At 67.7% G+C, this 55,051-nt stretch carries 51 protein-coding genes (1 of these 51 running past the window's edge); 18 read left to right on the top strand and 33 right to left on the bottom strand.

The annotated features are described in order from the left end of the window. Positions 1 to 273: 273 nt before the first annotated feature. Both F787_RS0104505 and F787_RS0104500 read right to left on the bottom strand, forming a co-directional pair. Positions 274 to 1,857, bottom strand: coding sequence for a DNA mismatch repair protein MutS (locus tag F787_RS0104505; RefSeq protein WP_028491428.1), 1,584 nt, complete (start codon positions 1,855 to 1,857; stop codon positions 274 to 276). A 132-nt stretch (positions 1,858 to 1,989) separates the two neighbouring features. Next, entirely contained in the window at positions 1,990 to 3,156 is a 1,167-nt protein-coding gene (locus tag F787_RS0104500) for an aldo/keto reductase (protein WP_028491427.1), read from the bottom strand. A gap of 217 nt (positions 3,157 to 3,373) precedes the next feature. On the opposite strand from F787_RS0104500, the gene F787_RS0104495 reads away from it, so the two are divergent. Further along, complete coding sequence (locus F787_RS0104495) at positions 3,374 to 4,465, top strand: SEL1-like repeat protein (protein ID WP_028491426.1); 1,092 nt, start codon at positions 3,374 to 3,376, stop codon at positions 4,463 to 4,465. A gap of 60 nt (positions 4,466 to 4,525) precedes the next feature. Here F787_RS0104495 and F787_RS0104490 read toward each other — a convergent pair whose 3' ends face one another. From F787_RS0104490 to F787_RS15440, 3 genes are all read right to left on the bottom strand, one after another. Beyond that, positions 4,526 to 5,194, bottom strand: a complete 669-nt coding sequence (locus tag F787_RS0104490; RefSeq protein WP_028491425.1) for a hypothetical protein — start codon at positions 5,192 to 5,194, stop codon at positions 4,526 to 4,528. Positions 5,195 to 5,302: 108 nt separating this feature from the next. Then, on the bottom strand, positions 5,303 to 5,932 hold the full coding sequence (locus tag F787_RS0104485) for a response regulator transcription factor (protein WP_019569654.1): 630 nt from the start codon (positions 5,930 to 5,932) through the stop codon (positions 5,303 to 5,305). Then, entirely contained in the window at positions 5,919 to 7,607 is a 1,689-nt protein-coding gene (locus F787_RS15440) for an ATP-binding protein (protein ID WP_196801914.1), read from the bottom strand. Before F787_RS15440 ends, F787_RS0104485 begins: the two co-directional genes overlap by 14 nt. A gap of 131 nt (positions 7,608 to 7,738) precedes the next feature. On the opposite strand from F787_RS15440, the gene F787_RS0104475 reads away from it, so the two are divergent. The 5 genes from F787_RS0104475 (at position 7,739) to F787_RS0104455 (ending at position 15,077) form a co-directional block, all read left to right on the top strand. Then, complete coding sequence (locus F787_RS0104475) at positions 7,739 to 8,554, top strand: glucose 1-dehydrogenase (protein ID WP_019569652.1); 816 nt, start codon at positions 7,739 to 7,741, stop codon at positions 8,552 to 8,554. Positions 8,555 to 8,606: 52 nt separating this feature from the next. After that, positions 8,607 to 10,664, top strand: a complete 2,058-nt coding sequence (locus F787_RS0104470) for an amylo-alpha-1,6-glucosidase (RefSeq protein WP_028491424.1) — start codon at positions 8,607 to 8,609, stop codon at positions 10,662 to 10,664. A gap of 1 nt (position 10,665) precedes the next feature. Beyond that, positions 10,666 to 13,329 (top strand): glucosidase, encoded by a 2,664-nt coding sequence (locus F787_RS0104465; protein WP_028491423.1) that lies wholly within the window; start codon positions 10,666 to 10,668, stop codon positions 13,327 to 13,329. A 97-nt stretch (positions 13,330 to 13,426) separates the two neighbouring features. Next, entirely contained in the window at positions 13,427 to 14,524 is a 1,098-nt protein-coding gene (locus F787_RS0104460) for a hypothetical protein (protein WP_019569649.1), read from the top strand. Positions 14,525 to 14,603: 79 nt separating this feature from the next. Continuing rightward, complete coding sequence (locus tag F787_RS0104455; RefSeq protein WP_028491422.1) at positions 14,604 to 15,077, top strand: DUF302 domain-containing protein; 474 nt, start codon at positions 14,604 to 14,606, stop codon at positions 15,075 to 15,077. 22 nt (positions 15,078 to 15,099) lie between these two features. On the opposite strand, the gene F787_RS15435 is transcribed toward F787_RS0104455, so the two are convergent. Together F787_RS15435 and nrtS are read right to left on the bottom strand one after the other, a co-directional pair. Then, positions 15,100 to 17,145, bottom strand: a complete 2,046-nt coding sequence (locus tag F787_RS15435) for a bifunctional diguanylate cyclase/phosphodiesterase (RefSeq protein ID WP_051246009.1) — start codon at positions 17,143 to 17,145, stop codon at positions 15,100 to 15,102. After that, positions 17,138 to 18,241: a nitrate/nitrite transporter NrtS gene (nrtS, locus tag F787_RS0104445; RefSeq protein ID WP_028491421.1), complete on the bottom strand. Its 1,104-nt coding sequence runs from the start codon at positions 18,239 to 18,241 to the stop codon at positions 17,138 to 17,140. The genes F787_RS15435 and nrtS overlap by 8 nt, the downstream gene beginning before the upstream one ends. Positions 18,242 to 18,409: 168 nt before the next feature. Here nrtS and F787_RS0104440 point away from each other — a divergent pair, with 168 nt between their 5' ends. Continuing rightward, positions 18,410 to 20,767 carry a helicase-related protein gene (locus F787_RS0104440; protein ID WP_028491420.1) on the top strand — a complete coding sequence of 786 codons (2,358 nt, stop codon included), beginning with the start codon at positions 18,410 to 18,412 and terminating at the stop codon, positions 20,765 to 20,767. Here F787_RS0104440 and F787_RS0104435 read toward each other — a convergent pair. The 3 genes from F787_RS0104435 to F787_RS0104425 are packed head-to-tail and all read right to left on the bottom strand — an operon-like array spanning position 20,764 to position 25,405. After that, complete coding sequence (locus tag F787_RS0104435) at positions 20,764 to 21,978, bottom strand: acetoin utilization protein AcuC (RefSeq protein ID WP_028491419.1); 1,215 nt, start codon at positions 21,976 to 21,978, stop codon at positions 20,764 to 20,766. The two genes, F787_RS0104440 and F787_RS0104435, sit on opposite strands and share 4 nt — an antisense overlap. Beyond that, positions 21,975 to 24,539: a VWA domain-containing protein gene (locus F787_RS0104430; protein WP_028491418.1), complete on the bottom strand. Its 2,565-nt coding sequence runs from the start codon at positions 24,537 to 24,539 to the stop codon at positions 21,975 to 21,977. The genes F787_RS0104435 and F787_RS0104430 overlap by 4 nt, the downstream gene beginning before the upstream one ends. After that, the gene (locus tag F787_RS0104425; protein ID WP_018870305.1) at positions 24,536 to 25,405 is read right to left on the bottom strand and encodes a CbbQ/NirQ/NorQ/GpvN family protein; all 870 of its coding nucleotides are present in this window, start codon (positions 25,403 to 25,405) and stop codon (positions 24,536 to 24,538) included. Before F787_RS0104425 ends, F787_RS0104430 begins: the two co-directional genes overlap by 4 nt. A gap of 169 nt (positions 25,406 to 25,574) precedes the next feature. On the opposite strand from F787_RS0104425, the gene F787_RS0104420 reads away from it, so the two are divergent. Continuing rightward, the gene (locus tag F787_RS0104420) at positions 25,575 to 25,892 is read left to right on the top strand and encodes a hypothetical protein (protein ID WP_018870306.1); all 318 of its coding nucleotides are present in this window, start codon (positions 25,575 to 25,577) and stop codon (positions 25,890 to 25,892) included. Positions 25,893 to 26,002: 110 nt separating this feature from the next. Here the strand turns inward: F787_RS0104420 and F787_RS0104415 are convergent, their stop codons facing one another. The 20 genes from F787_RS0104415 to F787_RS0104320 all read right to left on the bottom strand — a co-directional run bounded on the left by F787_RS0104415 (position 26,003) and on the right by F787_RS0104320 (position 43,377). Further along, a complete protein-coding gene (locus F787_RS0104415; RefSeq protein WP_019569641.1) occupies positions 26,003 to 26,389 on the bottom strand; it encodes a hypothetical protein in 387 nt (128 codons plus the stop codon). Between the two features lie 20 nt (positions 26,390 to 26,409). Next, a complete protein-coding gene (locus F787_RS0104410; RefSeq protein ID WP_019589749.1) occupies positions 26,410 to 27,444 on the bottom strand; it encodes a lipoate--protein ligase family protein in 1,035 nt (344 codons plus the stop codon). Positions 27,445 to 27,450: 6 nt separating this feature from the next. Further along, entirely contained in the window at positions 27,451 to 27,888 is a 438-nt protein-coding gene (locus tag F787_RS0104405) for a hypothetical protein (RefSeq protein WP_026279531.1), read from the bottom strand. A 117-nt stretch (positions 27,889 to 28,005) separates the two neighbouring features. Further along, on the bottom strand, positions 28,006 to 28,983 hold the full coding sequence (locus F787_RS0104400) for a hypothetical protein (RefSeq protein ID WP_051246006.1): 978 nt from the start codon (positions 28,981 to 28,983) through the stop codon (positions 28,006 to 28,008). A 93-nt stretch (positions 28,984 to 29,076) separates the two neighbouring features. Continuing rightward, positions 29,077 to 30,471, bottom strand: coding sequence for an OmpP1/FadL family transporter (locus F787_RS0104395; protein ID WP_028491416.1), 1,395 nt, complete (start codon positions 30,469 to 30,471; stop codon positions 29,077 to 29,079). A gap of 239 nt (positions 30,472 to 30,710) precedes the next feature. After that, positions 30,711 to 31,889, bottom strand: coding sequence for a radical SAM protein (locus F787_RS0104390; RefSeq protein ID WP_026300820.1), 1,179 nt, complete (start codon positions 31,887 to 31,889; stop codon positions 30,711 to 30,713). A gap of 54 nt (positions 31,890 to 31,943) precedes the next feature. After that, positions 31,944 to 33,026, bottom strand: coding sequence for an NAD(P)/FAD-dependent oxidoreductase (locus tag F787_RS0104385; protein ID WP_028491415.1), 1,083 nt, complete (start codon positions 33,024 to 33,026; stop codon positions 31,944 to 31,946). A gap of 34 nt (positions 33,027 to 33,060) precedes the next feature. Continuing rightward, entirely contained in the window at positions 33,061 to 34,152 is a 1,092-nt protein-coding gene (locus F787_RS0104380) for a biotin/lipoate A/B protein ligase family protein (RefSeq protein WP_028491414.1), read from the bottom strand. Beyond that, entirely contained in the window at positions 34,145 to 35,329 is a 1,185-nt protein-coding gene (locus F787_RS0104375) for a radical SAM protein (protein ID WP_018870315.1), read from the bottom strand. Before F787_RS0104375 ends, F787_RS0104380 begins: the two co-directional genes overlap by 8 nt. 107 nt (positions 35,330 to 35,436) lie before the next feature. Then, positions 35,437 to 35,874 (bottom strand): glycine cleavage system protein H, encoded by a 438-nt coding sequence (locus F787_RS0104370; protein WP_077244523.1) that lies wholly within the window; start codon positions 35,872 to 35,874, stop codon positions 35,437 to 35,439. 32 nt (positions 35,875 to 35,906) lie between these two features. Next, on the bottom strand, positions 35,907 to 36,314 hold the full coding sequence (locus F787_RS0104365; RefSeq protein WP_018870317.1) for a DsrE family protein: 408 nt from the start codon (positions 36,312 to 36,314) through the stop codon (positions 35,907 to 35,909). A 9-nt stretch (positions 36,315 to 36,323) separates the two neighbouring features. Beyond that, positions 36,324 to 36,770 (bottom strand): glycine cleavage system protein H, encoded by a 447-nt coding sequence (locus F787_RS0104360; protein ID WP_018935767.1) that lies wholly within the window; start codon positions 36,768 to 36,770, stop codon positions 36,324 to 36,326. 102 nt (positions 36,771 to 36,872) lie between these two features. Then, positions 36,873 to 37,784 carry a CoB--CoM heterodisulfide reductase iron-sulfur subunit B family protein gene (locus F787_RS0104355; protein WP_019589755.1) on the bottom strand — a complete coding sequence of 304 codons (912 nt, stop codon included), beginning with the start codon at positions 37,782 to 37,784 and terminating at the stop codon, positions 36,873 to 36,875. After that, complete coding sequence (locus F787_RS0104350; protein ID WP_018870320.1) at positions 37,777 to 38,493, bottom strand: 4Fe-4S dicluster domain-containing protein; 717 nt, start codon at positions 38,491 to 38,493, stop codon at positions 37,777 to 37,779. The genes F787_RS0104355 and F787_RS0104350 overlap by 8 nt, the downstream gene beginning before the upstream one ends. Positions 38,494 to 38,546: 53 nt before the next feature. Further along, a complete protein-coding gene (locus tag F787_RS0104345) occupies positions 38,547 to 39,419 on the bottom strand; it encodes a hypothetical protein (protein ID WP_028491413.1) in 873 nt (290 codons plus the stop codon). Continuing rightward, positions 39,358 to 40,407: a CoB--CoM heterodisulfide reductase iron-sulfur subunit A family protein gene (locus tag F787_RS0104340; protein ID WP_038037597.1), complete on the bottom strand. Its 1,050-nt coding sequence runs from the start codon at positions 40,405 to 40,407 to the stop codon at positions 39,358 to 39,360. Before F787_RS0104340 ends, F787_RS0104345 begins: the two co-directional genes overlap by 62 nt. After that, a complete protein-coding gene (locus F787_RS0104335; protein WP_019569632.1) occupies positions 40,407 to 41,813 on the bottom strand; it encodes a heterodisulfide reductase-related iron-sulfur binding cluster in 1,407 nt (468 codons plus the stop codon). Before F787_RS0104335 ends, F787_RS0104340 begins: the two co-directional genes overlap by 1 nt. Positions 41,814 to 41,855: 42 nt before the next feature. After that, positions 41,856 to 42,530, bottom strand: coding sequence for a 4Fe-4S dicluster domain-containing protein (locus F787_RS0104330; RefSeq protein WP_018870324.1), 675 nt, complete (start codon positions 42,528 to 42,530; stop codon positions 41,856 to 41,858). Between the two features lie 182 nt (positions 42,531 to 42,712). After that, positions 42,713 to 42,943: a sulfurtransferase TusA family protein gene (locus F787_RS0104325; RefSeq protein ID WP_018870325.1), complete on the bottom strand. Its 231-nt coding sequence runs from the start codon at positions 42,941 to 42,943 to the stop codon at positions 42,713 to 42,715. A 104-nt stretch (positions 42,944 to 43,047) separates the two neighbouring features. After that, complete coding sequence (locus F787_RS0104320) at positions 43,048 to 43,377, bottom strand: rhodanese-like domain-containing protein (protein WP_019569630.1); 330 nt, start codon at positions 43,375 to 43,377, stop codon at positions 43,048 to 43,050. A 245-nt stretch (positions 43,378 to 43,622) separates the two neighbouring features. Here F787_RS0104320 and F787_RS0104315 point away from each other — a divergent pair, with 245 nt between their 5' ends. The 3 genes from F787_RS0104315 to arsS all read left to right on the top strand — a co-directional run bounded on the left by F787_RS0104315 (position 43,623) and on the right by arsS (position 46,482). Beyond that, positions 43,623 to 43,934, top strand: coding sequence for a hypothetical protein (locus F787_RS0104315; RefSeq protein WP_018870327.1), 312 nt, complete (start codon positions 43,623 to 43,625; stop codon positions 43,932 to 43,934). 55 nt (positions 43,935 to 43,989) lie between these two features. Continuing rightward, positions 43,990 to 45,420, top strand: coding sequence for a M48 family metalloprotease (locus tag F787_RS0104310; RefSeq protein ID WP_028491412.1), 1,431 nt, complete (start codon positions 43,990 to 43,992; stop codon positions 45,418 to 45,420). A gap of 96 nt (positions 45,421 to 45,516) precedes the next feature. After that, positions 45,517 to 46,482, top strand: coding sequence for an arsenosugar biosynthesis radical SAM (seleno)protein ArsS (gene arsS / locus F787_RS0104305; protein WP_028491411.1), 966 nt, complete (start codon positions 45,517 to 45,519; stop codon positions 46,480 to 46,482). A 42-nt stretch (positions 46,483 to 46,524) separates the two neighbouring features. On the opposite strand, the gene F787_RS0104300 is transcribed toward arsS, so the two are convergent. After that, positions 46,525 to 47,178, bottom strand: a complete 654-nt coding sequence (locus F787_RS0104300; RefSeq protein ID WP_028491410.1) for a metalloregulator ArsR/SmtB family transcription factor — start codon at positions 47,176 to 47,178, stop codon at positions 46,525 to 46,527. 185 nt (positions 47,179 to 47,363) lie between these two features. Here F787_RS0104300 and F787_RS0104295 point away from each other — a divergent pair, with 185 nt between their 5' ends. From F787_RS0104295 to F787_RS0104275, 5 genes are read left to right on the top strand one after another with little or no spacing between them, the layout of a single operon-like run. After that, positions 47,364 to 47,705, top strand: a complete 342-nt coding sequence (locus F787_RS0104295; RefSeq protein ID WP_028491409.1) for a carboxymuconolactone decarboxylase family protein — start codon at positions 47,364 to 47,366, stop codon at positions 47,703 to 47,705. 23 nt (positions 47,706 to 47,728) lie between these two features. Continuing rightward, entirely contained in the window at positions 47,729 to 48,286 is a 558-nt protein-coding gene (locus F787_RS0104290; protein ID WP_028491408.1) for a hypothetical protein, read from the top strand. A gap of 25 nt (positions 48,287 to 48,311) precedes the next feature. After that, positions 48,312 to 48,977 (top strand): class I SAM-dependent methyltransferase, encoded by a 666-nt coding sequence (locus tag F787_RS15430; RefSeq protein WP_051246004.1) that lies wholly within the window; start codon positions 48,312 to 48,314, stop codon positions 48,975 to 48,977. Between the two features lie 21 nt (positions 48,978 to 48,998). Further along, positions 48,999 to 50,387 carry a sodium:proline symporter gene (locus tag F787_RS0104280; RefSeq protein WP_028491407.1) on the top strand — a complete coding sequence of 463 codons (1,389 nt, stop codon included), beginning with the start codon at positions 48,999 to 49,001 and terminating at the stop codon, positions 50,385 to 50,387. Further along, positions 50,384 to 51,361, top strand: a complete 978-nt coding sequence (locus F787_RS0104275) for a hypothetical protein (RefSeq protein ID WP_028491406.1) — start codon at positions 50,384 to 50,386, stop codon at positions 51,359 to 51,361. Before F787_RS0104280 ends, F787_RS0104275 begins: the two co-directional genes overlap by 4 nt. An 81-nt stretch (positions 51,362 to 51,442) precedes the next feature. Here the strand turns inward: F787_RS0104275 and F787_RS0104270 are convergent, their stop codons facing one another. Both F787_RS0104270 and F787_RS0104265 read right to left on the bottom strand, forming a co-directional pair. After that, the gene (locus F787_RS0104270) at positions 51,443 to 52,426 is read right to left on the bottom strand and encodes an arsenic resistance protein (protein WP_028491405.1); all 984 of its coding nucleotides are present in this window, start codon (positions 52,424 to 52,426) and stop codon (positions 51,443 to 51,445) included. 33 nt (positions 52,427 to 52,459) lie between these two features. Next, positions 52,460 to 53,662: an MFS transporter gene (locus tag F787_RS0104265; RefSeq protein ID WP_028491404.1), complete on the bottom strand. Its 1,203-nt coding sequence runs from the start codon at positions 53,660 to 53,662 to the stop codon at positions 52,460 to 52,462. Positions 53,663 to 53,864: 202 nt separating this feature from the next. On the opposite strand from F787_RS0104265, the gene F787_RS0104260 reads away from it, so the two are divergent. Together F787_RS0104260 and F787_RS15425 are read left to right on the top strand one after the other, a co-directional pair. Continuing rightward, complete coding sequence (locus F787_RS0104260; RefSeq protein ID WP_028491403.1) at positions 53,865 to 54,194, top strand: DsrE family protein; 330 nt, start codon at positions 53,865 to 53,867, stop codon at positions 54,192 to 54,194. Between the two features lie 70 nt (positions 54,195 to 54,264). After that, positions 54,265 to 55,051 carry the 5' portion of a sterol desaturase family protein gene (locus F787_RS15425; RefSeq protein ID WP_051246001.1) on the top strand. The gene runs 125 nt beyond the window's last position, so only the first 787 of its 912 coding nucleotides appear in the window; its start codon is at positions 54,265 to 54,267; its stop codon lies beyond the right edge, outside the window.

Below are 55,051 nucleotides of genomic sequence, written 5' to 3'. Positions count from 1 at the left end.
CCGGGGCGGGCGGAACCCGCCGCCGGAGGCCCCGTCCGGAGATTGCCACGGCCCCTGGCGGGGCCTCGCAATGACAGGAAGCAACCCGCGGGGCCCCGCGATGACAGGAAGCAACCCGCGGGGCCCCGCGATGACAGGAAGCAACCCGCGGGGCCCCGCAAGGGCGAAAGACAACTGGCGTGGCCTCGCGATGACGGGACGCAACCAGCACCGTCATCGCGAGGCGCGCAGCGCCGTGGCGATCTCCGGGGGCGGCCCCGGCGGAGCCGATCGTCAGTCGGGTTCGGCGCCGGCCTGAGCGGTGGGCAGCTCGGCGAAGTGCTGGCGCGCGCGCGCCACCAGGTCCCCCGGCAACCCTTCCTTCTCCGCGATGGTCAGGCCGAAGGACACCCCCGGCTCGCCGATCAGCAGGCGATAGGTGGGCGACAGGGTATCCGGGTCGAACTGCATGGAGGCGTTGAGGATGCCCGACTGCTGCGCCGCATAGTCCTTCAGCGGCGCCAGGTGGGTATTGACGATCCCGCGGGTGCCGCGCGCGCGCAGCTCGTCCAGCATCGCCATCGCCAGCGCCGCGCCCTCGTCCGGGTCGGTCCCGGTCCCCAGTTCGTCCAGCAGGATCAGGCTCTCCGGACCCGCGTTGTCCAGGATGCGCTTGAGCACCGCCACGTGCCCGGCGAACGTCGACAGGTGGTGCAGCAGGCTCTGGTTGTCGCCCACGTCCACCATCACCTGGTCGAAACGGCCGATGCGGCAGTCCTGCTCCGCGGGGATGTGCAGCCCGCACCAGGCCATGGTCACCAGCAGGCCGAGGGTCTTCAGCGCGACCGTCTTGCCACCGGTGTTGGGGCCTGTGATCAGCAGCAGCGGCTGCTCGTCGTCCAGACGGATGGACAGCGGCACCGGCTGCGGCCCGTTGCCCTCGGCGAACTGCAGCAGCAACAGCGGATGATAGGCCTCGTCCAGCTCCACCCCGGGGCGGTCTTCCAGGACCGGCGCATGGGCGTTCATCTGCGCGGAGAGCTGCGCGGCGGCCGAGGCCAGGTCGATCCAGGTCAGCGCCGTCAGCATCAGATCCAGCGGCTCGCCGTATTCGCGCACGGTGTCGGTCAGCTCGCGCAGCAGCCGCTGCTGCTCGTTGTTGATCTGGCCGTTCACGGTGTCCAGCTGGTTGTTCAGCGGCACCGCCTCGATCGGCTCGATGATGTGATCACGCCCGCCCATCGCGGTGCCCCGGCGCACGCCCTTGACCGCGCCGGCGGCATCCCCGCGCAGCACCATCACCGCGCGCTCCTGATGCCACTGGACCTTCAGCGCTTCCTCGCCCGACTGCGCCAGGTCCGACTGGGTCAGGCGCTTGTGCACCACCGTCTCGACCTCGCCGCGCAGCCGGTTGCGCTCGCCGAAGGCCTGCACCAGCGATTCGCTGGCGTCCTCGCGCAAGGACCCGCCGGGGTTCAGGCAGGCAGACAGGCGCTGCTCCAGCGCCTCCGGCGGGTACAGCTTGTTCAGGTCCGCGGGGTAGATCTCCGGGGTATCCGCCAGCTGATCCGCCAGCTCGCGCGCATGGCGCATGATGGTCTGCAGGTTGTGCAGCGCCTGCACCGGCAGCGCCGAACCCGGATTACCCGCCTGGCGCAGCGCTGCCCGCACGTCCGGCAGCTGCCCCAGGCGCGGCAGCGTGCCCGCATCCAGACGCTGGCGGGCCACGGTCACCGCCTTCTGCAGCGCGCGCGCCGCCTCCAGGTTGGGGGCGGGCTCCAGTCCGCGCGCGGCATCGGCACCGTAGGGCGTGGCGGTCAGGCGCTCCAGCAGGCGCTGGATCGCGGGAAATTCGAGGGCCTTCAGATCAACCTGCATGACATCCCCTTGTTCATGAAATCTTTACCGGAGCCCTGTGGGAGCCGGCTTGCACGCGAAGCCCCCCGCCTGTGGGTCGGACCGGGGTTCGCCGGCAAGCCGGCTCCCACAGGAAAGGAACGATGGCCCGGCCTACTCCTCGGCCTTCTTGAACATGCCGAGGTAGGCCTTCTTGTCCAGCATCGGCTCGCGCATCACCGCCAGCATGTCGTCCAGGTGTTCCGGCGTGCTCATGCCCACCAGCGAGGTCCCCAGACCCGGCGTCGAGCGATTGAACTGCATCGCGCGCTGCGCCGGACTGGCCAGCCCCGCCAGCTCCTTCTCCACCACTTCCACCGACTGCTGCGCCAGGTGGCCCTTGAGCATGGTGTGCGAGGCCATCATGTAGATCTCCAGCTGATGCGCCGCCTGCAGCGGGCTGGCCACGTTGCCCTGCCCGGTGGCCGTATTGAAGCGCGTGAAGCCTTCCAGCATCACCTGATTGAACGGCAGCATCGCCAGCTTGAAATGATCGCGCGCGAAATCGTCGCCGGTCACGGTCTGCGCCGCTCGCTGAGCCAGCCCCTGGATCGAGGTCAGCGACTGGAACACCGCGGCGTCGGTCTCCTCGCGAAAGCCCTCGAAGGTCGAGATCCCGTAGGCGCGGATCTTCTTGTCGCGCACCGCACGTTCCAGCATCTCGAACACCGGCTCCAGCTTCCAGTTGGTGCGTTCCTTGCCGATCTCGTGGATGTGCACCTCGGGCTGGTCGATGATGAACGCATCCAGGGTCTCCACGCCCATCAGCGAGCGCGACAGCTCCATCTGGTAGTGGATGTATTCCGGTGTCAGCAGGTGCGCGCCCTTGGCCAGGTCCTCCTTTGTGCCCATGCCCGGGGCCTCGATCTCGCGCTGGAACCAGGCGTCCATGTCGTCCGGCTGACCGCCGCGCAGGGTCAGGAAACCACCCTTGGAGATCAGGAACATCGCCTCGCGCGGGACCCCGGCCTCCAGCGCCGTGCGCACGCCCGCCCCCACGGCCGCCAGGGAGCGGCCGTAGCGGTAATGCGCGGAGGTATCCACCACGTTGATGCCCTCGGTCAGCCCGCGGGCCACGATCGCGGAGATCGCCGCATCCACCTCGGCGGTGGCCGCCCCGCCAAAGGTGCCGATGCCCAGACTGGACAGGCGCATCCGCGCGCGCGAGAACTCGCTGTAATGGCCCTCGGCCGCGCGCCCGTCGGCGAGGAACGACTCGGCGTACTTGCGCGTCGCCTTGGCGTTGGCGTAGCCGGGAATCAGTTTCTGCGAAGCTTCCATATTCCTCTCTCGAACCGCCGCAACAGGGGCAACCGCCGGATCCTGGTCCTCCGGCGCATCGCATCGGGAATGCGAATCCTAGGGAAACACCGCTCGATGTGCACGTTTCCCTCGACAGACGGAGGGTGCCCGCCCTGCGCCCCCCGATCGTTTGCGGCCAGCCCCGGAATGCTGCGAAGCTGGCGGCCCCATCGTGCCGCCCGGAATACCGCCCGAGATGACCGCTCCCGAAGACCCCGAACACACCCCGCAGACGGGCGTCGAACCGGAAGACGAAGCCGGCTTCGAGGCCCTGGAACGCGGCGACTTTGCCGCAGCCCACCGAATCTGGAGCGAACGCGCCGACGGACCGCATGCCGGCGCCCATCTCGGCCTGGGCGTGCTGTACGCCAGCGGCCTGGGCGTCGAATCCGACGTGCAGCGGGCCCGCGAGCACTGGAAACGCGCGGCCGATCTGGGCCTGCCGGATGCCTGCTTCAACCTCGGCCTGCTGGCCGAACAGGGGGTCGCCGAGGGTGATCCCGCGGAGGAAGCCGAGACCTGGTATCGCCGCGCGGCGCAGGCCGGTCACGCGAACGCCCAGTACAACCTGGGCGTTCTGCGCTTCGCCAGCGAAGTCACCCCGGAAGCCGCCGCGGAGGCCGTCGCCTGGTGGGAGAAAGCCGCCGAACAGGGCGATCCCGATGCCCTGAACAGTCTGGGGGTGGCATACGAAACCGGCCGCGGCTGCGATGCCGACCCCGCCGAAGCCGCCCGCCTGTACGCACGGGCCGCCGGCGCCGGTCATGCCGGGGCGGCCTGCAACCTCGCCCAGCTGCTGGAACAGGGCCACGGCGTGATCGCCGATCTGTCCGAGGCCGTGCGCTGGTACCGCCAGGCCGCGGAGGACGGCGACAGCGAGGCCGCCGCCCGCCTCGGCAACCTGTACCGCGACGGCAAGGGCGTGGAATGCGATCCGGCGCAGGCGGCACACTGGTATCGCGTCGCCGCCGATGCCGGCCATCCCGCGGCGCGTACCAACCTGGGCGTGCTGCTGGACCGCGGTCACGGGATCGCCCGGGACCAGCGCGAGGCCGCCCACTGGTACCGGCTGGCGGCCCGCCAGGGGCAGATGCAGGCGCAGTACAACCTGGGCATCTTCCTGGCCGAAGGCCATGGCGTGGAACAGGATCCGGTCGAGGCCTGGGTTTGGTTCTCGCGCGCGGCCGACCAGGGACACCCCTCGGCCGCCGACGCCCGCGACTATGTCCACCAGCACCTGTCACTGGAGCAGCAGCAGGACGCCCTGGCCCGCAAGTCGCGCGAGTAACCGCCATCGGCCGCCGGAGCGGCGTCTCCCCGGACCCGGCCTCATCCGACCCGCCCCCCTTCAGTCGCGCAGCAGATAACGCTCCGTGAACAGGTCACCGAAAGCCAGCAGGCTCACCGCCACCACGGTCGCCACCAGCCATGCCCCGTCACCGCTGCCCAGCGCCCCGCCCACCGTCAGACTGAGCACCAGCACCACGGGGATCATCACCGACCGCGCCAGCAGCACCGCCGGGGCGTTCTCGGTATCGATGCGACCGGTCAGCCGGATCAGGGCAGTCGCCAGCACCAGGAACAGGGCCCCGACCCCCATTTCCTGCAGCCCCTCCCACAGGCCGATGAACATGAAGACGAATGCGCCCTGGATGCCCGACATGATCAGCCCCGGCTTGATCAGCCGGAACAGCGCCTCGGCCCGGGGCAGATCGGTGAGCCGAACGCGGGGTCGCCCGTCGGATGGGCTCGCGGCCGGATCGCCGATCCACAACACTTTCACCGCACCGCCACGGCCCGAATCACGCCAGTCCGGTCGGCGTCCCTCCGGCGGCAGGCGCCACAACGCCCGGACCCCGAGCGCCAGTACCACCAGGGTCTCCAGCCACACCACCAGCAGCACCGCCCCGAACGGGACCCACCCCGCCAGCGCCGCGATCAGCAGCAACCCCAGCCCGAACAGCGGCCCCCAGTGAGCCAGCCGCGCTTCCGCCGCACCTCCGCCCGGAATCTCCATTCCCGCCCTTCCCTGTCCGTTTCCCACCATCCCTGCCGGCGCACTCCGCAGGGTCCGGGACGATCATAATGGAAGCCCGGCACCGCATGGAAAACCGACCCGCCCCGGTTACAACAACCAGTCGCGGTAGGCCCCGGTCGACAACACCTGACGCACCATCTCGGTCGCGTTGTGGACCTCCAGTTTCTCCAGCACCCGGGCACGGTGGATCTCCACCGTGCGCACGCTCAACCCCAGTTCCGCGGCGATCACCTTGTTCAGCCGCCCCAGCAGCATCTGCTCCATCACCTCCCGCTCGCGCGGGGTGAGCCGCTCCAGCAGACGTTCGATCGCCCGGCGCCCCTGCTCCTCCCGGCGCTGCGCGCGGTCGTGCTCCAGCGCGCCGTGGATGCGGTCCAGCAGCACCTCCTCGTCGAAAGGCTTTTCCAGGAAATCGAAGGCACCGGCATTCACCGCGCGCACCGCCATCGGGATGTCGGCGTGGCCGGAGATGAACAGGATCGGCATGCGCACCTCGCGCACGCCCAGCGCCGCCTGCAGTTCCAGCCCGTTCATCCCCGGCAGGCGCACGTCCAGCACCAGACAGCCGGGATGGGCAGGACCGATGCGATCGAGGAGCTCCTGCGCGGAGGCACAGGTCACCACCGGCAACCCGGCCGTGCGCAGCAGCAGATGCAGCGAGTCGCGCACGTCGCGATCATCATCGACCACGTAGACCTTTTCGTCAGGCGTAACCATCCCCGGCCTCCCCCGGCCCGGCGGGATCCGCCCCGCACGGCAGACAGACCCGGAACCGGGCACCCGCGCCGGGCGCATTGTCCGCCACGATGGTCCCGCCATGGCCTTCCACGATGGATCGGGTGATCGCCAGGCCCAGACCGGTGCCCCCGTCACGGTGGCTGACCAGCGGCTGGAACAGATCTTCGACCGCCCCCGGGGGCAGACCGGGGCCCGTGTCCGTGATCACCAGCTCCACGGCCCCGTGATCGGCCGGGCCCAGGGCCACCCGCACCCGGGGCTCGGCCCCCTCGGCGGCGGCTGCAGCGATGCCGTTCTGCACCAGGTTGATGACCACCTGCTGGAGTTCCACCGCGTCCATCCACAGCGGCGGCAGACGTGTCCCGGGTCCATCCAGACTCAGCTCGACGCCCTGGCGGACCGCCTCCGGCTGCAGCAGCGCCAGCGCCTCGCGCACTGCCGCCGCGGCGTCCACCGGCCCGCCGGCGGCAGGCTCGCGGGCCAGCATGGACCGGGTGCGGCGCACGATGGAGGCCGCGCGGTCGGCGCCCTCGGCGATGCGATCCAGCGTCGGCGCGACTTCGTCCGCGGGTGCCCCCTGCTGCATCTGGCGCCGGGCGGCACGGGCATAGCTGGACAGGGCGCACAGCGGCTGATTGAGCTCATGTGCCAGGGAGCCCGCCAGCGTCCCCGCGGCATTCAGCCGGCCGGCCCGGTTCAGGGCATGCAGATGCTCGCGCGCCCGCGCCTCCGCGGCGATCCGTTCCTGACGCACCGCCGCGATCACCAGCGCGGTCAACGCCAGCAGCGCCAGCTGGGCATGCAGGCTGAGCAGGTCATACGGCAAACCGGCCCCCGCGAACGGCCCCTTGCCCGCCGCAGTACACATCAGGGCCACCATTGCGGCCGCGGCGACCGCGGCCGCGGCCACATGCACCCGATGACGCAGGGCCGTGGCGATCACTACCGGGAACACGGCGTAGGACAGCGGCATGGCCACGACATCCGGGAGCTCCGCACCGTAGATGCCGAAGGCCAGTACCGGCGCCAGCACCACCCATCCGGCCGCCTCACCGTCGCGGGCTCGCCAGCGCCCCGCGGACAGCACCCGTGGCCACGCCAGCAACAGCGGCGTGAACAGCACCACCCCCATCAGATCGGCCGCCCAGCAGAGCCCCAGCACCTCCGGGAAACCGGTATCCAGTCCGGTGATCGCCAGGGTGCCCGCCATCGCACTGACCCCGGCACTCACACCGGCACCCACGCCCAGGAACACCATCACGTCGCGCAGCTGAGAGAAATCCGCCCGGAAGCGGCAGCGCATCAGCAGCCAGGCCCCGATCGCCGCCCCGCCCGCCTGACCGGCGGCCATCAGCAGCGCCCCGGCCAGCTCCGCCCCCATCACCAGCTGCACCGCCACCGCCACCACCACCAGCGGCACCAGCAACGAGTAGCCGTAGCGGTACACGAACGCCAGCCCCACACCGGTCGCCGGCCAGACCAGCGGCAGCGGCGGCTCCTCCAGCGCGAACAGGGATCCGGCCCACCAGGCAAGCAACAGGTAGATCCCCACCAGCGCCACATGGGGCGCCCACACCCGCGCCGAACCGTGCCGGCCGGCCGGTTGCTCCTGCTGCGCCGATGCCTCCACTCGCTCCATGACCGTTCGCCTCATCCCCGTTCCCCGAAGGTAGCGCATTTCGTGCCGAACCGAATGCGGGAAATCCCGTACGGGTTTCTCCCGATATCTATCCGCTGTCACGAGCCCTACCCTCAAAGAAAGGCAACCATCCTGAAGGACATCCCATGGTCACCGCATCCTTCCCCGATCTCGCCGGACAACGGGTCCTCGTCACAGGAGGCGGCAGCGGCATCGGTGCCGCGATCGCCCGGGCCATGGCTGGCGCGGGCGCGTGGGTGGCCATCAGCGACCTGGGGGCCGGGGAACACTGCGACGCCACCCGTGATGCCATCCAGGAAGGCGGAGGCGAAGCGATGACCCTGCAGGCCGATGTCAGTGACGAGGCGCAGGTACAAGCGCTGTTCCGGCAGGTGGTCGACACCTGGGGCGGCCTCGACACCCTGGTGAACAACGCCGGTATTCAACAGGACGCCACGTTCTCCGAGATGACACTCGCCCAGTGGCAGAAGGTGCTGGACGTCAACCTCACCGGCCAGTTCCTCTGCGCCCGGGAAGCCATCCGCACCTTCCGGCAACAGGGCACTGCCTCCCGGGGCTCCCGCGCCAAAGGGTGCATCGTCTGCATGTCTTCGGTACACGACACCATTCCGTGGGCCGGACATACCAACTACGCCGTCTCCAAGGCCGGCGTGCTCATGCTGGTGCGCAGCCTCGCCCAGGAGATGGCCCACCTCGGCATTCGCGTCAACGGCGTGTCGCCCGGCGCGATCCGCACCGCCATCAACCGCGAGGCCTGGTCCGATCCGGAGGCCGAGGCGACGCTGCGCACCCTGATCCCCTATGACCGGGTCGGCGATCCCGACGACGTGGCAGCGGCCGTGCTCTGGCTGTCGTCCGACGCCTCCGACTACGTCAACGGCACCACCCTCTACGTGGACGGCGGCATGTCGCTCTACCCCGGCTTCCGGGACAACGGCTGATGGTTTCCCGCGATTCGCCCGGATCCCGGCGCATCATCGGGAGTAAACGGTGATGCGACCCGCAGCGGACATCCGCCTGGGTCGCGCAATCTGCGGCGACCTGGCACAGGCCGAGCGTCGTGAATGGTGGCTGGGCAACGGTCGCGGCGCCTACGCCGCCGGCACCGTGGCGGCGACCCTCACGCGGCGCTACCACGGCCTGCTGATCGCCCCGGTCGAACCACCCCTGGGGCGCCGGCTGCTGGCAACCCGCGCCGAAGCCACCCTGCTCGTCGACGGTGACGCGATCCCGCTGTTCACCAATCGCTGGGCGGACGGTGCCGTGGATCCCGAGGGCCACCGGTGGCTGGAGTCGTTCCACCTGGATGGACGCATGCCGGTCTGGCGCTACGCCCTCGGCAGCCTCGTCCTCGAGTGCCGGATCTGGCTCATGCCCGGCGAGGACACCGCGCGGATGGCCTGGCGGGCGGATCCCGGCCCCGGCCGGGAGAAGACGCCCCTGCAGCTGCGGGTGGCGCTGCTGGTCAACGACCGCGACCACCACCAAAGCACGCCGTCCGATGCGCCGGAGCCCGCCGTGCACGCCGCCGGCGGCGAACTGCGCGTCGAACATCCGGGGCACACCTGGATGGGGGCCGTGGCCGATGGCGTGTGGCAGACCGTAACGCCGCAGTGGATCGAGGCCTTCGACCTGCCGCTCGAGCGGGAACGGGGGCTGCCCGACCGGGACCGTCACCTGCACGTGGCCAGCGTGGTGCTGCCCCTGGAGCCCGGGCGGTGGACAGGCCTGGGCGTCGCGCGGGAGGCCGTGCCCGAGGCCGACACCGGCGGCGCCCTGGACGCCTTCCGCGCCGCCGACGACGGAGAAGTGGCTCACTGGCCGCGGGCGGCCCCCGAGATCGTGACCGCTCCCGCATGGATCCGGCGGCTCGCCCTCGCCACCCGGGACTACCGCTTCGCCCGCCCGCTGCCCGACGGCGGCGAAGGGGCCTCGGTGATTGCCGGCTACCCCTGGTTCGGCGACTGGGGGCGCGACACCCTGATCGCCCTGCCGGGCCTGACCCTGGCCACCGGACATCCCGACGAGGCGAGGCGCATCCTGGAAACCTTCGGCCGTTTCCTGGATCGCGGCATGCTGCCCAACGTGTTCCCGGGCGCCGGCGACAGACCGGAATACAACACCGCCGATGCGGCCCTGTGGTATGTGCATGCGTGGTGGTGTTACTGGCGCGAGACCGGCGACTTCCGCGCCGTCGCCCGGGCCCTGCCGGGGCTCGCGTCCATCATCGACCATTACACCGCCGGCACCCGGTTCGGCATCGGCGTCGATCCCGCCGATGGCCTGCTGCGTGCCGGCGAGCCCGGCATCCAGCTCACCTGGATGGACGCCAGGATCGGCGACCGCGTAATCACCCCGCGCACGGGCAAACCGGTGGAACTCAATGCCCTTTGGCACAACGCCCTGGCCGCCATGGCCGAGCTCGCCGAGGCCGCCGGACAGGAGGGCGAGGACTACCAGCATCACGCCGGGAACGTCGCGGGCGCCTTCGTGCGTTTCGACCGGCCCCGTGGCGGCCTGCTGGATGTCGTCGACGGCCCGGACGGGGACGAGCCGGCGGTGCGGCCCAATCAGATCCTGGCGGTCAGCCTGCCGTTCTCCCCGCTGGACCCTCGCGCGCAGGCGCGGGTCGTGGCGGAAACCGGGCGTCACCTCCTGACCTCCTGCGGCCTGCGTTCCCTGGCCCCCTGCGAAGCCGGTTATCGCGGGCGCTATCGCGGCGGGGTCGAGGAACGCGACGGTGCCTACCATCAGGGCCCCGTCTGGGGGTGGCTGCTGGGCCCCTGGGCGCTGGCCGAGTACCGGATCACCGGCGATGCCGATGCAGCCCGCGCCCGGCTGCTTCCCGTCGGCGACCACCTGACCGACGCCGGACTGGGCCACGTCAGCGAAATCTTCGATGGCGATCCGCCCCATACACCCCGGGGCACCCCAGCGCAGGCCTGGTCGGCCGCGTGCGTGCTGGAGGCATGGTGGCGTCTCGAGCGTGTGACATCGGGCCGCGCCCCGGGCCCGTACCAGTCCCCGGTACCGAACCACGAAGGAGGGTGACATGGACCACGACCATCGACATGACGCCGAACGACAGCGACTGGAACAGCAGCGCCATGGCGAAATCGACTGGCGCCGCTGGGGGCCCTACCTCGCCGAGCGCGCCTGGGGCACGGTGCGCGAGGACTACAGCGCCAAGGGCGAGGCCTGGGAATACTTCGACCATGACCAGGCCCGTTCACGGGCCTGTCGCTGGAGCGAGGACGGGCTGGGCGGGATCTGTGACCAGGAGCAGCGCCTGTGCCTGGCGCTCGCCCTGTGGAACGGGGTCGACCCCATCCTCAAGGAACGCGCCTTCGGCCTGACCGGCAATCAGGGCAACCGGGGCGAGGACGTCAAGGAACGCTATTTCTACCTGGACGCCACGCCCAGCCACAGCCTTCTGCGGTACCTCTACCGTTACCCGCAGGGCGAGTATCCCTATGCCGAGCTGGTGGCGGAGAACCGGCGCCGCGGCCGCAGCGACCCGCCCTTCAACCTGCGGGACCACCCGGTGTGGGAGGCCGGCTACTGGGATGTGGTCATCACCTGGGCCCGGGCGGCGCCCGGAGCCATCCACTGCCGCATCCGCGCCCACAACCGCGGGAATGCCCCGGCCACGCTCCACCTGCTGCCCACGATGTGGTTGCGCAATACCTGGGCCTGGGGTGACGACGATGTCGTGCAGCCGCGCCTCACGACGACCGGAGCGCCCGCGGGCGCGAACTGGGCCGTCCGGGTGACGGCGCCCGCCCCGGGGCACTGCTATCTGTACGGGGCCGGGGACGCCGCCCTCCTGTTCACCGAGAACGAGACCCATCAGGAGCGGCTGTTCGGCGTACCGAGCGCCTCCCGTTACGTGAAGGATGCCTTCCACCGGCGGGTAGTGAACGGCGAGACGAGCGCCGTCAACCCGGTCCCGGAAGGCACCAAATGCGCCGCCTGGTACGCCGCCGAGACACCTCCCGGCGAGGCCTTTCACGTGGATCTGGTGCTCTCGGAGGAAGCGCTGGACACCCCCTTTGCCGACCACGAAGCCGTCCTCGCGGCGCGCACGGCCGAGGCGGATGCGTTCTACGCCGATCTGCTGCCGGACGCCGGCACGGCGGATGCCGCAACCCTGCGTCAGGCGCTGGCGGGCATGATCTGGAATCAGCAGTTCTACCACTACGAGGTACGGCGATGGCTGAACGGGGACCAGCTGCCGCCTCCGTCCGAACGCCGGGCTGGCCGCAACCGGCACTGGCGCCACCTGCGGGCCCGCGACATCCTCTCCATGCCGGACACCTGGGAATACCCCTGGTTCGCCGCCTGGGATCTGGCCTTCCATGTCCCCCAACTGGCCCTGCTGGACCCGGAACTGGCCAAAGGTCAGGTGGAAACGCTGCTGTCGGAGCGCTACCTGCACCCCAACGGCCAGATCCCCGCGTACGAATGGGCCTTCGAGGACGTGAACCCGCCGGTCCATGCCATGGCGGCGCTGGAGGCCTTCCGCGCCGAGCGTGCCCGGCACGGGGCCGGCGATACCGCCTTCCTGCAGCGGGTCTTCCACAAGCTGCTGCTCAACTACGCCTGGTGGATCAACCGCAAGGACACCGAGGGTCACAATCTGTTCGAGGGCGGATTCCTCGGTCTGGACAACATCTCGGTCTACGATCGCTCCCGATCCCTGCCTCCGGGCTACACCCTCAAGCAGGCCGACGCTACCGGCTGGATGGCCATGTTCGCCCTCAACATGACGGTGATGGCCCTGGAGCTGTGCCGCAGCGACCGCAGCTACGACGACATGGCCGTACAGAGCTTCGAACAGTTCCTCGCCATCGCCGAGGCCATCGCCGGCAGCGAGGAGTCCGGCCACGCCGGTCTGTGGGATGAGGCATCGGGGTTTTTCAAGGATGTGGTGGTGACCCCCGAGGGTACCGGCCACCCGATCGACGTCTACTCGTGGGTGGGCCTGATCCCGCTGTTCGCGGCCGAACTGGTGGGCCCGGAGCTTTTGAGCTGCGCGCCACGTTTCCGCCGGGCCCTGCACGAGCACCAGGGCGGTGCCTACCGGGGCAGCGTGGTCTGCGCATGTCCGGACGCGGAGAACGAACACGGCGAACACCTGCTGGCGCTGGTGGATGCCCGCCGACTGGCGGCGGTCCTGCGCCGCCTGCTGGACGAAGACCAGTTCCTCGCCCCGCACGGAATCCGCAGCGTAAGCCGCATCCACGCCGACTACACCGACCTGGGCGAGATCCCCGGCATCGGCCACACCACTATCGAGTACATCCCGGGGGAGAGCACCTCCGACCTGTTCGGCGGCAACTCCAACTGGCGCGGGCCGATCTGGCTCCCCACCAACTACGCGCTGGTGCAGGCACTGCGCAGGTTCCACCGTTTTCTGGGCGACGGCTTCCGCATCCCGGCCCCCTGCCTGGACGGCGCGGAAGTCACCCTGGCCGAGGCCGCCGACCTCATTGGCGAACGCCTCACCGGTCTCTACCGGCCCGACGCCTCCGGCACCGCTCCGGCACTGGCCGGCGACGGCCCCCTGTGCGGTCCCGAAGGCGAACCCCTGCTGCAGTTCTACGAGTACTTCCACGGCGAGGACGGCCGCGGGCTGGGCGCGGCGCACCAGACCGGCTGGACCGGGCTGCTGGCGAAACTGCTGGCCGATTCGCACCGGCCACCGACGTTGTAGGGGAAAACCCCGATTCGCCGCGGTCGGCGGGGGCCTATGTTCAGGACAAGGCGTTCATGTGAACGCCGACCGCACAAAAAACAGGAGGAGAACCGCCATGCCTGCTTCCACTCTGAACCGTCGCAACTTCCTGCGTCTGGGCGGGGCCGGCGCCGCCGGCCTGGCCCTGGGCGCCGCCTTTCCCGGTCTCGCCCTGCAGGGCCTGGCCGGCACCGCACGCGCCGCAACCACATCCAGCCGGGCCATCGTCGGGGACGTGATCGACTACAGCATTCGCCCGGGCGACTGGCCCGGCGCCTTCGGCCACGTGACCATGCGTCTGCACCAGGCCGTGCACGCCTCCGGCCACGCCTGGTTCATCCGCACCGACGCCTCCGATCCCGAGTTTGCCGAGCGCGAGGGGCTGGTCCACGTGCCACTGCTGAACACCGCCCAGGGGCGCGGCAGGGCCAACGAGCTGTTCCTGCGCGGGGACGGCGTGCCACCGGTGATCCGCTCCGTGCCGCCGGCCGACGACTATTCGCCGCTGATGGAGATCAAGCGGGTACGGGCGGCCGGTCGCGAAGGCGAATCCGACCCGGCGAGTCTGGACAGCGCCGAAGCCATCCGCTCGGCGGAGGAGGCCGGCGCCGTGACGGTGGAGTCCACCGGGGTGTTCGTGAACTATCCGCTGATGGCCTGGCCGGAAGGCAGTCTGACGGTGGACGACGACAAGCAGGAATATCTCGGCGGCGGCCAGTTGCTGGAGCCGCTGGATACCGGCTCCGGCCGCGTCACCCTGAAGCTCCACGAGGCCTTCCCCGGCAGCTACTACCTGGTCACCGACGCGTCCCTCGGAGGGCCGGCCGAGATGATGAGCGTTCCGGTCTCGGCACCGCTGGACGATCTGGTCGACGTGGGCGGCACCGACAAGGTGTGGGTCTTCACCAACGGCATCGAGGGCTCCGGCGTGATGGGCCACCAGCCCGCGGTGTTCGGCAACCCGGCGGGACACCCGGCATGGAGCCCGTTCTGGGACCACTTCGCCCTGACCTGGGAGGATCCCTCGCAGGCGCACCTGCTGACCTCCGCGGCCGACATCCGCGCCGCGCTGGAGGCGGACGAGCTGGTGTCCCACGACGGGACGCCGAACAGCCCGCGCGGCTTCGTGGTCAACTGCCCGGTCCCGGTAACCGGCGACAATCAGACCGGCTGACCGCCACGCGCCGTCCCCCGGCCCTCGGCGCCCCTGGCGCCGGGGGCCTTCCCCTGCTGTCCATCGACAAGGAGCCATCATGAAACGCAACCTTCCGGCCACGACCCTGCTGTCCGTCCTGCTGGCCCTGGCGGCCACGCCCGCAGCGGCCGGCGATGTACCCGGCCTGATCATCAAGACCAGCCCGCACTCGCCGGCAGAGACCCTGGACCGTCTGGAACACGCGCTGGAGGCCAACGACATCGGCATCGCCCTGCGCTGGGACCACGCGGCGAAGGCCGAGGGCGTGGACATCCCGCTGCGGGACACGGAACTGCTGCTGTTCGGCAACCCGGCGGCGGGCTCGCATTTCTTTACCAGTGCACAGAGCGCCGGCATCGACCTGCCCATGAAGGCCCTGGCGTGGGAGGACGCCGACGGCCGGGTGCGACTGGGCTACAACGACCCCGGCCACATCGCCGAGCGCCACGGCATCGACGACCGCGACAAGGTCATCGGCAACATGCGGCGGGCACTGGACAACCTCACCGACGCCGCCATCGCCCCCGACTGATCCCCGGCGCCGGACGCCGCCGTCACCCGGCCCGCCAGCGGGCCTCCAGCTCGCCGGCGGGAACCGGGTGGCCGTAATGAAAGCCCTGGATGCTGCGGCAGCCCAGCTCCCCCAGCGCCGCCACCTGCCCGGCTTCTTCGGCCCCCTCGGCCAGCACCCGCAGGCCGAGGCCGGCGCCCAGGGCGACCACCGCACTGCAAACGGCCCGGTCATGCGGGTCGTCCGGCAGGTCGCGGACGAAGGCGCGGTCGATCTTGATCTTGTCCACCGGCAGGGTCTTCAGGTAGGCCAGCGAAGAATACCCGGTGCCGAAGTCGTCCACCGCGATCCCCACGCCCAGCTCGCGCAGGCGGCCGAGGATCGTCCCCATGCGCTCCACGTCCGCCATCATCGCGCTCTCGGTCACTTCGAACTCCAGGGCACCGCCCGACACGCCGTGGGTCTCCAGCAGCCCCGCCACCCGTTCCACCAGGCCGTCGTCGGCCAGCTGCAGCGGCGATACATTCACCGCCACCGTGACCGCCTCCCAGCCCGCCGCGCGCCAGCGTGCCACCTGGCCCACCGCCTGCTCCAGCACGCGATCGCCCAGCGCGCCGATCAGTCCGCCGGCCTCGGCCACCGGTATGAAATCCCCCGGCGACACCCGCCCCTCCCGTGGATGGTGCCAGCGCACCAGCGCCTCGGCCCCGGTCGCGCGTCCGGTCACGCTGTCCACCTGCACCTGATAGAAGGCCTCGAACTGATCCTCCGCCAGCGCGGTGCGCAGTTCGCGCAGGCGCCGGTTGTGGTGCTCCACTGCCGCGTTCATTTCCGCCGAAAAGAAGCGCACCCGGGCGCCGCCTTCCCGCTTGGCCCCGGCCATGGCGAGATCCGCGTTGCGGATCAGCGTGGCCGCCTCCTCGCCCGCCGCCGGATAGCTGGCAATACCGGCGTGCGCGCCGCTCTCCAGCGGTCGCCCGTTCACCTCGTAGGGCTGCGCCAGCGCCCCCGCCAGCCGCTCGGCCAGACACGAAAGCTCGCCCGGGTCGTCGAATGCGGGCACGACCACCCCGAACACGTCGCCGCCCACCCGCGCCACGGTATGGTCGGCCGGGACCTCGGCCTGCAGCCGCTGCGCGGCCACCGCCAGCACGGCGTCCCCGGCGCGGCGGCCGGCCATGCCATTGATGTGCTGGAACCCGCTCATCCCGAGAAATACCACGGCGGCCCGATGAGCGTGCAGCCGCGCCTGCTGCAGGACCTGCTGCAGACGGTCCTGGAACACCGGCAGGTTGGCCAGACCGGTGGTCTCGTCCTGCGTCTGGCGCTGCAGCAGCGCATCCTCGTAGGTCTTGCGCTCGGTGATGTCTGTGCCGTAGAGGTTCACGTAGCCGGCATCGGTAACCGGCACCACATGGATCTGGAACCAGCGCTCGCCCAGCCGCACCTCCAGGGTGCGATATTCGCCGTCGTCCAGTGCCGCCGCCGCGGTATCACGCCAGTGTTCCGGGAGACCGTCCCCCTGCTGGATGCCCCATTCGGCCAGCAGCTCGGCGCTGGCCGGATTGGCGTACTGCAGGACCCCGGCCCGATCCGCGCGCAGCACCGGAAACACGTTTTCGTCCGGGAACCGGGCCATGCTGCGGATTTCCTCTTCCGCCCAGCGTCCCAGCGCAGCCTCGCGCTCGGCCAGCCGCTCCAGGGTTTCGGCGGAACGCTGCTGCAATACGTCGAACGCCGTGCCCAGCCGGGCCAGCTCATCCCCGCCCTGCATCCCGGAGCGATAGCGCAGGGGATGCTCGGGATCTCCCGCCGCACCCTGCATGGCCCGGCGCAGCCGCTGGATCGGGAGCAGAACCAGGCGATCCATCAGCATCAGCATCGCGGCCGCCGCCATCAGGGCCAGCAGCACCGCACCCGCGATGACCGGCAGACCGGCCGCCCCGTCGCCCGGCATCGTCGGGATACCGGGCTCCACCCGGTACAGCAACCCCAGCAACAGGGCCTGGAGCAGCAGAACCCCCAGCAGCACCACGGCACTGACCCGACGCCCCAGACGCCCCCCGAAACAACGTTGCAGACTACCCATGGTCTTTCCCTCCGTCGGCGGGCCCGAGCAAACGCACCAGTTCTTCGCCGGCGCTGCTGTTGGACGCCGATCCCTCGATGGCACGCCGGGTATCCGCCTGTACCTGTTCCAGCCGGGATACCAGCTCGTCCAGTTCCTCCGCCTGCTGCGATGCCCGGGCCGCGGCATCGTCCGAGGTGGCCGCGGCCCGCCCGATGGTATCGGCAATCGATTCCACCTCCCCGGCCGCCTCCTCGCTGCGCGAGCGAAGGTCGTCCATGCCGTTCGCCAGTGTCTCGATCCGGCCGGTGATCCGCTCTACCGCCCCGGACAGCTCGTCCACCAGCGAGGCCACCTCGTCCGCGGAGCGCCCCGCACTGTCCGCCAGACCATTGACCTCCTCGGCGACGACCGCAAACCCCCGCCCCTGTTCGCCGGCGCGCGAGGCCTCGATGCGGGCATTCAGGGCCAGCAGATTGGTCTGGCCGGCGATGTCGCGGATATCGCCCGCCATGCGGTGGATCTCGGAAAAACGCTGCTTGAAGGTGCGAACCTCCCCGGCCAGGGAGCGACCTTCGTCGGCCCCCTCGTTCATGCCCTCGCGCGTCGCACCGATTTCCCCGCGCACCTCCCCGGCCTGGCGGTCGGCCTCCTTGAGTTCGAGACAGCTCTGCTGCGCCGCCGACTCGGTCTGCCGCGCCTCGTCCACGGCCTGGCGAGTGCGTTCCAGCACCCGGTCGACATCCGCCAGACGCTGCTCGGAGGCCTGATTGACCTGACCGGCATTGTCACGCACACGCGCCGCGAGCGCGGCCAGACGCTGCGGGTCGCACGACGCACCGCCGTCTGCAGGGGACTCGGGCACCGGCTCGGCCGATGCCGGTTCGGCATACCGGGCGTGGCATCGGAACTGGGCCGCCGTCGCACTGACCGTGGCCACCACGAACGGCACGACCAGGGTGAGCGCGGCCTTCAGCCAGGCGACCGGCGCGGCCCCCACCAGCGCCTCCCACTGATTCACGACGATGAGCACCGGGCCCACCACCATCGCCACCTTGAACGCCCGCAGCGGGATGCCGTGGCTGCCGGCCGTTTGCAGAAATCCCTGCGCCGTCATCGTTGTTCCCCCTCCCAACACTCGTTTCCTCCGAAACTAGACCGCAGGAGAAACCCTGACATCGGGGTAATCCCCTATCCCTCGCGGCCCCGGACCGGCACGCAGGCCGCCCGGAAGGGCTTGATCGGCCCGTCGCTGTGTGGACACTTCGCCCGCATGAGCGAGGAGATGCCCATCGACGCCCTGCACGGGGACTTTGCCGCGGCGCTGGCCGACGGCCCGGTGGTGGTGTCGGCGGCGACCGGTTCGGGCAAGTCGACGCGCCTGCCGGTGTGGGCGCGGGAACAGGGGCGCGTGCTGGTGGTGGAACCGCGCCGGGTGGCAGCCACCAGCCTGGCGCACTGGGTGGCCGGCCTGCTCGGCGGCAAACCCGGGCGCGAGGCGGGCTTCGCCGTGCGCGGCGAGGTGCGCTGCGATCGCGACACGCAGATCGTATTCGCCACCCCCGGGATGGCCCTGCAATGGCTGGCGCACCACGGCCTCGCGGATTTCGCGGTGGTGGTCCTCGACGAGTTCCACGAACGCCGCTGGGACACCGACCTGCTCTACGCCCTGCTGACCGAGACCGGACGCCACCGCCTGGTGATCACCTCGGCCACCATCGACGGCGCGCGCCTCGCCCGCGATCTCGGCGGCACCTGTCTCGAGAGCCCCGGCCGGTCCTGGCCGGTCGCGCTGGAACACCTCGCCGCGGACCCGCAGGCGATGCCCCATGCGAAAGACCTGGCCACGCGCGTGGCCGAAGGCATACGCACCGCACTGGCGCGTACCGACGGCGATGTCCTCGCCTTTCTGCCCGGGCGCGGCGAGATCGCCGCGGCGGCGCGGGCCCTGAAGGACGAGCCCGTGGCCTGCATCGAGCTGCACGCCGGCGCCAGCGCCGAGGCGCAGCGCCATGCCCTGCAGCCGGGGCAGGAACGCCGGGTGATCCTCGCCACCAACGTCGCCGAGAGCTCGGTGACCGTGCCCGGGGTCACCGCCGTGGTCGACAGCGGCCTGGAGCGCCGCACGGGTCGGCGCAACGGCCGCACCGTGCTCGCGCTGCAGGCGATCGCCGCCGACAGCGCGGAGCAGCGCCGCGGGCGCGCGGGCCGCACCGCGCCGGGGCTGTGCCTGCGGCTGTGGGGGCGCAATGCCCCGCTGGCTGCGAACACCCCGCCGGAGCTGCAGCGCGAGGACCTCACCGAACCGGTACTGGCGGCCGCCTGCTGCGACCGCCCGGCGCGCGAACTCGCATTCCCCGATCCCCCGCGCGAGGAGGCCCTGGAACGCGCCGAAGACCGGCTGCGGGCGATGCACGCGATCGACGCGGATGGCCGCGCGACCGAGCACGGGCAGCGCCTGTTCGCCCTGCCGGTGGACACCGCGCTGGCCCATCTGGTGCTGGCCATGCCGGATGCGGCCACGGCCGCGTTCATGGCCGATCTCGCCGGCGCCCTCGGCCGCCGCCGGGCGGTCGCGGTGCCGCCCAACGACGAACGCGAGCGGCAGGAGGCGGTCGCCGCCCTCGGGCGGGCCTGTGATGCGACGCTGCGGGTCGCCGCGGTGCGCGGCCACGCCCCCGAGGGGGTCCATATACGCCGGGAGGAACGCCGCGAGGCGCTCCATCTGGCCCGTCAGGTGCGCGAGCTGGCCGGCCTGCCCGCCCGGGAATCACAGCAGGAACCGCAGCAGGAGCCGGAGTCCGAATCTCTCGCGGCCACCGCGCCGCGGGCGCTGACCGCCGCGGTCGCCGCCGCTCCCGAGCTGGCCTTCGTCCGCCGCGAGCGCCGCCGCTTCGCGCTGGGCAACGGCGGCGAGGAGGCGGAGATCGGTCGCGATTCGCTGCTGGCCGAGGATGCCGAGGCGGCCGTGGTGTTCGACAGCCACAGCCTGCCCGGCAAGGGCACCCGCGACACCCGCACCATCGCCACGGTGCTCGCGCCGCTGGAGCCCGATGCCCTGATCGACGCGGGGGTGGCCACGCCGGCCATCGCCGATCCCGAATGGTCCGCGGAGGGACTCGTGGTCCGCCGCGACTGGTGGCATGCCGGGCGCGTACTGCGCAGCGACCGCACCCGCCCCGCAGGCGCCGCGGCGCGCGAGGCACTGGCCGCGCTGATCCTGGAGGACCAACTGCTCGCCCCCGCCGGCTCGCGCCTGCGCGACGACCTCGACGCCTGGGCGCTGTATCTCGCGCTGGGCTTCGAGCAGGGCGAGGTCCCGGACGCCCGCGACTGGCTGGCCCGCCGCCTGCAGACCCTGGGCGTGGAGTCGGACGAGGACGTGGTCCTGCTGGAACCGGAGGACCTGGCGTTCGAGGGCGTACCCGAGTGGAAACGCGAACGGTTCGATCGCCGCTATCCGCGCGAGGTGCGGCTCTCGGGCCTGCACATGCGCATCCATTACAACGTCGCCCGCCGTACCGTCACCGCAGAGAAAATCGACGGCAACCGGCGCGACGACCCGAAGCGCTGGGAACTGCCCGCCTGGCAGGGCTGGCACGTTCGCTTCCAGCGCGCCAGCCGCGTGGTCGACGTGCGCTAGGAAAGCACCAGCAGGGGATGGGTCGCGAACAGGCGCTCCAGGCGCTGTTCCAGTTCGGCGCGCACCGGGCCGCTGCGGTCCGCGTCGAGGCGGGATACGAACAGGTTGTCGTACCACTCTTCTTCTTCGTCCATGTCCCAGTCGACCTCGCGCAGCAGGGCCTGGCCCGCCTCGGGCAGCCGGGCGGGCAGCTCGCGACCGCTGAGCTGCGCCCACACGCCGGTCCAGCAGCGGGCCAGGGCCAGCGGGTGGTAACCACCGCCCCCGAGCACCAGCAGCTTCGGCGTGCCGTCGGCGTGGCGGGGGCTGGTCTCGATCACGTCGTCGATGCACTGGAGGAAGCACTGGGTGGAAATGCCGAACTTGCCCAGCGGGTCCGGCAGCAGCGCATCGGTGCCGGCCTGCACGACCACGTAATCCGGCTGCCAGCGGGTACGCGCCGCCTCCCAGATGCGGCTGAAGGCGCTGCGGAATTCCGTGTCGTTGGTCTCTTTCGGCAGCGGCAGGTTGACCGCGTTCCCCAGCCGGCCGGTGTCCTCGATGCGCCCGCCCTGGAACGGATAGCCGTATTCGGTATCCATGTGCAGGGACACGGTAAGCACGTCCGGGTCGTCGGCGAATGCCGCTTCCACGCCGTCGCCGTGATGGGCGTCGATATCCAGGTACAGCACCCGTGCCCCGCTCTGGCGCAGGCGCATGATGCCCAGGGCGCAGTCGTTGAAGTAGCAGAAGCCGCGCGCCTGGTCGGGGGCGGCGTGATGCATGCCCCCGGCCGGATTGAAGGCCATGCCACCCTCCAGCACGACCTCGGCGCCCTGGATGGAACCGTAGGTGGCGGTGGCCGGGGTGGAGAAGAAGCCGGCGAAGAACGGGTTCTCGAAGTTGCCGATGTTGTGGCGGTCGCGGTAGCGCTGGAACACCTTGCCCAGCGCCTCGGCGCGCTGCATCGCGGTCACGTAGTCGCGAGTATGCAGCCACTCGAGCTCGGCGGGCATGGCCTTGCGCGTCACCGCCATCTCGCCGGGGGTGACGGCGTCGTAGGCCTCGATCAGGTCGATGGTCAGCGACACCCGCGGGATCCCCAGCGGATGGTTGTCGCCGTAGCTGTGCCCGCGATAGCGCGGGGCGTGCAGCAGCGTCGCGTGGCGGCGCGCCGGACCGGAGGCGGCGTCCGGGGCAGCGACGGGGGCGGCTTCGGGGGTGGCATTCACTGGTGGCGCAGCCTCAGGTAGATCTCGGGCAGACGGCGCGGCAGCTCGTCCACGTGGTCGATGATGGTGTAGTGGCCGGGGCCGAAGATCGCCGGCAGGTATTCCGAGCCGGATGGGTCCAGGGTGACGCAGAACGGGTGCACGCCGGCGTCCACCGCCTCTTTCATGGCCATGCGCGTGTCCTCGTGCAGGTAGCGCTGATCGCCGCCGTCGTCGTAGTCGGCCGGGCGGCCGTCGGACAGGATCAGCAGCAGGCGGCGCTGGGCCGAACTGCGCCGGAAGGCCTCCAGCGAGTGGCGAATGCCCGCGCCCATGCGCGAGGCCAGGCGCCCGGAGACCCCGGCGATGCGGTTGCGCACGGTGGCGCTCAGGTCTTCGTTGAAGTCCTTCAGCCAGTAATAGTTGACCTGATCGCGCTGTTTGGAGGCGAACCCGGCGAGCGCACAGGGATCGCCAACCCGGTCGATGGCCTCGGCGAACAGCATCATGCCCTCGCGCACACGGTCGACGATCTTGCCCTGCCCGCCCGGATGCCGCGCCATGATGGAGGTCGACATGTCCGCCAGCATCAGCACCGAGGTGTCGCGGTGCTGCACCGCGCGACGGCGGTAGATGAAGGCCTTGGGCGACAGACCCGCCTTCTTGTCGGCGACATAATCGATCACCGCCTCGGTATCCAGCTCGTCGCCGTCCATCTGTTTGCGCAGCGGCGCCGGACGCATCGGGCGCTGCATCTCCAGGCCCCGGGTCAGGCGCTTCAGGGTGTCGGCGTGGCGGGTGAGGATCTCCGCCGCGCGGTCGGGCTCTTCGTCGTCCAGGACGCGCTCGTAGAGGTTCACCCAGTCGGAGATGTAGCGCTGCTCGCGGTAGTCCCACTCGGGGTACAGGATGCCGTCCTTCTTCGGCGTGTACGGCGCCGCGCGCTTGGCTACCTGGGCCGGCTGCGGAATCCCGGTGCCGATCCGCCCGCCGGTGCCGGAGGTCTCCTGCTGCGGGGTCTGGATGTCCGCGTCCGGGTCCTTCTGTGCGTCCTCCGGGGCCTGCTGCGGCTGCTCTTCCTGCTTCTCGTGCTCGAACTTGTGCTCGTCGTGCGCCTCGTGGTCGCGGAAGTCCGCCAGCTCGCCGTTGCGCTCGCGCTGAGGATAGACCGGCAGCGCCGCGTTCAGCGACAGCCCGGGCAGGTAGGCCTCGGCGCGTTCTTCGATGGTGATCTCGGGGAAGGCCCCGTCGGCGAACAGCTCCTCGGCCACCTCCCAGGCGGTCACCACGTCGGCATCGGGCTCCAGCATGCGCGCGAGCCGAGGATCCTCCGGCTCGCGCCCCTCCAGCAGCGCCCGGTGCGCCCGCAGGGCGAAATCGAAATACGTGCCGGCCGGTTCGGCCGGGCGCTCGTACGCCTCGGCCAGCCGCACCAGGCGTTCGAGAAAGCGCGGGATGCGCGGGGCGACCCGGGCGTTCACCCGCAGGTCTTCGGCCAGGTCGAACAGGACCTGAAAGCGGAACATGCGCTCGCCGAAGGCGGCGAACAGCGGCCGCCAGGTGATGCGCGAGCGGTCGTCCAGCGGCGGGTGCTCGCTGCCCGCGCGCTCGAACAGGCGCTCCACGCGGGGCAGGGCATAGGTGTCGTACGCCAGGTGGGCCGCCGCATGCTGCGTGGCCACCAGGGCCTCCTCGCGCGAGTCCATGACCGCCGGCATGAACAGTCGGCGGCCGTCGGTCTCCAGCATCGGCCGGCCCTCGCCGGGCTTCCAGCTGGAATCCGCCAGCGGGATGTCGGCGTCCAGCCAGGCCAGCATCACCAGCCGCAGGAAGCGCCCGTGCATGCGCGGACGGAACCCCGGCAGGGCGTCCAGCAGCAGCTTCAGACTCTCGTCGCTCTCCAGGCGGAAATACGCCTCGCCGCGCGAGCGCCCGGCCTTCAGCAGGTCGGCCCCGCGCCTCGCCCAGGAAAGCAGACCGCCGTCGCCGACCAGGTTGCGCGCGATCGGCGCCCCTTCGAGGTAGCAGTCCAGGGTCAGGCCGCGCTCGTCGAACAGCGTCTCGGCCGGGTCGATCAGGGCCCGCAGCCCCTCGATGCCGCGCCCGTCCGCGAGCTTGTCGAAATCGGTCTCGAAATAGGCCCGGGCGTCCGGCAGGCTGCGCTCGCACCAGCGCAGACCGGTCGCGTACCACTCGCGCTCGCCGTCCTCGCCCCAGGCGGCGAACACCCGGTCGGCCTGGCTCATGAACCCCTCGAGCGCATCCGCGGAATTCACCCAGCGGGCGAACTCGGCGGCCTGCGCGCGCCAGGGCTCCACGCCGCCGATGTGTTCGGCCATCCGCGCGGAATGCCGCATGAAGCTCTTGCCGGCCTCGCGGTCATGGAAGAACAGGTCGCGCGCGGTCTCGATCCACCGCCGGGCGGGACCGGCACCGAACTCGCGGATCGCCGGCAGGGCCTCCTTCGCGTCGCGGTGGGCGACGAAGCTCATGTCCTCGAGGTGCTGCAGGATCTCCTCGATCTCGACGAGATCCTCGGCCTCGGTATCCGCGCCCCCGTCGTTGCGGGCCTGCTCGCTCACGCGGCTTCCGACTCGGGGAAGTGGGCGTCGAAGATCTCCTCCAGCGCCTGGATCAGCTCGGGGTCATCGGTGATCGGCGCGATCATCGCCGCGCGGCAGGCCACGCGCGGGCTCAGGCCCGCCTGCATCAGCTCCCCGGCATAGGCCAGCGCGCGGGTGGAGGTCGCCTCCTCCAGGCCGTGGTCCTTCAGCGCCCGCGCCTTGCGCCCGGCGGCGACCAGCTTCTCCACCCGATCGGCGTCCAGACCGCCGGACTCCTTGGCGACGATCTCGCGCTCGACCTCTTCCGAGGGGTAATCGAAATGGATGCCGACGAAGCGCTGCTTGGTGGACGGCTTCAGGTCCTTCAGCACGGTCTGGTAACCGGGGTTGTAGGAGATCACCAGCATGAAGTCCTCGTGCGCATCGATGATCTGCGACTTCTTGTCCAGCGGCAGCTGGCGGCGGTGGTCGGTCAGCGGGTGGATAACCACGGTGGTGTCGGTACGCGCCTCGACGATCTCGTCTAGGTAACAGATCGCCCCCTCCTTGACCGAGCGGGTCAGCGGCCCGTCCTGCCACACGGTCTCCTCGCCCTCCAGCAGGAAGCGGCCCACCAGGTCGGAGCTGGTGAGGTCCTCGTGGCAGGACACCGTGACCAGCGGCTGGCCGATGGTATGCGCGACATGCTCCAGAAACCGGGTCTTGCCGCAGCCGGTCGGCCCCTTGAGCATCACCGGAAGGCGCTTGGCATAGGCCGCCCGGAAGATCTCGACCTCGTCGGCCTGGGGCTTGTAGAAGGGCGCGCCGCCCTGGCTGCCATCCTGGCCGGGCTTGTCGATGACGTCGCGTTCCACTCCGCGCATGCGGTTGATCAGGTTCTTCATGCTGGCTCCTGTAGGCCGCCTGGTATGTCGCGTCGCATGACGATTCCGGGCACATCCCCGGGGGGGCGCACCCCCGGAATCGTCATCGCGCGGGGATTGTTGTATGATTTCGGGTTTGATTATACCCAACCAGTTCACTCGGATTCAGCGCGTAAATAGAGGACCCGCAATGAAACTTGTCAAACTCGTCAAGCTGAACAACCTGCAGTACAACCCGAACCGCGACCCGGAAGTGTACCGTCGCCCGGTGAACGAGGAATTCCGCCTGCAGGCCATGCTGAACGGCTCGGGCACCGCGCAGTGCCGCTTCACCGTGGAGGGCGAGACCCTCTGCGAAAGCAGCGTGTCCCTGCCCGGCAGCTTCGACTGCAAGTTCAGCTACGACACCGCGGGGACCCGCATGGGTGACCTGGAGATCGAGGGCAACGGCGAGACCTACCACCAGAAGATCCGGATCGACGTCCTCGAGCACGCCTGGATCGGCTGAAGGCCGCGCCATTCGTCGCTCCGCGGCACACGCGGAGCGACGAAGCGAAAAGGCCCCGTGGCTTGAGCCCGGGGCCTTTTCTGTTGGGGCCTTTCTTTCTGACGGGACACTCAGCCCCAGTCGTACATGCGGATGAACTCGGGGAGCTTTTCGACCATCTCGTCCCGGTCGAAGAAGCGATCCGCCCGCGCCAGACGCATCTCGTCACGAATGTCCGCATCCCCGCCGAAACAGAATACCGGAAGATTGATCTGGTATTCCATGCGCAGGGTGCGGATCACGTCCAGCGGATCGAACACCTCGATCTCGTCCAGATCCAGCAGCAGGAAGCGATACAGCAGGACCTCGTTCCAGTCTCCCAGACCCTCCAGATCGGTGGTCGCTTCCATGTGCCAGTCGTCGGGCAATGGCGCCCGCAGGCGCTCGGTCATCTCGCCGTCCCGGCTCATCAGGATCATGCGCTTTTCCAGACGGCGCTGGATCGTCGGTTCGGCCATCTCGGTGTCTCCTTGGAAATTCAGGCAATGCCGCGGTACAGCGCATCGATGCGGGCGCTGACCGCATCGGCCACCGCAGGGTCGAGGCAGCCGGCCAGGCGCGAGCGCAGATGCAGACGTTCCGGCAGCTCGCCCGCCACGCGCTCGCCGAGGACGCGGTCCACTGCGGGGTCCTCGCACCAGACGCGGGCGATGTGCTGTCCTTCGACGTGCAGGCGCAGGCGCCCGCAGGCCACCCGTGTCTCGAACACGTGATTGTCACGATTGACCCGGATCCCCTCCGGCACGGACGGACGCGCATCCCCGTCCGCGAGATCGTCCAGTTCCTCGTAACCGGCCGCCAGCCAGGCCTCCAGGGTCGGCGCGTCCGGCGTCACCTCCACCGGCGGCGCCTCGAAGCGGCGTTCCGTGACCCGGCGCAGCGAGTCGCGCAGGGCCGCGGAATCCGGCGCCCGCCCCAGCTCCCCGGCGCAGTCGGTCATGCCGGCCTCCAGTACCGGGCGCAGCCATTCGCGATACCCCTCGCTGGGGGCCCGCACACAGGCGAGGAAATCCTCCACCGGGAAACGACCGAGAAAGCTCGCGCCGAATACCGAGCCCTCGTTCAGGGTGGCCGCACCGGTACCCATGATCTTGCGGCCCTGCACCCAGACATCCTGTCCGCGGGGTTCCACCCCCTGCAGGCCCAGCTCGCGCAAGACGTCCACGGCCATGGCCAGGCCCTGCGCGAACAGATGCCGGGGGCCGCGCTTGAGGACACGGCTCGGCCGGATCACGAAGAAGCAGTCCTGGTCGGCATCCACCCATACCGAACCACCGCCCAGGGGGCGCCGCACCACCGGGATGCCACGCGCGGCACAGTGGTCCAGATCGAGGTCGGCTTCGGGGTCCTGACTGCCGCCCACCGAGACATGCGCCTCGCGCGAGCGCGCCCACAGTACCCGGGGCGGAGCGTCCGGCGGAGTGGACGCCGCCAGCCCGGTATACAGGGCATGCAGCTCCGTCGCCGACCGCTCCCCGGCATCGATCCATTCCGGAGCGGCCGGGGTCGTCATCGCGCCTTATTCCTCCGACGGCTGACCGGCGGCCGCGTCGCCCTGCTGCTCCTGATCCTTGTCATCGTTCCCCGGCTTGTAGAAATAACGGAAATAGAAGTCGGAGCGCGACAGATCCTCGTACAGCTTGGCCCGTTCCTCGACCCCGGTGCGCATGATATCCACCAGCGCCTCGGCCTGCTGGCCGTCGATGATGTGCATGCCGCCCAGCAGCTCCTGGTCGGTGTCGAGGAAATGCTGCGCCAGCTCCTCGGGCTCCTGCACGAACACCAGGAACGCCTTGCATTCGGGATCTTCGAGGTCCAGCGGCTGCATCACCAGTTTGCCGAGCCACGCCTGACGCGCGACCTGGTTGAACTGATGGATGTCCAGCTTGCGACCCTTCTTGTACTTGTTGAGTTCGTTGCGGATCTCGCCCATGTTGGCGATTTTCATTGATTTCATGGCCTGCTTCCTGCCGCGAGTGAACGGGGAGGATAAACAACCCCGGCCCCCCTACGTAAGAAACCCCGGCGGACCGGGGTTCTTGAGTGCAACCAGGGGTTTTTCCCGGACCGGGATTCAGTCATCCCACTGGAAGCCGGAGGACGCGAATCCGGTGGCCTCCTGCAGCGCCTCTTCCACCGCTCCCGGGGCATTGCGCAGCTGGATAAAGCTGTTCGACCCCAGCATGCTCAGGTCGGGGAAATGCAGCGCCATGCGAAAGCGCATGTGCAGCGCCTCCACGTCGCCGTTATTGACCAGGACCTCGTAGGGCACGTAGGCGGTGTGGCGACGTGCGTTGACGTCCACGGTCTCCAGGGCGTTGCGATCGGACGCATCCTCCTCGGCCCCGTCCGCGACGCGGATCGCCACGCCGACCAGGGTTGCGTCGCGCCCCGGGATATCCACGCGATAGACCTCGCTGACACCCCCGGCCCGCTCCTCCAGACCTGCACTCAGCGCCTCGAGCGCTTCCGCACGCGAGCCCCGGCTGCCCAGCTCGTAGGGCGCGTCGAAACGTTCCATGCCGAAGGCATAGCGATACCGGTTGAGGTCGCGCTGGCTCTTGCCGTCCTCGTGGCCGAAGGTCTCCTCGGCCCCGAGGGCCTCTTCCAGCGACGCCGCGACACCGTCCAGCGGCTGCTCGACACGGTAGGCGTGCTGGAAATAAACCGGATGCGTGTAGCTGACCTGCACTTCGCCGTCGACCTCGGTGATGCCGACGCGCATCGGTGCGATATAAGCGGCACGGTCATGCGAGGCGGCCGCCTCCAGCAGGTCGTCGCTGGTTGCCACCAGCACGCGGGCCGAATCGGTGACGTCGTACTCACCGAGGATCTCGAAATCCGCGCCTTCCAGACGCTCGCGCGCCTCGTCGGCCACGTCGGAGACGCCGGCCCCGCCGTCGGTCCAGGCCAGCACAAACGGGCGATACTCGTCCGCGGTGGCGGACGCAGCCGCGGCCATCAGGGTCACGGCCGCCAGCCCGGCCGTCAGAGACCGGACGATCCCGGTCGAGCCGCCGGCTTGCAGCGGCTTGCGATGAAACAATGACATGGATACTGCTCCTTCGATCAATGGGAAGCGGGACATCGCCGTCGACCCCGGCCGGGGCCGCAACCCCGGGGCCGGTGGATCGACGGGCCGACCTCAGAAGCGGTAGCTGTAGCCCAGCTCCAGCTCGTACTGCTTCATCTCGATCTCGATGTCCTGGTCCTCATCAAACGCGTTCGATCCGGAGACCGAATTGCTGGGCGCGTACATGGCCGCGAAGCTCAGCTCGTGCTGGTCGCCGAAGGACTTGGTGAAGCCCGCGGTGTAGTGATGCTTCATCACCCCCGGGGCGAGGATGTTCATGGTCACCTCGTCCGAATCGATCGGGTTGTCGCCGCGGTTGTAGCCCACGCGCACCTGCCAGTCGTTCGGCAGCTCGAACTGGGCACCGATCTTGTAGACATTGATGTCGTCCCAGCCGAAGCCCCGACCGTCGGAGGTACCGAAGAACGGAGCCGACCCTCCCTGCATCTGCGCACCCATGGCGGCCTGCAGGTCCTGTGCATCGGGGCCCGAGTTGGAGATCGCGTCCACGTCGGAGTAGTTGATGCGCTGGTAGTCGGCCACCAGAGTCACGGTGGGCGTCACCTCCCAGGCCACCCCCATGCCCCAGGTCGACGGGATGTCGAATGACCCGCTCTCGGCGAACAGCCCGGCATAGTCGTCGAAGTCGGAGTTGCGGATCTTGGAGCGGTAGTTGGCACCCAGCCGCACCCCTTCGGCCACCTGGGCCTGGATGCCGATCTGCGCGCCGTAGCCCCAGGAATCGTCCGTGCCGTTGCCGCTGAAATTCTCCGAATCGTCGGACGCCCCGAAATCGGCAAAGGTCTGGATCCCTTTCGCCTCGAACCGCTGATAGGAGATGATCGGGCTGAAGCCCACGCTCACCCGGCCGTCGGCGAACTTTTGCGCGTAGGTCGGGATGATCGCCAGCTGTTCGAGGTCGACGCCGGCTGATCCATCGCAGAACACGCCGGTCTGGCTACCGATGGGCAGCATGTTACCGGTGGGCTGCCCGGTGTTCGGATTCATCTCGGGCATCTGACAGAACTGGCTGTTCTCGAACCCCGGGTAATTGGTGTTCATGCCACCGTTACCGAGAAAGGCGATACCCCAGGAGCGGTCTTCATCGATCTGCTGGACGAAACCCAGCGACGGGATGAAGAAGTTCTTGCTGTCACTCTCGACCTCGCCCGGGGCCAGAGGGAAGGTCCCCGCTTGCCCGGGCTGGCCCGCCTCATACGAACGTTCGGGCCGAAAGTAAGTCAGGGCCCCGTCGAAGCGGGTTTCCATGCCGGCGATGCCGGCCGGGTTGATGCCCGGGGCGTAGGCGTCCTGCGAGATGGCCATGCCGACGCCGCCCATGCCTTTGGCCTTGATGCCGTAGCCATGGGCGAAGTAGCCGTTGGTGGCCTGTGCGGTACCGGCGGCCCCCAGGGCCAGGCCGACCGCCATCGTCATCGCGCTGCGGCGAATGAAGCGTGCTTCCATTGTTGTCTCCTTTGGTGGTCTTCTTGTTGTAGCCGGGGGCGGATTGGCTCCCCCATCGGCTCGGGATACCCGCACCGCTGACCATACGGACGGGCATCTTTTTCGGCGGCCCCCTGCCGCTCGAAATTTCGGCGGCCCCCCTGCCGTTCGAAACCTGAATATTCAAAACCGCTTATCGGCGCCCTGACGTGCGAAAGCCCCGCAGGGCGGGGCTTTCGTCGGGGACTTGATTGTTATGCTTACCGGGCCGATGTTTCGTCCTCGGCCTCATCGTCGGCGTCGAAATCGAAGGTGCCGACGTCTTCGCCATCCATCTGCCGCTTCACGAATCCGACGTCACTGCTGTTCAGCGCGAACGGGAACGACAGGATGTCCGTCGGGCTGGAATCGCCATAGGGGCGATTGCAGGCCGAGACCTCCTCGTCCGACTTGCCGGGGCAGCCGGAGGTCTGGAACGGCTTGCCGGAGGCGATCAGTTCCTCGACCTCGGACTGCGGCAGACCGAAGTCCACCACCTGGCCGTCGTCGTTGAATTTCATGTCGTCGATGCGGCCACCGGCGTAATCGATGATGAAGCGGCCCAGCTGCACGCGGCGCCACTGATCGCGCGGAACCGGCTTCCAGTCTTCCATCAGCGAGCCTTCCTCGGGGAAGAAGGCGAACATGTGGTTGTGGCCACCCAGGTCACGGATGCGCTGGCAGACCTGCAGGATCTCTTCCTCGGTCTCGCCCATGCCGCAGATCAGATGCGCGCCGAACTTCTCCGGGCCGAAGATCTCGGCGGCCCACTCGATGGACTGCCAGTACTTGTCCCAGGTATGCGGGCTCTCGACCGACTTGCCGCGGGTGCGCTCGAAGATCTCCGGGGTCACCGCGTCCAGCGCGACGGTGAAGATGTCCGCGCCCTTGTCCCGCAGGAGCTGGAGGTCTTCATAGCTCATGGTGGTCGGGTTGGACAGGATCGACACCGGGATGTGATTGACCTCGGCGACCCACTTCTCCAGCAGCTCGACGGTGTCGGCATCGGAGTTGGGATGGGTGATCATGGAGATGCACATGCGCTCGAACTGGCCGGCGTCGGCGTTGTTCTTCACGCGCTCGATCACCTCGTCGTATTTGGCGGTGGGCCAGTCGACGCGGATGAAGTTGCGGTCGGCGTAGTCACGCGATTCCTCGCGGTGGCGCGCCAGCCCGCAGTAGGAGCAGTTGGCGCGGCAGCCTTCCGGATAGGTAACCAGCAGGTTCAGGCAGTGGGTGCAGGACGTGCGATGCATGGTCCCCGGCACCAGGCCCAGCGTGATCGCGGCCGCCGTGGACATCTGCACGTACTCCGGCGAACGCATGTCCGGGGTCTTGATGTGATAGTCCGGCCGATAGAAGTTTACCGGCGCGACCATCTCCTCTGCACTTGCACTCATTGTTTTCCTCCAGCGTTGTCTCGGGGATGCAGGGCATCCATCGACCGGGCCCGATTACGCGGCCCGATCACCATCGTCGAAATACTCGGAAAATGCAATCCATCCACGGCGCTGCGTTGCGTCGTCGTTCGCGCGCGGCGTGCGCCAGTGCTGATTGAGAAACGCACGCCGGCGGCAGGCGCGCTCCAGCGCCGGGCCGTACTGGCTGCGCATCTCGTCGTCGTAGTCCTCCAGCGCCTCGTCATCGCCGCCCAGATCATCCACGACCGCCTGCGCGGCGGCCTCGCCGGAGACCACCGCCGCGGCGATCCCGGCCCCGGTGATCGGGTGGGTCAGCCCGGCGGCATCGCCCACGAACAGCACCGGCCCGTGGACCAGCTGCTCGCGCAGACCGCCCACCGGGATGGCACCGCCGGTGCGATGCACGATCTCGGTGCCCAGCAGCCCCTGCTCCACCAGCTGCGCATGCAGCGTCTCCAGCGGGGTCTTCATGTCACGCTCCAGACGCTTGTCGGCGCCCAGGCCCAGGTTCGCCCATTCGCCCTTGGGGAACAGCCAGGCGTACCCGCCGGGGAAATCATCCGACAGCCAGACGTCGGTCGCGGTGTACGGCCGCAGCAGCGGCACGGTGTACTGACGGGTCTGCACCACCGGCAGCGGATCCAGGCCCAGGGCCGCGGCCACGGGGGAATGCGGGCCGTCGCCGGCCACCAGGAAGCGAAAGCCGACCTCGACCGCCTCACCCGCGTGTTTCACCCGCGCCACACGTCGGTCCGCATCCACGTCGGTCAGCGGAGAGGACATCGTCACCTGCGCCCCGGCGGCCTCCGCCGCGCGGATGATCGCACGGTCGAACTCGCCGCGATCGACCATCAGGCCGGGGAAGTCGGACTGCTCTACCGCGCCGGAGGGCAGGAAGCTCTGCATGGAATCGATGCGCTGATGCAGCACGCCGTCCGGCTTCGCATAGGCGCCCATGGGGTTGGGGATGAACTCGGCGCATTGCACCGGCTCGCCGCGTGCACGATTGCGTTCCACCGCCAGCACCGACAGCCCCGCCTCGGCCGCCACGCGCGCCGCGGAGGCCCCGCCGGGCCCCAGCCCGACCACCAGTACGTCGACCGAAGCGGGCAGCATCAGGCGCACCCCGCCGGGTTGGGGACACCGTTCATTATTCGGCGGCCTCGTCGGTTTCGGCCTGCGCCAGGGCCTCGCGCAGGGCGGCGATGAAGTCTTCCGGCGTCAACTGCAGCATCTCCACCTCGCGTTCGGCGAAGAAGGCGCGCACGCGGTCCTCCATCTCGGTGACGGGAGTATCCTTCAGGCTGGCCTCCAGATCCGCGATGGTGCGGGTCGGCTTGACGAAGACATCGCCGGTGATCCAGACCTGCTTGAGATGACTGCGCTCGGGGTCCACCGCCGCGCCCACGCGCATCAGGCCCCCGTCGCAGCGATACACCGACTCGTGCAGCGGGGCATCGGTCGCGGGACGGTTGCGCTGGTAGACCCATTCGTCATTGTCGATTTCGGCCAGCGCCTCGCGGAACGCGGCGTCTTCTTCCGCCAGCAGGTCGGCCGGTGCCGCCTCCACCGCAAACTCGCGCGCGATCGCCTCGGCGATGGTGCGTTTCACGTGGTCCAGATCCGGGGTCTCGCCCAGCAGGGTCGCCATATTGGCCACGCGATCACGCGCCGACTCGATCGCCTTGTCGGAGAGCTTCTCCGCCGGGATGCGCAGGATGCGCAGCATGTCCTCGACGTCGAACTCGATCAGCAGCGTGCCCTGATAGAGGATGGACTCGCCGTCGAAGGCGCCGCCGGTACCGGAGATCTTGCGCCCGTCCACCTCGATGTCGTTGCGCGGGCGGAAGCGGGCATCCACGCCCAGCTTCTGCATGCCCTCGGCCGCTGCAGTGCAGATCCGTTCGGCGATCCGGCCCATGTCGGCGGTGCCGAGGAACTGCTTGTCGAGGTAAAGCTCCCAGCCCAGCTGGGTGCTGTCGAAGTAGATCGCGCCACCACCGGTGATCCGGCGCTGGATCGCGATGCCATTCTCCCGGCAGTAATCGGCGTGGATCTCCTGATCCACGTTCTGGTGGAAGCCCACCAGCGCGCAGGGCTCGAACTGGAGGAAACGCAGGGTATGCGGCGAATGGCCCTCCTGGTGGCACTCCAGCAGGGCGCGGTTGAACGCCATGTTCTCCGCGGCCGGGCGCAGGCCGGTATCCAGGATGCGCAGCGTCTTCTGATCACGTTCAGGCATGACAGCCACCCCCCGAGGCCACGGCCCCGCCTTCGGTCACGATGCGAATGCCACCCAGGCCCTCGCGCGCCTTGCGCTCCTGTTCGCGCCGGCGGGCCTCTTCGGCAACGATGGTGTCCAGATCCAGTTCAACCCCGCTGGCGTTGTCCGCGGCCTCGGCCATCACCTCGTCGCCCACCGCGATGGAACAGCAGGCGGGCGTGACGCGTACGTTCTTGCCCAGCCGCGCAGCCAGCTCGACCACGCCCTCGGCCGGATGCGCGATCCCCGACAGCCCGGCCATCACGGCATAGCTGTCGATCTGGCTCTTGGCCTCGCCCGGCGGCCGGGCGCACCCGAGCAGCAGCGGGGTGTCGCCCAGGCGTTCGCGGGCGTCATGGAAGAAACGGCCCACCGCGTGCACGTCCGGGGTTTCGAACGGCCGACTGGCCGGGGCATAGAACGGCATGACCACCACCAGGACCACCGCATCGGGCAGATGCCGGGCCAGCATCTCGAGCGCGTTCCACTCGCCGAGCAGCTTGCCGTAGTGGAGCCCGACCACGATGTGGGGCACAACCTTCATGTTGGTCTTGACCAGGCTCTCCAGGGTCCGCTCGAAGTCGTCGACGCTGCGGCGCAGGTGATAGACCTGCGTGATGGTGTCCTGCGCACCGATCACGTCCATCATCGCCGCGTCGATCCCGGCCTGCTCCATGGACAGCGCGATGTCGTCGTCCACCAGGGCGGTGTGCATCGCGATACGGAAATCCGGGAACTCGTCCTTGATCCGGCGGATGGTCGAGTAATAGGGCCCGTACTCCACCTCGTTGCGGTGGTTCGAGCCGCCAGTCAGCAACATCCCCTGGGCGCCGGATTCGATCACCTGATTGACCTCCCGCCACAGGTCTTCGGGGCTGCGCACCGGAATCATCGGTTCCAGGATCTTGGCCTTGCAGTGGTCGCAGGCCAGCTTGCAGTCCCCGCCGGTGATCGACATCGCGGGCCAGGCGCTTTTCCCGCAGTCGGCCAGTTCACTGGTCTGGTACGACTTGAAGGTCGGGGTGTAAAAATGGACCGAGTCACTGCCCGCAATCGCGCCGCCTCCCCGGGCCTGAAGATCCTCCACCAGCAACGGATCCACGGGGACGTCTTCCAGGGGTTCAACCCGCCGGATCACATCGTTCCAGCTCGTCATCGGCTCTCTCCGGGTGCGCGCAATTTGTTGAACGTTTTACTGCGGTATTAGTGACAAAAAAGAGGCCGCCGATCCCTCGGGAACGACGGCCCCTTCGCGAATGACCTTCAGCAGCCGCCGAAGCCGTCCGCTTCCATCTTGGCTTCGAACGCCGCCAGGGCATCGGAGCCGGTCTTCAGCTCGGCGCTTTCGCCGTCCCAGTCTTCCGGCTTCAGCTTGATCAGCCAGCCTTCGCCGTAGGGATCTTCGTTGATCAGGCCCGGGTTCGCGGCGACCTTGTCGTTGGTCTCGGTGACTTCGCCGGTGACCGGGGTCTTGGCCGGGCCAACCCACTTGCCGGATTCAACCGTGGTGCAGGACTTGTCCTTCTTGACCGACTTTCCCACTTTCTTGGGGGTGTACGACACGATCGTGCCGGCCAGCGAGCAGGCATAGGAGGTCAGGCCGACGGTGGCGGTACCATCGCTCTCCTTGCGCACCCAGACGTTGTTTTCAACGTTGTACATCAGATCTTCCGGAATATCACAACCCCGAACAGCGCCCATAATTACCTCCTGGATGAGTAAAGCGGGAAAGACTAGAAAGTTATCGTTTTGTCACTACGCAGGATCAGGTCAGCGAGCTCGCTGGCCCGATTGACTTCATCGACCTCGTCCACGAGATCGGAAGACGCGTCGATTCTATACCCCGGCAAAGCGGGCTGGCAAACGTGCAAACGAACCCCGGCACGCTTTGCGTCCCGGATGAACTCGCTGATCGGCTTGCCCCCTTCCATGGCCCTCAGATTCTCCGCCACGCCCTGCTCCATCAGCTTCACCCCTTCCATGGTGAAAAAGATGTACACGTCCACGTCCATCGACGCCATCACCGCGCCCAGATAGAACGGCGTGGCGCAGCGCGCGGGCGTCGACGGGCCCGAAGTCATCACGAACACGACGGTCTGTTCGTCGTTGTCGAGATAGTAGTCGTCGTCGAGATCGGCCATGGTCACCCCTCAGCGCAGCTTGCGCTGGCACTCGATATCGTCTTCACGGGCCCGCCGGCAATAGCCTTCGTGCGCCTTGTCCCCCGTGACGAACTCCGCCAGCGCCGCATCCGCCCCGTTGGTCGCCTCGACCCGCGCAATCCACGCATTGTAGGGATCCGAATTCAGCAGGACCGGGTTCTCCAGCACCTCCTCGTTCCCCTCGACGATCTTGCAGTCGATGAAATTCGGGATCGGGCCGGCCCACTTGCCGCTCTCGATCGTCGCCACCGGCTTGCCCGGCGGCCGCCGGGTCCCCGGCCGCCGCACGCGCACGTGGATGATCTTGCCCGCAATGGTCTGGGACAGATCGGTCATGCCGACGGTCAGCGTGTCGTCGTCCTCCCGCCGCAGCCAGATCTGGTATTCGTCGTCGTAGAACAGTTCAGGATGGAACTCGCAGCCGTTGCAATCCATGATTCGCCTCGTTCCCGGACGCACGCGCGCCCGTGCTCCACAAAAAAACGGGCGCAGCGCGCCCGTTTTGTCGTATCAAGCCTGGATGCCGAAAGAAGGGGATCAGAGGACCCCCTTCTCCTTCAGCAGGCCGATCGAGTCACTCACGTTCTCGTGAATGCCCAGCTTGCGCGGCGACAGGCCCATGGCCAGCCCCAGCAGCTGCGTGAAGTAAAGCACCTTCACGTCGGTCTTGATGCCGAACTCGGTTTCGGCACGGACCTGGTGCATCTCCAGACCGGAGTGGCAGGTCGGGCATTCGGTCGCGATCACCTCGGCGCCGGAATCCTCGGCCGACTGCAACAGGTTCAGCACCAGCTGGGTCGAGGTATCCGAGTCGGACAGCGTATGGGCCCCGCCGCAGCAGGAGGTCTTCAGCGGGAAGTCCACGTTGACGCCGCCGGCGGCCCCCAGCAGGTCATCCATGAAATGCGGCTGATAGCTGGAATCCGACCCGGGACCATTGTCCTTTTCCGGGAAGATCTGCCGCGGCCGCGTGTACATGCAGCCGTAATAGTTCGCGATCTTCAGGCCGTTCAGGCTCTTGGTCATCTGCTGCTTGATGCCCTCGGGACCCAGCTCCTCCATCAGCCATTCCAGCAGATGCAGGGTGCGCACGTCCCCGGAATACACCGGATCGTCCGACTTCCGGGCAAGGTCCTGGACCGTGTTCATCGTCTCATCGGACGTGGCGGTCTCGTACTCGGCCTTCTTCAGGTTGTGATAGCAACCATTGCACGGCGCCATCACCGTGTCCATGCCCATCTGCTCGGAGGCGATGGCCATGTTCCGGGCCGACAGATAAGTCTGCAGCATCGGATGGACGTTCTTCACCTCCATCGCCCCGCAGCAGTTCCAGTCGCGCAGGTTCTCCATCTCGAGGCCCAGCGCCTTGACCAGCACGCGGGTCGAACGGTCGTAGGGACCGCCGGAGCCCTCGAGGGCACACCCGGGATAGTAAGCAACCTTAGCCATGAGCGGCCTCCTTCTGTTCGCGCACGTAGTTCTTCAGCACGTCCCCGGTCTTGCCCCAGGACTTGGTGCGCGGCGTATGTACGGTATTGAAGCCCATCGCCATCAGGTGCTTCACCGGCAGGTGTTTCATCATGCGGAAGATGAACACCTTCAGCCATTCCTGGACGAGCGGCTGGCCGGACTTCTTGAAGAAGTTCTGCATGACCTTGCCGTCTTCAATCCGACCGGTCTTGTAGATCTGGTCGGCAAACTCTTCGTCGAACATCGTGGAGGGGGCCTTTTCGGTAATGCCCTCTTCCTCCATCCAGTGCGCCAGCGCCTTCATCACGCCCTCGGGCTTCACGTCCTTGGGGCAGATGTTGGTGCACTTGTTGCACGACACGCACTGCCAGATGATGTCCTTGTCCTTGACCAGCTCTTCCTTCATGCCCAGGCGGGTCAGGTAGATCCAGTAGCGCGGATTGAACTGCACGTTCTGCGCATACATGGTGCAGGAGTTGGTGCAGGACCCGCACTGCCAGCAGCGGTGCACGTACTCGCCGCCGGTGTAGCTCTGGATCTTCTTCTCGAAATCGTCGTCGTAGTCGCGGACCGTGCGCGGGGCAATCATGGTGTTCCAGTGCCCGGACACGTCCACGCCGTCGACCACCAGCTCGTCGTGCTGCTGGAGCCGCTCGTCCTCGATCAGTGCCTTCTCGTGTATTGCCATGACGTCTCTCCGAAAACCTGTCCAACCAGGCTCAAACTCGATTCAGTTATTATTCAGTGCAACGAAGCCTGCTCGCCCTTCAGGCGCCCCTCGGGAGAATCGATCCCGAGCAGTTTCACCACAAGCTCCAGCGGATCCTCGCGGGCGCCGAACTGGGCATCGATCAGCCCCAGGCTCATCGACAGCGACCTGGCGTAGTCGGAATACGCCTGCACCCAGAGCAGATCCGTAACGAAATGGAGATCCCGATAGAACCCCATGTCGTGCAGGGCCTCGTAGAACCATTGCCGCATGCCCAGCAGCGCTGCATAGCCGTCGTCGATCGGGATCTCCCGCAGGGTGTCGTTCCCGCGGATGAATTCCCGCATCGCGCCGGCCGTGGTACCGGAGTCCCACACCCAGCGATTGGCCAGCGGCAGTGCCTCCGGATCCGCGAAGTGCAGGATCTCCGAACCGAAGTCCCACAGTCCGCGCCGCAGCTTGCGATCGTCGCCGGCGAGATCGGCGAAGGCCTGCACCCGTTCATCCGGATGGAGATCCGGCCGTACCAGGCTGCGTACGCCTTCGACCACCGCGCCCTGACGCTCCGCCAGCAGCGGCCCCAGCTTGCGCCGCACCGAGAACACCAGGCCGCCCAGGGTCCGCACGTCGGCATCGTCGATCTCGTCACCTTTGGCGACGACCTCGGCGAACACCTCGTGTTTGGACTGCAGCGCCTCAATGAAGGTCTGCAATCCCTGAACCCCGCCGGCGTCGGCGATGTTCTCCTGCAGCGTGTTCAGCTTCGTTGCAAGGATGTCCCTGTCAAAGGTGACACGAGGCGGCACCGGCGTCAGATCCGGCACCGCCTCCTCCTTGACCACCTCAGCCGGCTTTCTGAACCAGCGCATGCAGGTCCGCCACGGCCCGGCCACCCGCGGCCGCACCCTGCGCGATCGAGTCATCGATCGTCTCGGGGCCGTACGCCGCGCCGCAGGCATAGATGCCCTTGCGCGTGGTACCGCAGGTGTTGGTGTACTGCTCGGCCTTCTCGAGGAAGCCGTGCTTCTCGAGGCCAACGCCGAACACCTGGGAGATCTCCGGGTTGTCGGCGTTGGGGTCCATGCCGATCGCATGCACGACCATGTCGAACGGGATCACGATCGGGCGCTTGACCAGCGTATCCTCGCCCTTGACCAGCAGGCGGCCGTCACCGGAGGACGTCACTTCGGCGATACGCGCCTTGACGAACTTGGTCTTGAACTCTTCCTGGGACTTCCAGTAGTACTTGTCCTCGTACAGACCGAAGGTACGGATGTCCATGTAGTAGATGAACACGTCGGTCTCGGGGGACAGTTCCTTGATCTCCATGGCCATGTTCGCGGACACGGTGCAGCAGATCTTGGAGCACCACTCGCGACCGATCTGGCGGTCACGCGAGCCCACGCACAGCAGGATGCAGACCCGCTCCGGCACGCGGCCGTCGGAGGGGCAGGCGATGTTGCCCGAGGCGACCATCTGTTCCACCTGGGTGGTGGTCAGCACGTCCTCGTAGGTGCCGAAGCCCCACTCCGGCTTGTTGATGGAGTCGAAGTGGGTAAAGCCGGTGGCCAGCACGACCGAGCCGGCCTGCACGGTTTCGCCATTGGTCAGCGTGGCGCTGAAGTTGCCCGCCTCGCCGTCCAGCTTCTCGACCTTGGCACTCTTGTGCACGGCCACGCTGGAGTCGTCCTCGACGCGCTTGACCATGCGGCCAATCGCCTCGGAAGCCCACTCGCCGGAGGGGACCAGCTTGGCATAGCCCGACAGGATCGGGGCACCGCCCAGGACGTCTTCCTTTTCGACCATGACGGCCTTGTAGCCGGCCGAGGTCACGTTCGCGGCGGCGGACAGGCCCGCCGGACCTCCGCCAACAACCAGTACAGTATCTTGCATCACACCTTGCCCCCGTATGCGAGTTCAGGATTGTAGAGGTATTCGATGTTCCCGGCCTCGACCTCCTTGAGGTACTCCTGGAAGGTCTTCTTGGCTTCGGACCAGGACATGCCCATCTTCTCGACCAGATCTTCGCAGGGCGACGCGTGCCACTGCAGCTGGACGATCTTGAACGGATCCGCGCCGCAGGCCAGGGCCGCGAACTGGACTTCCGCCATGATCGGGATCTGGAAGTTCTGGTTATGCGCCTTGCCGATCCACTGGTTCTTGTCCATGGTCGTGACGCAGCCGGTGTCGTTGGCCAGCATCACGTCGGCATTGGCCTCTTCGCGTGCCACCCGGATCTTGCGGTCCATCGTGAACGAGCGGGTGAACTCACGCTCGGAGATGATGTGCCGGAAGCCGAAGCCGCAGCAGTCGTACCAGGTGGAGTAGTCGATCACCTGAGCACCCAGTGCCTGGGCGGTGGAGGTGATGATGGCGGTACGGTTGCCGCCCAGCACGGACTGATCGTAGACCGCGTCCTCGTGCACCATCTTGTAGTAATGGCAGGCCACGTGGGCGGTGGTGCGGATGTTGGACACGTCGATGGTCTGCAGCTCGGACGCGATGCGATTGCGCATCACGTGGACCCACTCGGAGTAGTGGATGATCTCTTCAGGGATCACGAGCTTGCCGTCGACCAAACGGCCCAGCTTGCCGAGGATCTTGGTGACCTTCTCGCGCAGTTCCGCGGACTCCACCAGGAACTTGCGGATCTCCTTGTAGTTGCCGAAGGAGGTGCCGCAGTGGACCAGCGGATAGAAGTGGCCCAGGTCGTGGCCGTGCTGCTTGCCGGAGACGTAGGCCTGGTGGAAGTTACGCAGGAATACCGCGGCCAGCGACTCGACGTTGCCGATGCCGGAACCGTGGTAGTTCCACGCGGTGCAGGACGTCTGGTCGGTCTCGTCGAGGTAGTCCTTGCCGGGTTCGAAGCCGAACTGGTTCATGAACCACAGCAGCGAGGTCGGATAGCCCGGGATGTTGCCGCACTGGCCACAGGACTTGTGGTGCCACAGCTGCTTGGTCGGGACCTGCTTGTCCCAGCCGAACAGGGTCTGCACGGTCGCCGGCTCGTGACCGTCGGTGATGCGGTGGATAATGATCTGACCGTCCTTCTCGAGCTCGTACATGTGCTCGCGGACGTCATCCATGCGGTCGCCGAGGTCGATGGTGCGGCGGTCGACGTGCTTGCGCACCCAGTCGGTGGCCTTGACGGCTTCTTCCTGCGACAGATCGGTCGCCTGGAAGAAGGAACCGTGACCGGCAACGCCCTGGCCGTCGGTGTTGTGATAGCCCGGCTTCATGGCGCCGGCGCCGGCACCTTCACCGTTCTGGTTGTGATTGCCTGGGGTCTGTTCACTCATAACGCTTCTCCTGATGTCGCGGAACCGGAGGGACAGAGACGATTACTCGTCGTCTTCCTCTTCCTGCTCCTCGAGCCAGTCTTCGTAATCCTCGCGCTTCTCGTCGATGAAGTCCTCGATCACGTCGAAGAGGTTTTCATCCATCAGTTCGAGGGACTTCAGAACGCCGGTCATTTCCCAGATGGTGTACATCTCGACCGAGGTCTTGAGCGAGACCTCCCAGGCGGTTTCCACGGTCTGCAGGGTCTTCACCGGGATGGCCTTGCGCAGCACCTGGAGATCGCCTTCCACCTTCTGGATGTTGGGCCCCCAGTCCGGGAAGTGATCGGGCTGGATCATGTCGGGCGAAAGCTGGTTGCCCGTCGTGATCAGCTTGAGCATCACGCGCCCGAACGGACGAAGCACGTCCTTGGCCGACTGCATCTCGTGCTTGATGGCCACCTCGCGCATGATCGCGACGAGACCGCCGGGGGAGTTCTTGAACGGGCAGCGGGCGGCGCAGGTCATGCACTGGGCGCAGGCCCAGATCTTTTCCTGCATCGCGTCGTAGATCTGCTCGACGTTCTCGGTCCAGAGCAGCTGGACGATCTCGCGCGGGGAATAGTCGTAGAACTGGGCGGAAGGGCACGTCGCCGTGCAGATCCCGCAGTTCAGGCAGCCGTTGAGATCATGGTCGTAGCGAAAATCTCCGCGGATGTCGTCGAAGATTTGCTGCATCTCAGCATATGTCGCCATATGTCACCTCTTCGCTGTGGGCGAGCAGGCCTCTTTTGTACGGACCTTGCAGCCAGCCTAGATCGGGTCCAGGCATCAATCCAGTTACCTCACGGTAACCGCGTCTACCGGCAGCCCGGGACCGTTCGCGGGACCGGACCCGGGCTTCGATGCGTCAGGAGACCTCAGGCCTTCTTGACCAGGAAGTAGAACTTGCCGCCCTCTTCCTTGTGCTCCATCAGTTCGTTGCCGGTCTGCTTGGCGAACGCCTGGAAGTCCTTCACCGCGCCCGGATCGGTGGCGATGATGTGCAGCACCTGACCGGCGTCCATGGAGGCCAGCGCCTTCTTGGCACGCAGGATGGGCAGCGGGCAGTTCAGGCCGGAGGCGTCGAGCTCTTGATCGAAGTTGGCCATGGCTTTCTCTCCTTTGTGAGTCTTCGTAATGGTTGACCGTTACCGGTCGTGGATCCGCCGAACTCCCCCTTATAGGGGAAACGGAATCGGAATACAACCAGATACTAATCGGGCGTGACAATCGAGCGGCCGGACTGCGCCCAGCCCATGATGCCGCCCCGCAGGTTGTACACGCCCTCCACGCCCTGCTGGGACATGAAGGCGCAGGCCTGCGCCGAACGCGCCCCGCTCTGGCAGTAGAACACCACGGGGACTTCGTCCTCGGTGAACTCGTCCTTGCGCGGCGGCACCGCCGCCAGCGGCACGAGTTCGGCGCCGGGGATCACCCCGCGTCCGGTCTCGCCCGGCTGGCGCACGTCCACCAGACGGAAGGCTCGACCTTCCGCGCGCCACTGTTCCAGTTCATCCGGGGTGATTTCCGAGAATCCGTACACGGCCAGCTCCAGTTTCCGGTTAACGTCCGGGCGGTGTAGCAGGTGCGAGGCTTCCTTGCAGAATGGCCACGCACACGGTGGGCGCGGAGCATAGCGAAACCGGCGACAAATGCAAATGGGATGACGGCATCCGCGAAGCCCGGGGAGGAGGGTGTGGCCCGCACTGCACCGGAACCGGTATCGCCCCCCGCGGTCAGACATGATAAGGTCACGCCCGCCTAAACAGTCCTGCGGAGGATTTTCCGGTGGAAAAGAGTGATTTCCAGGTAGACGGCCACTACGCCGTGACGATGAAGGACGCCCAGGGCAAGCTGCGCCCGGCGAACATCTACGTCCATCGCATGGAGGACGATCACATGATCGTTCGTTACACCTCCGGCGGCGACGTGGGCCTGCTGTTCAAGCTCAAGTACGACGACGTGGTGAAGATTGCACGCACCCACAAGGTTCTGGACCGCAAGAAGTTCATGGTCCCCGATTCCGTGCTGGATCCGAAACTGTGGAAGGACCGCGACAGCATGCGGGCCTACTCCTCGGCCCCCGGCCTGGGCAAGTAACCCGCAAGCGGCAGCACCACGCTGCGGGGGCCGGCACACCGCCGGCCCCCGTATCATGAAAAAGACCCTCCTCACGTTCCTGATCCCGCTTCTTCTGGTGCTCTTTCTGGCACCGGCGAGCACCTCTGCGGATACCTCCCTCCCGCGCCTTGGCGAAGCCTCGGGCGGCGTGCTGACCCCCGCCGAAGAAAGCGAGCTCGGCCGCTCCCTGCTGCGCGAAGTACGACGCTCCCTGCCGGTCGTGGACGACGCGGAAATCCGCTTTTACGTAGAATCGCTGGGTCAGCAGCTCGCCAGCCACAGCGATGGCGAGGGCATCACCTTCCACTTCATCCCGATCGACAACGATCAGGTCAACGCCTTTGCGATGCCGGGCGGCATCATCGGTGTCCACACCGGGCTGATGCTGGAAACGCGGGACGAGGCGGAGCTCGCCGCGGTCATGGCGCACGAGATCGCCCACGTGACCCAGCGCCACCTCGCACGCATGTTCGCGCGCGGGCGCGAGGTCAATTTTCGCACCGGCCTGGCGATCCTCGCCGGGGTCCTGGCAGCGGGGATCGACCCGCAGCTCGGTCAGGCGGTGATCACCGGCGGCGTCGCCAGCGGCATGCAGTCCCAGATCAACTTCACGCGCGCCAACGAGGCGGAAGCCGACCGCGTCGGCATGCGCATCCTGGCCGCCAGCGATTTCGACGCTGATGCGATGGCCGATTTCTTCGAGCGCATGCAGGAGCTGTCACGCGGCGCCGGCGACGCAGTGCCCGAATACCTGCGCACCCACCCGGTCACGCTCGATCGCATCACCGATGCGCGCAACCGCGCGCGGGACAAACCCGAAGGCGTGCGCCAGCAGGGCCCCGAATTCGCCTGGATGCAGGCCCGCGCCCGGGCGCTGAGCGATCCGCGGCGCGCGCTGGACCGGATCGGCGAGGATGCCTCCGCCGCCGAGCTGTACGGGGGCGCCATCGCACAACTGGAACGCGGCAACCCGCGCGAGGCCCGCCAGCTGCTGGAACGGATCGACGCGCCCGACGCCCCCACACTCACCCTGGAACTGGCGCGGATCGCCGTGGAACGCGCAACCGGGGAACACGCCGCGGCCCTCACCAGTCTCGAGGACCTGGACGCCGTCTACCCCGGCCACCCGGTGGTGCGCGAGCGCATGGCCCGCGTCCAGCGCGACCTCGGAAACTACGACCGGGCCCTGCGGATCACCTCGCGCATGATCCGCGAAACCGAAGCACCGGAACCGGCCCTGCTGCGCCTGCAGGCGGACATCGCCAGCGAGGCCGGCCGCGAGGCCCTGCGCCACGAAACCATGGCCGAGTATTTCTTCCATCGCGGCCAGTACGAAGAAGCCGTACGGCAGTTCGAGGTGGCCCTGGAGGCCGGGGACGCCAGCGAGCGCGACCGCCAGCGCATCGAGGACAAGCGCGAGACGGCCAGCCGCACGGCACGAGAATTCCGGGAAGACCGCAGGTAACGACCGCCCCAATGTGTCGAACCCGTCGGGGGAAATTGCGATTCAAGCCCTCTATTGAATAATATCCGACGACATTCATAGACCCGCGATCGCCCCATGCCCGCCGTCACGCCCGTCCACTGGTCGCACGCCCCGCCGTTCCCCAAGCTGCACCGTGCAGAGAGGATTCGCACGGTCCAGGTGAATCTGGGCTACGTGTGCAATCAGACCTGTTTCCACTGTCATGTCAACGCGGGGCCGAATCGCCGCGAGGTCATGGCTCAGGAAACCCTGGCCGAAGTCCTGGATGCGGCGGAGCGTCTGGGTGCCCGCGAACTCGACCTGACCGGAGGAGCCCCGGAGCTGAACCCGGCGTTTCGCTGGCTGCTGGAACAGGCACGGCAACGGGGCCTGTCGGTCATTGACCGCTGCAACCTGACCATACTGAGCGAACCCGGCCAGGAAGATCTGGCCACACTTCTGGCTGAACACGGTGTCCGCGTAATCGCTTCGCTGCCCTGTTACCAGCCGGACAACGTAGATCTGCAGCGAGGGGACGGCGTGTTCCGGCGCAGCGTCGACGGACTGCGCCGTCTCAATGAACTGGGCTACGCGGCGCCGGACAGCGGGCGCGTGCTGGATCTGGTTTACAACCCGCTGGGTCCCGACCTGCCTCCGCCCCAGGAGGAACTGGAGCAGGCCTACCGCGAAGCCCTGCAGCGCGAGTTCGGGATCCGTTTCAATCAGCTCCTGACGATCGCCAACATGCCGATCAACCGCTTCGCGAAGCAACTGCGCCGAGAGGGTCGACTGCACCGCTACATGGAGCAGCTACGCGCCGCCCACAACGATGCCAATCTCGAAGGCGTAATGTGCCGCCACCTGATCAGCGTAGACTGGCAGGGCCACGTCTACGACTGCGATTTCAACCAGATGCTGGGGCTCCACGCCGGCGGAAACGGCCGCCCGATTCATGTCCGCGACCTGGACACGGCGGCCTTCGAAAATGCCGCGATCGCCACCGCGGATCACTGTTACGGCTGCACCGCCGGCCAGGGCTCCAGCTGCACCGGGGCACTTTAGGGAAACACTGTTCAATGTACCCGCTCGTGATCGAGTCGATTGTCAGGGCTCGACCGGCAGGCCCGCCGCGGCCCATTCCGGATAGCCGCCTTCCAGCCGCCGCGCCTGCACCCCGGCCTCGCGCATCCGTTCGACCGCATCATAGGCCAGCACGCAGTACGGCCCCCGACAATAGGTGACCACTTCGCGATCCGGCGGCAACTCGTCGAGGAACGCATCAAGGTCCGGCAGCGGGACATTCACCGCGCCCACCAGGTGCCCGGCGGCGAATTCTTCCGGCGGCCGCACGTCCACCAGCACGGCATCGCCCGTCCGGATGCGTTCGGCCAGATCCTCGGCCGGGATTCCTTCCAGTGAATCCTTGCCCTGCAGATTCTCGTGGACCAGTTGCCGGGCCTCGGCCACCTGTTCGATCGCCAGCGCCTGGATCGCATCGAACAGGTGCACCACCGCCTCGGTGTCCGAAAGCCGGTAGAAGATGCGCTGACGCTCGCGCCGGGTCGTGACCAGCCCGGCCTGCCGCAAAATCTGCAGGTGCTGCGAGGTATTGGCCACCGACAGTCCACTGACTTCGGCCAGCGCCTCGACGCTGCGCTCTCCCTGCGCCAGCAGTTCAATCAGCTCCAGCCGCCGACCGTTGGCGAATGCTTTGCCAATCCGTGCGAACTGGCTGAACAGGTCCTGTTTGAATCCCATGGAAATCCGGTTACGAGTCATTAGCGAGCCACAGCCGCACAGCATACATGCCGAGTGTGCAGCTGCGGCCATTCATACACTATGGACATTACCAATAGCTTATACACGATCCAACCGTTGACCTCACCGGACACCCAGTGCCATTATTCAATTGATAGGTTGATAAATGATGTTCTGGAGGCCCCATGTACAAGGACTGGCAGCACACCGCAGAGGAACTCCCCCGGTTATTCGAACAGTTGAAAGAAGGCACCCCGGAGGTCGCAAAGCAATTTGCTGGCCTGGCCAGAGCTGCAAGCTCGGATGGAGCGCTGAAACACCGCCACAAGGAGCTGATCGCTCTGGCCATCGGTATCGCCGTGCGTTGCGAAGGCTGTATCGCACTGCATGCGCGGGCCGCCGTGCGCGCCGGCGCGTCGCGGGAAGAGATCCTGGAAACCGTCGGGATGGCCACCTACATGGGTGGCGGCCCGGCCTTCGGCTACGGGGCGCAGGCCGTCGAGGCCTTCGACCAGTTTTCGCAATAACGCCCGCCAGGGAGCTGCGAACCATGACCGCCCGCTTGCCGAATACGCCGCATGCCACGATGCAGGCCACTGCGGGCCAGTTGTGGCCGGGCACTCGCTACAGGCGACTGGTCGAGAACCTCCAGGAATGGATCGGCGCCGATATCTATCTCTCCCTGCTGTCCTTTAACGGGGCCTTTCGCAAGGAGGGGCAGTCGTACCGTCTCCAGGCGATCGTCCCCTTCCCCAGCCCGCGCAGCCATCCGTTTCCGCCCAAGCGGACCTACACGCACATCCTGGTACTCGAATCCCGCCGGCCGGAAGGGCGGCCCGACCCTTACTGGCAGAACGGGATTTACCATGGCGGCGCGGTCAACCTGGCGCATGTCGGCAGCATTACCACCCGCGCCTTCCCGCAGGCCAGTACCGAATGGCTGTTTGCGAACCTTGACCTGCTCTCGCGCTATTATGGTTGGCCGGCGCTGAGCCTGGTGGAACAGGGTGTGGTGCCCGCCGACATCGCACACCGGGAGGCGCAAACGCTGTGGCTGGACCCCGCGGAACAACAACGCCTCGACGCATGGCTCCCGGCCAGCCACTGAATCCCCACCGGAAGCCCTCGACTCGATGAACGACGCCGAGCATCCGACACCGGGCGCCCCGGGCGCCCCGTCGCAGTACGAGGCGTGGTACGCCGCACCCCGGGGGGCATGGATCGCCGAGCGCGAATACCGCCTGCTGAACCGGCTGCTGCAACCGGAACCGGGGGCCTCGCTGCTGGACGTCGGGGCAGGCACCGGTTATTTCGCGCGGCGCCTGGCCGCCGACGGGCTGCAGGTGACCGGGCTGGACCCGGACCAGACTTCGCTGGACTACGCACGCGATCGGGCACCCGGGCTGAACTGGCTGGCCGGGGATGCACAGGCACTCCCGTTCGCGGACCGGAGCTTCGACTACTGCTGGGCGGTGACCAGCCTGTGTTTCGTGCCGGATCCGGCCCGGGCGCTGCGCGAGATGTGGCGGGTGACGCGGCGCGGAGTCGTCCTCGGCCTGCTGCATCGACCCAGCCGGCTGCACTGGCTCAAGGCCGGCCGGGGCGGCTATCGCGGCGCCCGCTGGGACCATCGACGAACGGTTACCGAGTGGTTCCAGGGCCTGCCCGGGAATCCCCAGCCGCGATTCGGCTGGGCCGTGTTTCTGCCCGGCGGGGGGCCTGGCGCACGCCGGCTCGAACCGATCATCCCGGCCCGTCTGCCGCTAGGCGGTTTCATGGCTGTCGCCGCCCATCACTGAACCCACGACAAGCCCGCACCGATGACAGAACACATACCTCTGCCCGCCCTCACCGCGCTGCTGTTCGGCCTGGCGGCCCTGACCTTCGCGATCGCCCCACGCGTGCGCAGCCCCGAGGGATTCTTCGCCGGCCACGACCACGCCGGCCGCCCGCCGGGGATATGGACACTGGCGCTGTCCCAGGTCACCACCTGGATCTTTGCCCGCTCGCTAATGAACGCGGCAATCCTCGGCTACCTGTTCGGCCTGGCCGGCGTGCTGGCCTACACCGCCTACTACGGCTCCTTCCTGACCGGCGCATGGATCGTCGACCGCCTGCGCTTCCGGCATGGTGCCCACAATATCCAGGGGTTCCTGCGCCAGCGTCTGGGCCAGGCCGGGAGCGTCAGCTACAACCTGCTGGTCTCCCTGCGGCTGCTGACCGAGGTATTCGCGAACCTGCTGGTGGTCGGCATTCTGTTCGGCGCGGCCGGCGGCGGCGCCTGGATGCTGGCCATCGCCCTGGTCACCGGCCTGACGCTGGCCTATTCAATGGCCGGCGGGCTGCACGCCGCGCTGCGCACCGACGTGCTGCAATTCGCCCTGCTGGCCGCCGCCATTGCCGGTCTGCTGTGGATGCTCGGCTGGCATCCGCAGTTCGCACCACTCGAACTGGCGAGCTTCGAATGGGCCCTCGACAACCCCGGCTGGCTGCTCCTGATCGTTGCATTGCTGCAGGTGCTCAGCTACCCCATGCACGACCCGGTCATGATGGATCGCGGCTTTCTTGCGGACCGGCGCACTACCCGGCGCAGCTTCCTGCATGCCTTCTGGATCTCGGCCACGCTGATCCTCGCCTTTGGCCTGCTCGGCATCTTTGCCGGCATTCATCGCGAGGGCGGCGAGGAACTGCTGGAAACCCTGACCCGGCTGCTAGGCCCCGCGGCGGCACTGATGCTGGGCGTGGCACTGGTAATCTCGGCCGCCTCGACCCTGGACTCGACCTTTTCCAGTGCGGCCAAGCTTGCGGTGGTCGACATGGGACTGGGACAACGCTCGACCCGCAACGGCCGACTCGCCATGCTCCTGTTTGCCCTGGGCGGCCTCGTCCTGGTGCTGTTCGGCACCGACGATCTGTTCGCCGCGGTCGCGGTCAGCGGCACGGCCTCGCTGTTTCTGACTCCGGTGATCGTCTACGTGATCGGCCTGAACCGCGACATCGCCCCGCGCGCCTACCTCGGCAACGTGATCGTGGCGCTGGGCGGTGCCACGCTGTATTTCCTGGAGGATTCCGACTACCTCGGCTGGATCGGCGCCATCAGCGGACTCGAGCACAGCTACGCCAAACTGTTGCTGGTCACCCTTTGCGTGCTGGGCTGGGGCATGCTCACCTGTGGGATCGGCTCGCGCCGCCGAAGAGTCACCGCATGAGCCCAAACCCGAATGCCCCGGGACGACAGTGCCCGCTGGCCTACCATACCCGCGCCGGCGATCTGGCCCGCCTCGAGCCGCTGGAGGCAGAGACCTTCTACGTGGTCGGCGGCCTGTACGGCAACCGCGCGGCCCTTGCCGCGATCCTGCGCCTGCGCCGGCGCGAGGCGCGCGCCGGGCTGCCGCTGCCGCGCCTGGTGTTCAACGGAGACTTTCACTGGTTCGATGCCGATCCGGAGGCCTTCGCGCGGCTGCAGCGAGTGATCGATCGGCACACGGCGACCCTCGGCAACGTGGAGATGGAACTGCTGGACCCGCAGCCTGGTGCCGGCTGTGGTTGCGCCTACCCGGATTTTGTCGACGACGCCACGGTCCAGCGCTCCAATGCCATCATCGAGCACCTGCGCGACGCCGCCCGTCAGGCAGACCGGCGCCATGACAGCCTGCAACGCCTGCGCACATGGCCGAAGATGCTGCGCCTGCAGGTCGATGACACCGCGATCGGGGTGGTACACGGCGACCCCGACAGCCTGGCCGGCTGGGGGCTGGCGATCGAGCACATGCCACCCCCCGGCCAGACCCGCCCCGAGCTCGACCGCTGGTTCCAGGAGGCGCAAGTCGACATCCTCGCCTGCACGCACACCTGCACCGCCTACCTGCAACCCCTGCCGGGCAGCAAGGACCGGCCGCGCGCCGTGATCAACAACGGAGCCGCCGGGATGCCCAACTTCCGCGCTGATCCCCGAGGTGTCATCACACGCATCTCGCGGCATCCGGCCCCCAAGGCACGCCTGTACGGCACCCGGATCGGCGGCGTGCACTGCGATGCACTGGGTATCGAATGGTCACGCGGCCGCTGGCTGGAGGCCTTTTTCGACCGCGTCTGGCCGCGCGGCAGCCCCGCCAGCCGCTCTTACCGCGATCGCATCCTGCACGGCCCCGCCCACGACCTCGACCGTGCTCGCCGCGGCTGATCACGTCCATGCCAACCGGCATGGCAACCCGCTCCTTTCCCGGGGCCGGCGTCCGCACTTCGTCATCGCGCCGGTCCGCCTTCACGTTGCAGGATCACGCGGCTCGGGCGGGCCGAACACCGCATTGCTGAGTCGCACATACCATGCGGCGGCCTGCACCTGGATGACGAAACCGAGGGCGATCACCAGCGCCGCGGCCGCGCCCTCGGTGCCGAACGCATTCATGGCCACCGCAAGGGCGATCGACAGGTTGCGCATCACCGTCCCGTACACCAGGGCGATGGCGTCGCCGCGCGCGAACAGCAACCGGCCAACCAGGGTCGAGAGTGCGAAGGTGGCCAGATACAGAAGGATCAACGGTACCAGGATCCACAGCAGCATCTCGGGTGCGGCGAGAAGGGCCTCGGCATTCAGCGCCATGGCGATGAACACGATCCCGAGAACGCCAAGCGTCGAGAGGAGCGGAAAACGCGGGGCCCACTGCTCGCGGAATCCGCCGGGGCCGACCCGCCGGATCAGCAGGAGGCGAGTGAGCTGGCCGAGCGCCAGGGGCAACAGCACGATCACGCCGATCTGCCACAGGATTCTCAGCAGATCGACCTCCAGCGTCGCCCCCATCAGGACGTCCACGTAGAAGGGGGTCGCGAGCGCTCCCAGCAGCAGGCCGACCACGGTCATGCGGATCGCGGCCGGGACATTCCCGCCGGCCATGCCGGTCCACGAGATGGTCATCCCGCTGGTGGGGACCAGCCCGGCCAGTAACAGTCCCAGCGCCAGCCAGGGCTGCTCGGGAAAGAACCAGAGTCCGAGACCGAAGGCGAGAAACGGGATGATCAGGAAGTTGATGGCCTGGGTGACACCCTGCAACCGGAGATCGCTCAGGTGCGTCAGCTCCTGCAGCCGCAGATTCACCATCATCGGGTAGACCATCAGGAAGGTGAAGGGCAGCACCAGGAACTGCAGCGGGCCCGCGTCAACCTGCACACCGAAGACAAACCCCAGCACCAGCATCACCGGGATGGCAATGACCAGGCGTTGCTGCAGGAAGGCAAGGACTTTCCACATGGGTAACCTCCGGGAGTGTTCAGGAAGGCCCGGTCAGTCCCGGGCCGTGTGACGGCTCGCCGAGCGCTGCAGCCAGAACGTTGCGGCGGCAGTGAGCAGCACGAAGGGCAGGACGAAGAGATTGAGCCCGACCCAGTCGAGCTGGTGGAGCAGCAGCCCCGCCAGCAGGGATCCGGCCGCGACCAAGCCGAAGACCGTGAGATCATTGACTCCCTGCACCTTCCCGCGCTCGGCCGGGGTATGCGTAGTGGTCAGCAGATTGCTGCCACCAATAAACAGGAAATTCCAGCCCACTCCCAGCAACACAAGCGCTGTCCAGAAATGGGTCAGGGTCTCGCCCGCGACCGCGGTGAGCGCCGAGACCACCAGCAGCGCCGCTCCTGTCTGCAGGATACGTAGCACCCCGAAGCGCGCGATCAGCCCCCCGGTGAAAAACGAGGGCGCGAACATCCCGAGCACGTGCCACTGCATGACGAAGGCGGCCTGATCCATGCCGAATCCCGCTTCGCGCATGGCCAGCGGGGTCGCGGTCATGACCAGGATCATCACCGCATACCCCACCGCGGCCGCCAGCAGGGCCACCACAAACGCCGGCTGCGACACGATCCGCGGCAGGGGCCGCTGTTCGCCACCGGTGGCCTCGCCAACCGAGGGCACCTTCAGGTACCCGACCAGAAATGCCGCCACCAGCGCCAGCCCGGTCAGCACCGCGTAGGGCCCCGCCTCCGGCACGCCCGGCAGCAGCATTCCCTGGCTCAGGTGAGCATTCCAGGGACCGACGAACGCCGCCACCACGCCACCCGCCATCACCAGCGAAATGGCCCGGGGACGAAACGCCTCGCTGGCAACATCGGCTGCGGCGAAGCGGTAATACATTGCGAACGCCTGGTAGACCCCCAGCAGCAGATTGCCGAAGGTGAACAGCCAGAAGGATTCGACCGCGACCCCCGCGGTCGCCACCGCCGCACCGGCGGCGCCACCGACCAGGGTGCCGACCAGAAAACCGAGCCGGCGCCCGACGCGTTTCATGAACAGCGAGGCCGGCAGCGTGGTGACCACCGTCCCGACCATCATTGCCGCCACCGGCAGGGTCGCCAGCCCGGCTGTCGGTGCCAGTCCCGCGCCCACCACGCCACTCAGGGTCATCACCGTAACCGCGGCGATCAGGAACAGGGCCTGGCTCACCGCCAGGATCAGGACGTTGCTGCGTTCGTGTGCGGCATGCGCGGTACTCATTGCTTCCTCCAGATTTGCCGAACCCGGGCCCGGCGGATGACAACGAATTCGATATTTTCCGTTATTCAACCGAATCCTTGAACAAATGTCGAGGGTTGCATGCCGGCTCGACGGACCTGGAAAGACAATCTTCTTGACAACTGGAAACAGTACGGCTAGCTTTTTATTCAACTAATCAATTGAATATAAGTCCGAGGTAATGATGCTGCCGGCAACGCTCGTTCTCCGCGACCATCCCGACAATCCTGACAGCCCGTCCGCCAGCGCATTGAGGCTGGGCGGGGCCCTGCTGGCATCGAACCGCGAACTGCGGGTTTTCCTGCTGGATCGCGGCGTCGGACTGGCACGAGGTACGGGTGACTCGTTCGAGCTGCTCAACGAACTGATGGAAGCGGGAGCCGAGGTCCGGGCCTGCGGGTTTTCCCTGGATCGCCATCAGATCCCGGAATCCGATCTGCCCGGGGGAATCACCCGCAGTTCGATGAAGGCGCTGGCGCAATGGTGTGAAGACGCTCAGGTCTTCCTGTTCTGAGTGGCCGCAATAGCGTGAAAACCCGCCCGGTTCCGCACGGAGACCGGGCAGCAACAAGAGGAACGACATCATGATCGAGTGGTTCATGGAACAGGAGCCGGTCATCCGTATCGGCTTTCTGCTGGGAATGGTGGCCCTGATGGGCGTCTGGGAAGTCCTCGCGCCCCGCCGCGCGCTGACGGTGGGCAAGGCGTATCGCTGGGTCAACAACTGGGGCGTGGTGGTCACAGGCACCCTGCTCACCCGGGTAATTTTTCCGGCCGGCGCCGTAGGGCTGGCCTTCTTTGTGGAGAGTCAGGGCTGGGGACTGCTGCAGGTACTCGACATCCCCTTCTGGCTGGCGGTACTGATTGCGGTGGTGGTGCTCGATTTTGCGGTCTGGGCCCAGCACGTGATGTTCCACGCGATCCCGGCCCTGTGGCGCCTGCACCGCATGCACCATGCGGATCTGGATTTCGACCTGACCACTGGCCTGCGTTTCCATCCGATCGAGATCATCCTCTCGTTCGGGATCAAGGCGATGGTGATCGTGGCAATCGGAGCGCCGGCGCTCGCCGTGTTGTTCTTCGAGATCATCCTCAGCTCGCTGGCGCTGTTCAATCACTCCAACGTTCGCATCCCGACGGCGATCGATCGCTTCCTGCGGCTGTTCATCGTCACCCCGGATTTCCACCGGGTGCACCATTCCTGGTATCCGCACGAGACCAACTCCAACTTCGGCTTCAACCTGTCGTTGTGGGACCGGGCGTTCGGCACCTATCACGCCCAGCCGCAGGACGGGCATGAGGGCATGACCATCGGGATCAACCAGTTCCGCGAACCGACCTGGGAACGCCTGGACAAGATGCTGATCCAGC

This window comes from Thioalkalivibrio sp. ALE19, from assembly GCF_000428605.1.
Taxonomy (GTDB): Bacteria; Pseudomonadota; Gammaproteobacteria; order Ectothiorhodospirales; family Ectothiorhodospiraceae; genus Thioalkalivibrio.
Note: the sequence above shows the minus strand (reverse complement) of the source record. Positions and strands in the feature narration are given on the sequence as shown.

Bases quoted from the DNA above. Each gene is read 5' to 3' on its own strand.
- F787_RS0104505 (WP_028491428.1), bottom strand. From the start codon at position 1,857: ATGCAGGTTGATCTGAAGGCCCTCGAATTTCCCGCGATCCAGCGCCTG.
- F787_RS0104500 (WP_028491427.1), bottom strand. From the start codon at position 3,156: ATGGAAGCTTCGCAGAAACTGATTCCCGGCTACGCCAACGCCAAGGCG.
- F787_RS0104495 (WP_028491426.1), top strand. From the start codon at position 3,374: ATGACCGCTCCCGAAGACCCCGAACACACCCCGCAGACGGGCGTCGAA.
- F787_RS0104490 (WP_028491425.1), bottom strand. From the start codon at position 5,194: ATGGAGATTCCGGGCGGAGGTGCGGCGGAAGCGCGGCTGGCTCACTGG.
- F787_RS0104485 (WP_019569654.1), bottom strand. From the start codon at position 5,932: ATGGTTACGCCTGACGAAAAGGTCTACGTGGTCGATGATGATCGCGAC.
- F787_RS15440 (WP_196801914.1), bottom strand. From the start codon at position 7,607: ATGAGGCGAACGGTCATGGAGCGAGTGGAGGCATCGGCGCAGCAGGAG.
- F787_RS0104475 (WP_019569652.1), top strand. From the start codon at position 7,739: ATGGTCACCGCATCCTTCCCCGATCTCGCCGGACAACGGGTCCTCGTC.
- F787_RS0104470 (WP_028491424.1), top strand. From the start codon at position 8,607: ATGCGACCCGCAGCGGACATCCGCCTGGGTCGCGCAATCTGCGGCGAC.
- F787_RS0104465 (WP_028491423.1), top strand. From the start codon at position 10,666: ATGGACCACGACCATCGACATGACGCCGAACGACAGCGACTGGAACAG.
- F787_RS0104460 (WP_019569649.1), top strand. From the start codon at position 13,427: ATGCCTGCTTCCACTCTGAACCGTCGCAACTTCCTGCGTCTGGGCGGG.
- F787_RS0104455 (WP_028491422.1), top strand. From the start codon at position 14,604: ATGAAACGCAACCTTCCGGCCACGACCCTGCTGTCCGTCCTGCTGGCC.
- F787_RS15435 (WP_051246009.1), bottom strand. From the start codon at position 17,145: ATGGGTAGTCTGCAACGTTGTTTCGGGGGGCGTCTGGGGCGTCGGGTC.
- nrtS (WP_028491421.1), bottom strand. From the start codon at position 18,241: ATGACGGCGCAGGGATTTCTGCAAACGGCCGGCAGCCACGGCATCCCG.
- F787_RS0104440 (WP_028491420.1), top strand. From the start codon at position 18,410: ATGCCCATCGACGCCCTGCACGGGGACTTTGCCGCGGCGCTGGCCGAC.
- F787_RS0104425 (WP_018870305.1), bottom strand. From the start codon at position 25,405: ATGAAGAACCTGATCAACCGCATGCGCGGAGTGGAACGCGACGTCATC.
- F787_RS0104420 (WP_018870306.1), top strand. From the start codon at position 25,575: ATGAAACTTGTCAAACTCGTCAAGCTGAACAACCTGCAGTACAACCCG.
- F787_RS0104415 (WP_019569641.1), bottom strand. From the start codon at position 26,389: ATGGCCGAACCGACGATCCAGCGCCGTCTGGAAAAGCGCATGATCCTG.
- F787_RS0104410 (WP_019589749.1), bottom strand. From the start codon at position 27,444: ATGACGACCCCGGCCGCTCCGGAATGGATCGATGCCGGGGAGCGGTCG.
- F787_RS0104405 (WP_026279531.1), bottom strand. From the start codon at position 27,888: ATGAAATCAATGAAAATCGCCAACATGGGCGAGATCCGCAACGAACTC.
- F787_RS0104400 (WP_051246006.1), bottom strand. From the start codon at position 28,983: ATGTCATTGTTTCATCGCAAGCCGCTGCAAGCCGGCGGCTCGACCGGG.
- F787_RS0104395 (WP_028491416.1), bottom strand. From the start codon at position 30,471: ATGGAAGCACGCTTCATTCGCCGCAGCGCGATGACGATGGCGGTCGGC.
- F787_RS0104390 (WP_026300820.1), bottom strand. From the start codon at position 31,889: ATGAGTGCAAGTGCAGAGGAGATGGTCGCGCCGGTAAACTTCTATCGG.
- F787_RS0104385 (WP_028491415.1), bottom strand. From the start codon at position 33,026: ATGCTGCCCGCTTCGGTCGACGTACTGGTGGTCGGGCTGGGGCCCGGC.
- F787_RS0104380 (WP_028491414.1), bottom strand. From the start codon at position 34,152: ATGCCTGAACGTGATCAGAAGACGCTGCGCATCCTGGATACCGGCCTG.
- F787_RS0104375 (WP_018870315.1), bottom strand. From the start codon at position 35,329: ATGACGAGCTGGAACGATGTGATCCGGCGGGTTGAACCCCTGGAAGAC.
- F787_RS0104370 (WP_077244523.1), bottom strand. From the start codon at position 35,874: ATGGGCGCTGTTCGGGGTTGTGATATTCCGGAAGATCTGATGTACAAC.
- F787_RS0104365 (WP_018870317.1), bottom strand. From the start codon at position 36,314: ATGGCCGATCTCGACGACGACTACTATCTCGACAACGACGAACAGACC.
- F787_RS0104360 (WP_018935767.1), bottom strand. From the start codon at position 36,770: ATGGATTGCAACGGCTGCGAGTTCCATCCTGAACTGTTCTACGACGAC.
- F787_RS0104355 (WP_019589755.1), bottom strand. From the start codon at position 37,784: ATGGCTAAGGTTGCTTACTATCCCGGGTGTGCCCTCGAGGGCTCCGGC.
- F787_RS0104350 (WP_018870320.1), bottom strand. From the start codon at position 38,493: ATGGCAATACACGAGAAGGCACTGATCGAGGACGAGCGGCTCCAGCAG.
- F787_RS0104340 (WP_038037597.1), bottom strand. From the start codon at position 40,407: ATGCAAGATACTGTACTGGTTGTTGGCGGAGGTCCGGCGGGCCTGTCC.
- F787_RS0104335 (WP_019569632.1), bottom strand. From the start codon at position 41,813: ATGAGTGAACAGACCCCAGGCAATCACAACCAGAACGGTGAAGGTGCC.
- F787_RS0104330 (WP_018870324.1), bottom strand. From the start codon at position 42,530: ATGCAGCAAATCTTCGACGACATCCGCGGAGATTTTCGCTACGACCAT.
- F787_RS0104325 (WP_018870325.1), bottom strand. From the start codon at position 42,943: ATGGCCAACTTCGATCAAGAGCTCGACGCCTCCGGCCTGAACTGCCCG.
- F787_RS0104310 (WP_028491412.1), top strand. From the start codon at position 43,990: ATGAAAAAGACCCTCCTCACGTTCCTGATCCCGCTTCTTCTGGTGCTC.
- arsS (WP_028491411.1), top strand. From the start codon at position 45,517: ATGCCCGCCGTCACGCCCGTCCACTGGTCGCACGCCCCGCCGTTCCCC.
- F787_RS0104300 (WP_028491410.1), bottom strand. From the start codon at position 47,178: ATGGGATTCAAACAGGACCTGTTCAGCCAGTTCGCACGGATTGGCAAA.
- F787_RS0104295 (WP_028491409.1), top strand. From the start codon at position 47,364: ATGTACAAGGACTGGCAGCACACCGCAGAGGAACTCCCCCGGTTATTC.
- F787_RS0104290 (WP_028491408.1), top strand. From the start codon at position 47,729: ATGACCGCCCGCTTGCCGAATACGCCGCATGCCACGATGCAGGCCACT.
- F787_RS15430 (WP_051246004.1), top strand. From the start codon at position 48,312: ATGAACGACGCCGAGCATCCGACACCGGGCGCCCCGGGCGCCCCGTCG.
- F787_RS0104280 (WP_028491407.1), top strand. From the start codon at position 48,999: ATGACAGAACACATACCTCTGCCCGCCCTCACCGCGCTGCTGTTCGGC.
- F787_RS0104275 (WP_028491406.1), top strand. From the start codon at position 50,384: ATGAGCCCAAACCCGAATGCCCCGGGACGACAGTGCCCGCTGGCCTAC.
- F787_RS0104270 (WP_028491405.1), bottom strand. From the start codon at position 52,426: ATGTGGAAAGTCCTTGCCTTCCTGCAGCAACGCCTGGTCATTGCCATC.
- F787_RS0104265 (WP_028491404.1), bottom strand. From the start codon at position 53,662: ATGAGTACCGCGCATGCCGCACACGAACGCAGCAACGTCCTGATCCTG.
- F787_RS0104260 (WP_028491403.1), top strand. From the start codon at position 53,865: ATGCTGCCGGCAACGCTCGTTCTCCGCGACCATCCCGACAATCCTGAC.